Raw genomic sequence first — 48,879 nt, forward strand, 5'->3', positions numbered from 1 at the left:
GATCCAATTGGCGGCACTTACCATATCATTTGCACCAAGAGCGGACAGCATCTGCTGTATGAGGTCATTCGTGGTGACCTGCTGTTCAACCATCGAAAACTGGGCAAGTTGCGCGGCGTATTCGGAGTTATCAATCGGCTCCAGCGGATCCTGATATTCAGCCTGTGCAGTCAACATCTGCAGGAAGACTTCGAAATCAGAACTCAGCACGGCACTGTTTGTGCTGCTGGCTGGTGCGGCAGAAGCCGCAGTCGTTGCTGCGGGGAGAATATCCATGTTTGTCAAAGCCTCATGTCTACCCCGTCCGGCGCAATCGCCAGTTGGGATCTTGGAATTACTGGAATTGTTGGTGCACTCGGCACATCTGGGTCGTCTGATGCACTGTTATGTGCATCGCCCGACTGCTCGAGAGCATCATCAGCCATCTGGTCATTATGCTCAAACGAAAAGGAGATATCTTCGTACCCAAGATCAGAAAAAGACTTGGCCAGTTCACCGATATTCCTGCAACGAATTTTGCACCCGTTTCCGACACTTCCAGCGCAATCGACTCCGATCCGGTAGACCGACTGCGCGCGATGATTGGCGAGCGTCAGGACGAAACCGTAGAGATTTTGAGAACCTGGCTTGAAGACAGCGAAGAGAGAGCATGATGTCGACGAGCAATCTCTTTCAGGATTTCGGAACTCTCAAACCAGCAAACGCAGGCAATAAGTCCATGTCTGCAGAGGAGATCGAAGACCTGAAACTGCATTCATTTGAAAGTGGTTTTCAAGCGGGCTGGGAAGAAGCGCTCAAAGCACAAGCCGAAACATCTTCGCACGTCTCTGAGGGTTTGGCAGCGAGCCTCAAGTCAGCGTCTTTCGAATATCAGGAATTGCGCGACTCGCTGCAAACTGCCGTGCAGGCAATTATGAGCGAAGTTGTTGATACTGTTTTGCCTTTGACAGCACGGGCCAGTTTGGGTGCTCACATATGCGACCAGATCAAGGCCACTACTCAGGATGCATTGGACCGGTCGATTGAAATCGTTGTTTCGTCGGGACGCGAGGCAACGGTGCATGACGTCCTGAATAGCGAGTTGTCAGAGTCCTTCAGGGTTATCGTCGATCCAATGCTGTCTCCTAATCAGGCTTGCCTGCGTCTGGGGTCAAAAGAGATTGACATGGATCTCGATAAGACCGTTGCGGAGATTGCATCCGCCGTTGGCAGCTTTTTCGAAACACAACAAACAGAGGTGAACGATGGCTGACTTGCCCGACACACAAACTTTAGCGTCTGACACGCACAATCCGTTTACTGCCGTCCCCATCGAAATCACGGTGTCGGTTGGGCGGGCGCGACCCTTTGTGCGCGATCTGGTCATGTTGGGATCCAACGCAGTTTTGACCTTGGACAAACGGATTGTTGATCCTGTGGACCTTTTTGTCGGAGACAAACTCATTGCCCGAGGGCCTCTCGAAGAGGCGGAAGACGGCGACGAGGGCCAATTGGTTGTCCGGTTGACGGAGATTATCGATCTGGGTCCGGGTATCTGACGCCGTGCGAGCCAGACTTTGCCTTGTTCTGCTAATGTGGTGCGTGCCCAATGCGGCATTCGCGCAGGACATAGCTATATCTTTTGGTGATGAGGGATCGATAAGCGCGAGAACGCTGCAGTTGATCGCACTTGTTACTGTTCTCAGCCTCGCGCCAGGGCTCGCTATTATGGTGACCTGTTTTCCGTTTCTGGTTACGGTCCTTTCAATTCTGAGGCAGGCGATCGGATTGCAGCAGTCTCCTCCGAACATGTTGATCGTCAGCCTGGCATTGTTTTTAACATATTTCGTCATGGAGCCGGTGTTTACCGAAGCGTGGACCCAAGGTCTGCAACCTCTGACAAATGATGAGATAGATCCCGAAGCGGCGTTCGTGCGCACTTTGGAACCTTTTCGCGCGTTTATGACGGCCCGCTTGGACCCGGTCACGTTTGGCGCGATGGCTGACTTACGACCCGATACTCAAGGTATTGATCTGGACGCAGACGCTCCTCTTTCTGTTCTCATTCCAAGTTTTTTACTGTCCGAGATTTCGCGGGCCTTTCAGATCGGTTTTTTGATCTTTCTACCTTTCTTGATCATTGATCTGGTGGCAGCGGCTGTTTTGATGAGTATGGGGATGATGATGGTTCCACCGGCCATTGTTTCACTCCCGTTCAAGCTGGCATTTTTCGTCGTTGCAGACGGTTGGAGCCTGATTGCTGGAAGCCTTGTCAGAAGTTATTTTTAGCGGGTTGAGTGCCTGAGATAACAGAATCGAGGTCGCCGAGGACTTTGGCGATTAGCTGTTCGTCTGCCACTGGGTTTTTTAGGTTACTTGAGTTTTCGTACGACCCGTTGCCGACGAGAAACGCTGCCCGCGTTTCTGCCAAGGCAGCATTCGTGCAACCGAATAGAAAAACAACGACGTCTAAAATTTGATAGTTCAATCGCATCATGATGAAATCCTAAAACAATGCAGTAAAATGGTAGGCACTTAGCAGGTGTCGCTGCAACAAAATGCTGGAGCGCTGGTAGGCAACAAATTGAAACTGTCTTCTTGCCGTCAGCTACGCAGAACAGCCAACCTTTGCTGGACGAAATGAAACGGGAACCGAGCGTTTCAACAAGCTTGGTTCGGGTCACGGCCAAGCATCGGCTATTCACCGCCTACTGTGATGAGTTTGTCGCGGGTGGAGATCAAAGAAATGGCCAAGACCCTAAGCACTGTGTCTTTGCAATGCGGGTTCGCACAGTTTGGTTTCTACTGTGCGACATTTAATGTGAAATTCGGCGAGTGATTATTATAAAGCGCTGTTATGTTTTCACAAAATGTCTGGATTTAGGTGCAGTTTACTTTGCCGGGCGGTGCAAGTTCTGCCTCCAAGGCCTGACTTTTGACACTTCTGCGGGGCAAGTCAAACTTGCTCTGCAGGCAACCAGAGAAAATTTTCTGGCCAAAGATTTCACTGTAAAGAATTTGGCATCGCTGATGCAGTACTGTAAGGTTTCGGAAGGTTGCTCATACGATTTTATGAAGGAATTACCATAATGAAAGGTCTCAATACAGCGCTGGTCACAGCTGCGGTCGTGATGATCAGTTTCGGTGCCCCGGTGATGTCACAAGACACTTCGACGCCGTCTGTCGAAGAAATGACAGAGAACTTTAAAAAACAGAAAACCCGCGGCTTGGTGATCGCAGCTCCTCAAACGGATGAAACACCCGCCGCTACACCGACCGCGGAAACAGAGAATATCACTACAATCATCCCAAAGGATGAACAGGTGAACATCAACGTGTCCTTTGACTTTGACTCCGCCGCTTTGCGCGAAGATGAAAAGCCAAAGTTGACCATGCTGTGCGATGCTTTGAAAGCTGCTGACGTTCAGAAAATCCGTATATTGGGTCATACTGATGCGTCCGGATCTGCCGAGTACAATGAGCGCCTGTCTAAGCTACGCGCGGAAGAAGTAAAAAGGTTCCTGACCTCTGATTGTGGCTATCCGGCTGATCGGATGGAGGCACTGGGTGTCGGTGAAAGCTCCTTGTTTGACCCGAATGATCCGTTGAGTGACGTCAACCGGCGGGTTGAATTTCAGGCGCTCGGCTAGGGGTTCAAAGGACTCGGCCTTATGAATTCTGCGAACTGGGGCGAGGGCCAAATGTGAGTTCTAAAGACAACCTCGGCATCTTCCAAATCGGGGATGTGCTGAACAACACTTATCGGATCGACAAAGTGCTGGGCGTGGGCGGCACATCCGAGGTGTTTCGCGCCGTAAGCGAGATTTCAGGTCGGATCGTAGCAGTCAAAGCGTTGCGCGCCGAGTTCTCGCGTAACGAAGACTTCCTCAACCTGATGACGCGCGAAGAGGCGATGCGCGAAATCCGTCACGATGCGATTGTGCGTTACTATGACAACCAGCGCACCGACGACGGGCATGTGTATCTGGTGATGGATTACGTTGATGGCCCCGGTCTGGATCGCAAGGTCAAGGATGGGGGCATGTCTGCTGAAGACGTGCTAACCGTTTGTCGCCGGGTTACCGAAGGGTTGGTCGCCGCACACGCGAAAAATATTGTCCATCGTGACCTGTCGCCTGACAACATCATCTTGCGCGACGGCAAGCCTGAAGAGGCGGTCATTATCGACTTCGGGATTGCAAAGGACACCAATCCCGGTGCAGAAACGATTGTAGGAAATGAGTTTGCAGGCAAGTTTGCCTACGCTGCACCTGAACAGCTGCACGGGCAAACCGATGCCCGCGCGGATATCTATGCTTTGGGCGCGCTGTTGTTGGCCACGTTCCGTGGTGTCAAGCCAAATATCGGCAACAATCTGATGGACGTCGTCAACATCAAGGCGAAGCCACTGGACACCCAAGGTGTACCGGATCCGCTCAAGACGCTGATTGATCGTATGACCAGCCCGGATCGGGATCATCGTCTTGCAACAGCTCAAGCTGTTCTTGACCAGCTTGACGCGCTGCAAAATGGATATGCAACGGGAGAGGATTTTGACGACGACGATCGCACAGTAGTGGTGCCTCGTGCGGCAGACGAACCGGCCATGTCAGAAGCGGCGACACTTGTTGAGGCGTCCCCTGTTGTCAGCGAAACCATTGCGCCAGCTGTGTCTCCTAAACCCGAAAAAAAGCGGGGACCACTGGTGCCGATCCTTGCGGTTCTTGCCGTCGGTGCCATCGGTGCAGGTGCATTTCTGTCTGGTGCTCTAGACGCTGTAATGGGACCCCGTTATCCGATCGCGGATCCCTACAGTTTGGAAGTCTCGCGCTCGGAAAACAACAATCCCAAAGCGACTGGGAACATGCCGTCAGAAGCAGCGCGCGATGCGTTGACCGCATTGATCGCCGGACAACAGGGAACCACGGAACTTACCCTTGCAAGTGGTGAAATCCCCGAAACGTGGAGCGCCGATATCCTGCGCCTCATTGACGCTGTGGACCACCTTCCCGAGTTTCGCATACGTGCGGATGCAAACCGCGTTCAGATTACCGGTCTCACGTATGATTCGGCCGAACGACAGGCACTGAGGACGGCTCTGACCCGGAACGAAATGAAGGGTGCATTTGAACTGAGCGCCAGCATTGACCTGGGCCCGCGGATTCTGAGTGCCCAAGCCCTGTTTCCAATTCTCGCCACCTATCAGAACTGTGGTGATCTGAACGTGGTGAGTGCCCCACCAGCAGGGTATCCAAATGGCAGCCAAGTGATGGTGGTCGGGCGCGTGGACAGTCGTAACACCCTCGAGGTGTTGTCAGACAGGTTGGTGCGGGCGATTGGTGATCGCAGCCTGATGCTTGATGTCGAAGTTCTGAACCCGACGCTTTGCCTGATCGACAGCGTACTGCCAAACGTTTCAGGTGGGGGCGTTCGCATCGATTTCAGAGATGGCAGCGACAATACCATCAACAGCACTGGTGACTTCTTTGTGGGGCAAAACCCGGTTATCGAAATCGTCATCCCTTCACAGATGTCAGATGGGTATTTGTTTGTCTCTGCCTTGGACGTTTCAGGAAATGTTTACCATCTCTTGCCCAACCTTTTCGCCGCGGACAACAGCGTCAAAACACTGCGCGCTGGGCGCGAAGGCGAGATCCGCGTGCGGGTGGCGCACAGTGCTGCAGACAGTCAGGATGGCAGCAAACTGGCCTTCGTCGTGGATGATACGTCATTGGGAAAGACCAAGGTTCTTGTAATCCACTCGGGTCAACAAATCTTCGATGGCCTGCGTCCGACAACTGAATCTGCTGGCGGCTACGCCAATGCGTTGGCGCAGAGACTTGGGTCGATCAATTCATTGGACAGCCGCATTTTGACTACTGCTAGAGAGTGAACAACCGCTCCGGCGCGCCGATCTGTGCGGCCATCTCATCCAATGCGGGCCGAGCGCATGGTAGTTGGGCCGCCGATATCCGCAAATCCGGCAGCACATGGATACGTCCCTAGCGCATTCAGGCTGCGCGCGAGGGCATCCGATCGGCAGGTGATCAGCGCAAAACTGCCAAGCGACGCCGAAAATACCGCGCGCAGACGAGCACGTGCGCGCGAGTGGCTCGCATTCAGTAGCGCCACCGGGGTACGTTGGACCCGCAAAGCGGCCTTTCGCCGGGGGGCCAAAATCGCCCTCGACATAGATCGCCACCGACAGGCCCCGCGCGGACGAAAACCGCCGAACCGACTTTGCGATAACAAGCTGTGCAAATTGGTGCAGGGCGCCCGGTAACTCGCACGCGACCCAATCCGCGCCCGCTTGGTTGGTGGTCACCAGCACGGTCCGGCCGGCCCGGATGTAGTCGCGCCAATGGGCCGATCTTGGTCACCTCACCAAGGCTCGCGACATGAATCCAGATGACAGCGTCAGTGTTGGCTTGCGACGCTAGGCCCAATCGCTCTGAAAACCGCTCGGGCACACAGCCCATGCGCCCTTGCTGATTTTCAAATCCACCGGATGAGATAGGCCACGCAAACGTCGCCAGACACCAAACGCGGATCTGCTCGGGCAGGGGGCCCGGTCGGTTTCGGCCCGGTCTGTCAGTTGAGCGCTCTTTCGCGGTTGCATGCCTCGGTATGCCACCCTGGCGCGCAAGACAAAAGCGTGTCCGTGAAGCCTTGTCCCTTACGGCCCGCTCGCATAGTTTCAACATGTTTGAAGAAGGGCTACAGCACTCAGCATGGCAAACTATGAGGACCCACGGTGTGCAGGCTCGTTGATCCGGTGCGATCCTGAGCCTCTGACGCCGGTTGATCCGCGTGTGTCTGATCACTGTGGTTGGCACAGCAAGGCCATAAATGGGCAGCGCAGCGGGGTGCGGGGAGGCGCATTTCGTGTGCCTAGACAGCTGAGAGGTGGTGCTGTGGCCCCATCTGCGCCGCGGGTTGATGCGGCATGTCATCCGCGGCCTGTTTGCCGGGTGGCGGTTTGAGGCGGCGCGTTTGATGCGAGAATTTGAGCTGACATCTTGGATGCGCACGCACGGGCCGCTCGTGGCAAAGGTCGTCGCTGCCCGGACCGTGCCCAAAATGCACCACACCGGTATATGTCATTCAGACCTGAACCGCCGGAGCATCCCGCTGGAAGGCGTTGGCGCAGTATGGCTGAAAGATTTCGACAAGTGCGCCCGCCGGCCGTTGGGCGCCTGGATGCAACGGAACTTGGAACGCCTGCACCGATCGCTTTGCGAAGATGACGGGCAAGGCGCTTTGCACTGGAGCCCGGCAGATCGGACAGCATTTTCTGACGGGTACCAAAAAGGCGCGCGGAAATGAACGCGGCGATGTTCTATGCCCGTGGGTTGGCCCGGCAGCTTGTTCCGTTTCGCCTTGCCAATTGGCAGCGGGTGCGAATTTTGCGACGCGCGGACGTCCACCCGGACTGCGATGAAATTGCGTGGCGTGTCGCTTATTACAACAAACTGACGGACTCGTTTGACGCCAGCGGCGCAACTCGCATCGGGGATGTTTCGCGGGATCGCAGCCGCTATTATCTGGATCTGGAGGAGACTAGCCGCGGCTTTGGCCCGGACAGGCGTCTCAACTATCTGTTCGGCGATATCAGAGAAGTGCCCCAGACCCCGTCCGTGGTCAAATCCCGGCCCATCGGCGCGCAAAACGCCCATTCGGTTCTGCTTAAGCTGGACAAGCTGCGTCATTTTAAATGGTCGGATGATCCGGTTCCATTTCGCGACAAAAAAGCATCGGCAGTTTGGCGCGGCACGCCGCTGAATGCACAGCGCCGGGCGCTAGTCCGCGCCTATTATCACCACCCGGTTTTCGATATTGGACATTCAAGCCAGGAGGTGGATGGGTTGCTGCCCAAAGCGCCGCTGAGCCATGCCGAGCAGATGCTATTCAAGTTCTTTGTCTCGCTCGAAGGTCATGATGTGGCGACCAACCTCAAATGGGGTATGGCGTCGAATATGTTGGTGATGTCCCCGCGCCCACGCTTTGAGACATGGTTCATGGAGGGGCGGCTTGAGCCGGGCAAACACTTTGTGCAACTCTTGGACGATCTTAGCGATCTGGAGGACAAAGTCGCGCATTACAGCGCGCACCCAGATGAGGCCGAAGAAATCATTTCCAATGCGCACAAATGGATCGCGCTTTTCTCGAACCCCGAAAAAGAACGCATTATCGCCGCCAAAGTGCTGGCCAAATATTTTGCGCTGTCCGGCCAGCTTGAGGATCAAATCCAGTAGAGGTTGATTTAAGGCCGGATCAGCTGCTCGGCCCGGGCCTGCAGCATATCGAAGATCGGCACGTATTTGGCCGGGTTGGCCCGCTCGTGCGTTTCGACAAAGATGCAGTCTATGCGATCCAAGACTGGATGGTCGATCAGGCGGGTCAGGATATCCCATTCTGCGCCCTCGGTACCCATCTTGATCACGCGGATATCCCTTTCCAGGGCTTCGATGAAAGCAACGATATCCACAACGTCCACGCGCACCTATTGGCTGGCTTCCTTGGTCGGGATCAGCGAAGACGATTCAGTGTGTGCGCCCGGATCAGCCGCGGACCATTTGTCGGACCGGTAGAGCGTTAGTGCGCCGGCTTCATGTCCGGCCTTCTTGTGGATCAGCTCAACATTATCCAGACCGACCGCCGCCTTTTGCAAGACCGACCAAGCACCGGGATCGGGCTCAAAGCTGATTACATCCGCACCCGTCTCAGCTATACGGCTATCTTGGCCTTTTTCCGCACCAATCACCTGACGCGGGAGGCCGCGCAAACAGCCGTTACCGCTGGTCATGCCCCTTGCGCTGCCAAATCCAAATGCGCTAACCAAGAGCCAGACGATGCTGCTGGCGGATTTTGAAATGGGTGCAGTGAACAAAGGCCAGGCAATGCACGACCTGGCAACGACGCTTTGGCCCTATAACCGCTCGATCACAGGCCCTGGCCTGCGCCAAACCTTGGACATTTTGTCAAAGCGACACGATGGGTTCCGCACGCACCATTTCAAAACCGGAACGCATGTCTTCGATTGGGAAATCCCACGCGAATGGACCATATGGGACGCCTATATCGAACACGAAAGCGGTCAGCGGTTCGCAGAGTTCGCCAAAAACAACCTTTCTGTTTTGGGCTATGCAGCGCCGCTTGATATCGTCTTGGACCACGCGGATCTGGACCCGTATCTCTATACCCAGCCTGACCAACCAGATCGCATTCCATATGTGACCTCATACTACAAGGAACGGTCCGGTTTTTGCATGCGTGAGAACGAGAAAGCCGCACTTCCGACGGGCAAATTCAGGCTCTTCATCGACAGCGAATTTAGCGATGGCGAGGTCGTGATTGGGGAATGCGTCATTCCCGGCGAAAGCGACAGGGAGATTTTGTTCTCGACCTATATTTGCCACCCCTCGATGGCAAATAACGAATTATCGGGCCCGGTCCTGGCAGATCAGATCCTACAAGATCTGGCAGAGCGTAAGGCAAGCACAGGTTTGCGCTACACCTACCGTGTCTTGTTCCTGGTCGAAACAATTGGTAGTATCGCGTACCTGTCGCGCTTTGCCGGTCACCTCAAAGCTCAGGTTGACGCGGGGTTTGTGCTCAGCTGCGTGGGTGACGAACGCGCCTACAGCCATGTCGAATCGCGCTTTGGAACATCACTCGCCGATCGAGCATTGAATGCCGCGTTGAAGGGGCTGCCAAACACTAAAAGATATTCGTTCCTACAGCGCGGGTCGGATGAACGGCAGTTCTGCGCGCCAGGTATCGACTTGCCCGTGTGCGGGTTCTGCAAAAGCAAGTATGGGGAATACCAAGAATACCATACCGATGCCGATGATTTGACGCTTGTAACCCCAAAAGGTCTGTCAGACGCCCATCGCGTGATCAGCGACGTGATAGGCGCGCTTGAGCATGGCCTTTATCCCAAAACAAACGTGCTGTGCGAGCCGCAGATGGGCAAGCGCGGGCTGTACCCGACAATCAGCCAAAAGGGCTCGTATGACGCTGTGCGTCTACGGATGGACACACTGGCATATGCGGACGGTCAAATCGATGTGTTCGACATGTGCGAACGGATTGGCGTGAACCTGGGTACATTGAACGATGAGTTGGAAATTCTTACGGTGAACGGACTTATTTCCACCGAAAATGCGAAACACGAACTGGAGACCGGGAATGTCGGATAGCAGTCAGGACTTTGATCCAATCTGGGAAGAGATTTATGCAGATGGACGGCATCTCAACAAATACCCTTTCAACAACGTGCCGAGCTACTTCTTTCGGTACCGCCCAAGGAACACGACGCCACGTGTGCTTGAGGTGGGGTTCGGCGCTGGCAACAACCTTTGGATGTGCGCGTGCGAAGGGGCGGAGGTCGCAGGCGTTGATGCGGCCCCAAGCGGCGTGAAATTTGCCAATGAGCGCTTTGCCGCTGAAGGCCTGTCCGGCGATCTACGGGTTGGGGATTTTTGCGATCTTCCCTTTGAAGACGAGAGCTTTGATATGGTTATGAACCGTCAAGCTTTGACGCAGGTCTCGCATAGCCGCTCAAAGGTCGCGGTGACGGAAATCCTGCGGTGCCTCAAGCCCGGCGGGACCTTTTGGAGCAATATGTTTTCCGATCGGACTCATTTCAAAGGGCGAAGCCTTGGAGACGGGCTTTGGACCGATATCACAGAGGGCAAACTTCAACAGGTTGGGCAAACGTCGTTTCACTCTGAAGAGGACCTGCGAGCTATGTATTCATACGCTTGGGACATTCTTGAGGTGAACCATGTGACCACCGACGATGTCCAGGCGGACGGACATGTCATTCCCTATTGTGAATGGATGTGCACAGCGCGCAAGAAAGCCTGACCCATGCGGACCGCTCTTGTCATTGGTGCCGGTTTCGAGGGGATGGCCACCGCGTTTTACCTCAGAGACAGCTATGGGCTGGACGTCACACTTGTGGATGCTGCGCCCAAACTGGGCGGGGTCATGCGCGGGTTTGCCAACGCGGGGTTTCACCTCGATGCAGGCTGTCAGGTGTTCGACAATTTCGACCGCCGTGTCAGCCAGGTCATTGACCGGCTGTCCCTTGGGCAATGCGAATTAGACACGATTTCCTATGCCGCGCGGTTTCTAGGCAAGCTGAATTCCGAGGTGTCCGTTCCGGACCTAACAGCGCTGCCAAGCGAAATATTGGCGACAATTCAGGCGGATACGCTGGCGTCAGAGGATGATGGTCTGTCGACGGTACAGCTTAGCGAATATTATCAGGCAAGATGGGGCGCGACCGCTGCAGATTACCTGAACCGCGTGAACCTCAAGGCGCTGGATGAAGACGCGAGCAAGCTGGACCAATCAAACCGCATTTACGCAGGCCTGAGCCGTCTTCGGCTTTTCGAGGACGATCAATATGCGCTCCAGCTGAAATCGAACAGCCCTGCTATTGACGCCAAAGTTGCCGTGCCGCGTCACGGCGCGCATTTCTACAGCGCAGCCCAGGACGACCCGGGACGGCAGCAGAATATTGTGCCGCTACCCCACAGCATGGGCAGTTTTTGCACGTCCGCCGAGCAAGTGTTGCACGAGGCCGGGATCAACCTGCGACTGGGGTTCAAGATCGCTCGGCTGGGCATTGACCCTGACACCGGCGCCGTCGATGCAGAGTTTGCCAATGATGCGGGAACAGACCGAATCATAGTAGACCTTCTGGTTTGGTGCACAAGCTTCGAGCAGCTGTGCAAGACGCTGGATGCGCCGCAGAATACGGCCGCACTTTTGGATCCGATTGGTACAACAATCACCTACTATGTCGCGGCAAATGATCAGTTTTGCGAGCACGGCTACGTGCAAAACTACGACCCGGATATGCGGTTTTTCCGCTGGAGCAACATGGGCAGTTATTCCCGCCAAATCGCAAAAGACGGCACCACGTTCTGCTGTCTTGAAACGCCGTCAAAACATAGCCGCGACGGGAATGACGTACAAGCAGAAGCACAGCGCGATTGGGACGATCTGGTCACATTGGGCCTTGTAGAAGGCACTTTTGTCAAACCACCGCTGCGACGATTTATGCCCAATTGCATCAAAAGACGAAGGCCTGGCTACATGACCGAGGCGCACGCCGCCCAAGACTGGATCGCGCTTCAATTTGGAACATCTTTCCTGTATCAGGATCCTGATTCATTCGGCCGCACGCCGACTGCACGACAGCTCTTTGACCAGATTGATTGCCTACTCACATGACCGAAATAGAACAGAAAATCTCGCAGTTCATGCAAGATACCTTTGGCGTTGCCGTGGTTACCGCCAATACGTCTTTGGTCTCTGAGGGGTATATAGACTCAATGCAAGTTCTTGAGGTGGCGATGTTTTTGGAAACCGAGTTCGGGCTTGCCTTGGACGAGGCGGACCTCATCGTCGAGAATTTCGACACGCTGAGTGCCATGTCTTCTTTGGTATCCGCGCGGGGCTGATGGCCCATGAATCTGGTTTCACGGTCTGATGTTGAACGCGCTCTGGAACGTGCTGGCCTCCAGCAAGGTGACGCGGTCTTGGTTCATTCTAACCTAATGCGTTTTGGGCGTCCCGAAGGCGGGATGAACACCTATCTTGATGCTTTTGATCGTGTACTGGGCCCGCACGGTACCATCGCGGTGCCCACTTTCTCGTTTTCGTTCATCCAAACGGGTTACTACCATTGGCAAGACACCAGCTCGGAAGGCATGGGGGCCTTCGCCGAAACCATTCGGCGAAGGCCGGATGCGATGCGCGCGCGCCATCCGCTACAATCGGTCGCCGTCGTCGGCTCACTGGCCAAAGACGTCGCCGCGATCGAAGCGCCATCGGCCTACAGCCCCGACGGGATTTTCAACGGCCTGTGCGCGCGTGGTTTCAAAATTCTGGTCTTTGGCGCCGAGCCTATTCACATTTCGCATTCCCATCTCAGCGAAGAGCGCGCCGAGGTTCCCTACAGGTTCCATAAGCCCGTCACAGGCACCGCCTGCCTTGGACCAAATGAGGCTGATCACAGCCAGACATGGAGCTTTTTCGCGCGGGACCTCGATCTTGATGTGCGCCCTGAAGGCGAAGACGCCATCGTATTGAGCTTGATCGAATCAGGCGACTGGGTCCGAGACGAGCTAAATGACGTTCCCATCTATGCAGGGGCCGCGTCGACCTTTGTGGACTTGCTGAGTGACAAGCTGGCGGCCGATCCCCTTTGGATGGTGCCAGACCGGAACACTGTCACACAGCAGCTTGAATTGATGGGCAAATCCCTTGGAACATAGTCCCCGGACAAAAGTCACGCAGACCCGCCTTGATCTGGCAATTGCCCGTCACACTGGCGAGGCGGTCGCTTTGGTGGATGGTGATCGGACTCTGTCGTACCACGCACTGGAACAGCATGTCAGATCCACCAAGGCTTGGATCACAACCCTGGTTCGTCCGGACGAATTGATCGGAATCTACATCGACAACTCGCTTGAGGCTGTTGTCGCGATCCTGGCGGCAATGCGCGCGGGAATAGCAGCCGTGCCTATCAACACTAAAAATGACGCGAGCACCGTCGACTTCATTGCGCAAAATGCCGGTGCCGGTGCGATCCTGGCATCGAAAATCGGTCTGCGACGGATTGGCGAGGCGGATCTGGGCGTGGCCGTCCACCTGTTTGAACTTACCCAAACGCCGAGCGAAGAAGAGAGCACAGGTCCGCAGATCGGGGCGGGCCTTCCGGACACCGCGCTTGTGTTTTTCACCTCAGGATCGACTGGCAAACCCAAGGGCGTGTGCGTGTCTCACGACAATCTTGTGCACGGTGCGGACAGCGTCGCCCGATATCTGAACGTGCAGGCTGAGGAACGCATCGCAGCTGTCTTGCCTGTCAGTTTTGATGCCGGGCTTAACTGGGTCTTAACGGGGCTGGCCTGCGGAGCTGAAATCCACCTGCTGAAGTTCATCTTTCCACGGTCCTTAGCCGCAGACTTGGGAAAGCACGAAATCAGGGCGCTATTGGCCGTGCCAAGCGTGTTTCATGCACTCAGCGAGGCGCCGGCGAGCCAAGGCTCCGAGGGGATTCGTATGGCCAGCACCGGCGGTCGCATGGATGCCCCGATCGTCAACGCATTGCGGAGCACTTACCGGGACTTGAAATTCACCGTTATGTACGGACTGACCGAAGCCTTTCGCGCGACTTATCTGCCGGATTACCAATGGACACAGGCCCCGCATTCCATAGGCCATCCCATCCCCCATGCGGAGATTAGCATCATGCGTGACGACGGCACGCAAGCTGACATGGGCGAGACAGGTGAAATCATTCAATCCGGCCCACTGGTCAGCAAAGGCTACATAAATTCACCTCGACAGCAGCGGCTCAGGTTTGGTCCGACGCCTCTATGGTCGACCTGGAAGGAGACACATCCCATCTCCGTCTATTCAGGTGATCAAGGTTTTGTCGGGGACGATGGTTTCATCTACTTTGCGGGGCGCAAAGACCGCCTGATCAAGTCCCGCGGCTTTCGTATTTCGCCCGAAGAGTTGGAAAAGGCCATCGTGTCTCATGCCGGCATTGACCACATCGTTTGCTTTGGCGAAGACGATGTGTCTGTCGGGCAGCGGATTGTCGTAGTTGCTGAAGGACGGGAAAACAAGCACAGCACACTGAACAGCTTGCGCCTTGCACTTCGGGGGCACGTGCCTGATTACATGCTACCGGACGCGCTGCGCTGGCTAGCTACTTTTCCGCTGAGCGCAAATGGCAAGTTCGACGTTAAGCGGATCATTGAAATGACCAAGTCATGAGCGAAACACACCATCCTTCGATCTTCGAGCACTACCTGGACCCTCGGGGCAATGTGGTTATCGGCGGGCGCCCTGCGACGGATTGGCTAGACGGGTCCGGAAGGCCGCATTTTCTGTATTCGAAATCTCGGTTAGCGCAGCGTATCGCAGATCTGCGCGCGGCCTTGCCAAACTCCATGGGTTTGAACTACGCGGTGAAGTCCAACCCGTTCGAGCACATGCTGCAAACCATTGATCCGCTGATTGATGGGTTTGACATCGCCTCTATCGGAGAGTTTCGCCGTCTGTTGGCCGCCGGCTGTGCCCAGCAGAATATCTCTTTTGCAGGTCCCGGCAAATCGCTGGCCGAGGTTTCAGAGGCCGCAGCACAAGACGTCAAGATCATTGTTGAAAGCCCGCATCAGTTGTCGCTGTGCGAACAGGTCGGCAGCCAATTGGGCCGGACTGTGCGGGCTATGGTCCGGATAAACGACCAGAAAGCCAGACCTGGCGGCGGGCTCAGCATGGCGGGCAACAAAACAGTTTTTGGTTGGGATCTGGCTGACTTTCAGGAAAACGGCGTTGCAGCCTTTGCGGCCGCCCCGCATGTGGAATTCGGCGGACTGCACATCTTCTATGGCAGTCAGATCCTCCAGCCTTCCGCGATCGCCGAGAATCTTCGCATTTCGGTTGAAACAATCGAAGCTTTGCACCTGCCAAGCGCGCCGAACGTAATCAACCTTGGCGGTGGGTTGGGTGTGCCCTACGGCCCAAAGGACGTCCCACTGGATCTTCAGGACATCAGTACGGCATGGCATAAAAGCAGCCAAAAGCTTCTGGACAGATTCCCACAGACAAAGCTCTGTGTTGAACTTGGCCGATATATCTCGTCCGAGGCAGGCATATTGATCGTTGAGGTTCTGGACAAAAAGACGATTGGCGGCACCCATTTTCTTGTGTGTTCCGGCGGACTACAGAATTTTGCGGCTGCGACTGGGAATTTTGGGCAAGTGCTGCGGCGAAATCATCCCATTCGAAGCGCGCGTGCCTCGTCCGCACCAGGCACATTCACCGTCACCGGCCCGCTGTGCACGCCTATGGATGTGTTTGCGCGCGATACCGCGCTTCCTGCGCCTCAGATTGGCGATCACATCGTTGTTTTCCAAGCGGGCGCCTATGGCGTGACGGCAAGCCCCACATCCTTCCTAAGTCATCCGCAAGCTGTCGAGAAAATGGTAGACTAAGCCCGATTAACCTGGCTGAAACGTTGTAAGTTCTTCCCCAAAAGCAAGCTTAACAAAAGTATCTGTCAACGCCTGAAAATTCGCCTGCTCGAATTCGGGTGCGTCGCTCTTGAGGTAAAACTCATACACCACCCCTTTGTGCGACCGTGACATGGCTTTGCGCAAAAAGGCTTCGTTTGTGTCCTGCGTGGGTGGATTATCAATAACCGTTTGAAGATCCAGACCCTCGTGAAACTCATGCACGCCGGGACAATCCCGATACCACGCATTGCCAAAGCAGATGCACGGCCGGCGATCGCGCACAGCCTCCCAACCAGCCGTACCCGTGACGACAGCAACGCCCAGGCACTTGTCTTCAAGGATCTCGTTGCTCATTGACGGGTGTAGCACCACAACATTGCGCAGTTGTTTCAGACGCGCGCCAAAGGTGCTTTCGCGGTGGAACGCCCCTTGCTTTGGGTTTTCTTTGACCGCAATTGACACATCAGACGGCAGCGCGGCGCTGAGCATTTCAATAGCCAAGGCCTGATCTCCAAAGATACCGCCCTGCGGCACTGTCGACAGCTCCGGCTGGAAATGAAGCGGGAAATAGACAAACTTTTCCGGCAAATTGGTCGCGTCTCGCTCAAGACCGCGCAGCCAATCCAAAAGCTGTTTGGTCCGATGTCCTGACAGCATTTCCCGGCGTGTCTTCCGGCTTTTGGAAAGACTCCGCCCCAAGCGCATGACTTCGAAAACATTTTTCCCGATCAACTTTGGCTCAAGAATGAACCCCGGATACCTGCGCAGGAGCGCGGCAACTGCTGAGAACACTTCGCGGATTTTCCAATCATCGTTTCTGCGCACCCCGAACATGTAGCTTTGTACGGTGTCCTTCGCCTCGCGGGTCAAAATCTCCCACTCGTTCTCAACCGATGAATTACGATTGAATTCACCATTCAGTTTGCCAAACGCCTCGATGCTCTTGGTCGAAAAAAACCTGTCTTTGAACGGGGAGACCATGAACATGAATGTGTCAATGCCGATGGACTCTGCAACACGGTACAGCAGAAAATCATCACCCGTATGCGGCATGTTGAAGAAAATGACCGTCTTGATCTCTTTCTCCAGCAAAAGCCGTTTGAACTTGCGCGCGGTCAGAAAAAAATGGTCACGGTATTCGTGGAAATACTTCATTTTGTGACCACGAGACCCGTAACCCTTTGCATACCGGTTCATCTGGTACATGTAGGGCGCGAGAAATGACCGCTCAAAGGAAACCGGATCGTCCAAGGTCGGCAGGGAGCCGTCCCCTTCGAAATCCGTCATTTTAGCGAATGGATTTCCACGTGGCACGCCCCGGATCATTGCCGAGTTAATCCCCGCAGAGCGCCGCCCGATCCAAAACACCTCCTGGCCGTGCTCTTGTACGGCAACCTTCAGCATTGGCACAATTTTCGCCTGCCAGTCAGTATAAGTGTAGAGCAAAATCGCCATATCGGTCATCCTTATTAGGCTGTGCGGTCAAAACGTTGCCCAGACCGCTTGGAACGTCCTGTTTGCGGGCGGCAAACAGGGTTGCAGCTTTCATATTCCCCGGTTTCATATTCGACAAGCAAGCCCGGCGCTGGGATCGGAAGGTTAGATCGCTGCGCGGACGCACGTGATCCCGACGGCTGGCATACCAGCCCTAGTTCAGCCGCTTGAACCCGCCATGCCGCACTGGTCCTGCAAGCAGGTTATGGATATCCTCCGTGCCCTTTTCAAAGCCGGCGAGGGTTTCAAAAACAGGATCAAGCGCTTGGAAATAACGATCAAGCACCGCATCGCTATGCGCCAGAGACGCATATAGCGCAGTGGTAGCCAGATATCCTTGCTCCAGCATCCGCTGGATCAGATACGTGCCGTATTCCAGGCCCCTTTCGCTCGCGAAGACAAAGGCCGCGATGGATGGCAGGCCCGATATGCTGATGCCAACCCCGTGCGCCTCTGCCAGCGATGTCCAGCCCGCAATAACCTTTTGCCCGGTCGCTGTAATCTGCTCCCAGGACCGTTCGCGCTCCATAACCTCAAGCGTCTTGAGCGCCGCCGCAGAGCCGATGCGTTCAGTCCAGAAGGTCGAGCTGATAAAGGTGGATTGCGCGGCCTGCATCACCGCCTCCCGGCCCAGCACGGCTGTGACCGCATAGCCGTTGCCCAGCGTCTTGCCGAATGTCGCAAGGTCCGGCTCAACACCGTATTTCAGATGCAGCCCACCAAAGGTCTCGCGAAAGCCCGAGGTACATTCGTCAAAGATTAGAACAATGTCCTTTTGTGTCGCCAGCTCGCGCACTTTGTGCAGGAACCCGTCGGCTGGCTCGACGTTGCGCATCACTTCCATCTTGATCACGCCGATCTCTTGCGTGTCCACAATGCGGGCCAGCGCGTCAAAATCATTATACATGAACGGATGGACGGAGCCCTTCAGATCGCGCGGCACACCGCGCGGCTCAAGCCCTGGCAGAAGGTGGCCATCGAGGTTTTCATTGTCGCCCAAATTGGCTGCTAGGTACCAATCGTGCCAGCCATGATACCCGCACATCGCCACGCCGTCTCGGCCCGATGCCGCGCGACCAATACGGATTGAAATCGCGTTCGCCTCTCCGCCAGAGCGGGCAAAACGCACCATGTCGGACCAGGGGTGCAGGTCCACAAGCCGCTCTGCCAGGTAGACTTCTTCGGGCGCATTCAGCGTTGACAGGTTGCCCTTGGCCACCACATCCGCAACCGCCGCGTCCACTTCCGCGTGGGAATAGCCCAGCGAGTTGGTGCCCACCCCCATGAGCCCCAGATCCAGAAACTTGTTCCCGTCCATGTCCCAGACCGCGCAGCCTTCTGTGCGCGAGAAATAGGCGGGCCATTGGTCGGGCAGGAACATCTCGGCTCGTTTCGACAGCAGCATATTGCCGCCTGGAATTACCTTCTTGGCCCGCTTCCACAGTTTTTGCCCCGTGCCTATTTGCGCGCCCTCATTGCGGGCGATAGTCTGGTTTTTCAGTCCGTTTTTGCCGTCTGTGGTCATGTATCGGGCCACCTCTTTCCAGCTCATGTCAGTGCGCGGCGCAAAATGCGCGAAGATGGTGCGCAATGTGTCCAGGTCCGCTTGTTCATCCAAGGTCAGGCGCAGCCCGGACAGGTCTTCGCTATGGCAGAAACTTGCGCGGGAAAATGCGCCTATTTCGCGCAGATAGACAGTGACGTGTTCGCGCTGCTCCGGCGATTTTGCCTGCTCATCCGCCATCACAAGTGCGGCACGCGAGAATACCTCGACATCGATGCCATCGGGAAAGGTTGGGGGGTCGACGTTGCTGTAGTAGTCAACGCCGGCGCTGCAAAAGCCCCGAATTGCCATGTCGACGACCAAAGGGTCCACCAAAGGGCAATCGCCTGTGATGCGCACGACGGTATCAGCATCATAGGCGGCCGCAGCACCTGCATAACGGCTGAGCGTGTCTTCTTCGGAACCGCGAAACACCGGCTGGCCTGCCGCGTCCAGATGGGCAGCCAGTGCGTCGTCCCGCACCAAATCTGATGTTGCAACAACGATTTCGTCCAGCTCTTGGGACTGCGACAGGCGCGCCAGCAACAGGTCAATCGCCGCGATGCCGTCCACCAGCGGCAGCAGCACCTTGCCCGGCAGCCGGGTTGAGCCCATGCGGGCTTGAACAATCGCAACGGTTCTGCTCATGTGGTCCACCTTGCAGGATTTAGTAGGTCAGGATCAACACAGCGCAGATGTTCAGGCACAGGCTCAGGGTCTGGCACTATATCCAGCGCCTGAGATAGCTCTTGCCGGTTTGTAACCCCAATCACCGCCTTTGCGATGCCCGGCTGCGCCAGAACGTGCCCCAAGCAGGCCTGGGCCGGCGTTTTACCACGCTGCGCACACCAGTCCTGGAACGCACCCAAAAGCGGGGTCCATGCGCGCAAAGCGGGCGGCGGGTTTTGCATCAACAACAGCCCTTGCAGAAAGACCGACCGCGCGTGAACCTCCACACCGGCCTGCGCCAAAGCGGTGAGGGTTCCCTGGGCCTGCCAGCGCGCGTCGATGGGGTTCAGCGGCAGCTGCACCAGATCAAGCGGATAGCGTGCCATCAGGGCATCCACGTCCTGGGGGCTCGACACAGATGCACCGATTCTGCGCGCGTATCCTGCCGCCCGAGCGTCTTCGAGGGCAGCCCACACTGCCGCGCAGTCCGGGCCAAGCAGATCTGCCGGATCATGGACGATATATCCCTCGACTGCTTCCCGGCGCAGGGCTAACAGGCTTTGGCTCAGCGTCTTTGAAACAGCATCCGCGGGCGTGCTCTTGGGCAGTTTGCTGACAACCTGAAACCCTGACGTTCCGGCCGCGCCCAACACCGTCTCTGCCGTGCCATAAGCTGGCGCAGTATCCAGCATTTCGACCCCGCCCGCCGCGGCTTTGGCAAGCAGATCGGCGACCTCCCCAGCCGGGGTCTGGCCCGCAGGGTTGGACACGCCGTAATCAAGACCGAACTGAACCGTGCCAAGCGCGAGCTTAGACATCCGCCACCTGCCGCATACGCATCAGTTCAAACACGCCGTGTGGCGCCCCATCCAACTGGGCGCCTGCCGGACGATACTCCTCAACCACAAAACCGCATTTCTCAAAACTGCGTAGCGAGGCAACGTTTGCCTCATAGCAACCCGCCGTCAGCTTCCGCAGATCAAGGTCTCGGAACGCATAGCCCATCACCCCTTCTATCATCTCTGACCCAAGCCCCAAACTGCGCGCATTGGATGCGCCAATGATCAAACCTAGCTCGGCCGTTCCGATCAACCGATCAATTGGCCCCAGTTTGATGTTGCCGATATGGGCGCCGTCTTCCCCAAGGTAGGCGCCGAAAAGCATGGTATCTGGATCATCCGCGCAACTTGCCACAAACGCCTGCACTGATCTAAGCGTCTGCCGGGGCGCATGCCTGACTTCAAGAAACCGATTGATCTCGGGTTCATTCAACCAAGCGACATAGTCAGGGCCTACATCATTGGGCGCTAGGGGTCTTAGACAAAGCCGCCGAGTGTTGATCATGTCTTTTGACCCTTTGAACAACTCCTGCGGCAAAGGCTAAACCCGCACCGCCTTTGATCGGGCCCGCCTTGCCCCTTCATGGTCCGCCTATTAAGGTGATGACCCCAAGAGCGTGTATCCTCGCTAGTGCGCAAAGCGTCAAGCCAACACTACATGCCCAAGGCCCGTCGGTCCTATACTGCGCAAAGCCAAAGCAATGCAACCGCCTTACTCATCCCAGCCGCAGCGTTCCGCTTGACGCAACGGATGGGAAAGACGATACACACACAGCTTTTTGGAACGAAACAGGCCCGTCAAATATGCTCGAAAATGCATCCATTCTTGTGACGGGCGGGACAGGGTCCTTTGGCAACGCATTTGTCCCTGCGACCCTTGAAAAATACAACCCATCCAAAATCGTGATCCTGTCCCGCGATGAGATGAAGCAATGGGAAATGGCCAAGCTGTACGGCGATGATCCACGTGTTCGGTTCTTCATCGGGGATGTGCGCGACCGCGAGCGGCTTTATCGAGCGTTTGACGGGATCGACTATGTCGTGCACGCCGCTGCGACCAAGATCGTTCCTACGGCCGAGTACAATCCTTTCGAGTGTATCAAGACCAATGTGAACGGCGCGATGAACGTCATTGATGCCGCGATCGACAAGAAGGTGAAGGGCGTCGTGGCCCTTTCGACCGACAAAGCGTCGAGCCCGATCAACCTTTATGGCGCATCAAAACTAGCCTCGGACAAGCTTTTTGTGGCGGGCAATGCATATTCGGGCGAGCATGGCACGCGGCTTTCTGTTGTGCGCTACGGAAATGTCATGGGCTCGCGCGGCTCGGTCATTCCGTTCTTCATGACGCTAAAGGACAAGAAATCCCTGCCCATCACCGACCCGCGCATGACCCGTTTCATGATCTCGCTGGAACAGGGGGTCGAGCTGGTATGGCACGCGTTTAATGACATGGTCGGCGGTGAGATCTACGTCAAAAAGATTCCGTCGATGAAGGTGACAGACATCGCCCAGGTCGTCTCGCCCCGAGCGGAGCATGAGATTGTCGGAATCCGCCCCGGCGAGAAGCTGCATGAGCAGATGATCGGCGAGGAAGACGCAGCCTTCACCTACGAATATCCCGAGCATTTCAAGATTCTGCCGGCGATCAATTCATGGGATCAGTCACCAGAACGCATCCAAGACGGTGAGCGCGTGCCCGAAGGGTTCTCCTATCGCTCGGACACCAATACGGAGTGGATGAGCCACGACGAACTGCAAGGTTGGATCACCGCGAACGCGGGCAAGATCGGCAAGGTCTAGCCCATGATCCCCTATGGCCGTCAGGACATCACCCAAGACGATCTGGACGCCGTGCGCGATGTCCTGACCTCGGATTTCCTGACCCAAGGGCCCCGTGTGCCAGAGTTTGAGGCGACGGTTGCCAAAACTACAGGGGCCGCGCATGCGGTCGCTGCCAACAGCGCGACATCGGCCCTGCACATTGCCTGTATGGCGCTGGGCCTAGGGCCTGACGATTGGCTCTGGACCGTGCCCAACACCTTTGTCGCCTCGGCCAATGTCGGCATCTATTGCGGCGCGCGGGTCGATTTTGTCGATATCGACCCAGACAGCTTCAACATGTGCCCAGATGCGCTGGCCGCCAAGCTGGAGCGGGCCGAGGTTGCAGGCACCCTGCCCAAAGTTCTGATCCCTGTCCATATGACCGGCCAAAGCGCGGATATGGAACGCATCGGCGCGCTGGCCAAACTCTATGGCGTGCGGGTGATCGAGGATGCGAGCCACGCGATTGGGGCCTCTTTCGCCGGCCAGCCTGTGGGCTGCTGCGTCCATAGTGACATCACCGTGTTCAGCTTTCACCCGGTCAAGATTGTCACCACCGCCGAAGGCGGCGTCGCCGTCACGCAAGATGAGGCGCTCGCCGCCCGAATGCGCCGCGCGGCCTCGCATGGCTTGACCCGTGATCCGGCGCTGATGACCCATGACAGCCACGGGCCATGGTACTACCAGCAGATTGAGCTGGGCTATAACTACCGCATGACTGAGATGCAGGCGGCGCTTGGCATCAGTCAGTTGGGACGGCTTGCGGACTATATTGCCCGCCGCACAGTCCATGCCCGCGCCTATGACACGGCTTTGGCCGATTTGCCGCTGGATTTGCCGCGCCAAGACCCACGCTGCGCCTCCGCTTGGCACCTATATGTTGTCCGGCTGCGGCTGGATCAGATCGCGCTGTCTCACCGCGAGGTGTTCGAGGCGCTCCGCGCCGCAGGCCTTGGCGTGAATCTGCATTACATCCCCGTGCACACCCAGCCCTTCTGGCGCGGTTTTGGCTTCAAGGATGGGGATTTTCCGAATGCGGAAAGCTACTATGCCCGCTCGATCTCCATCCCGCTCTTTGCCACGATGACGGATGCACAACGCGAAGAGGTTTGCGCAGTGCTCAAAGCGACGCTTACGTGATACGGCAGCTCGCGGTCCGGGCCGATGGCGATGGCGAGATCGGCCTTGGCCATGTCCTGCGCGCTATGACCGTCGCGGATGAGCTGGCGCGAACAGGTACACAGGTTACGTATATGTGCCACAGTCTGTCACCCTGGGCTGCTACTCAACTCGAGCGGCGCGGCTTTGCGATCCGGATGCTTGACCTGCCCAAAATCGATCAGACCCAAGACGCAATAGCCACCTGCAGTGCCCTTGCAGCATGCGGCGCGGATGCGGTCCTGCTTGACCATTACCGGCTGACCCAAGCTTGGACCCAGCACGTGAAAGCCGAAACGGGCCTCTTCCTTGCGGCCTTTGACGATCTCGCCCAAGACGCCCGCACTGTCGATCTGCTGATCGACACCAGCCCCGGTCGCGATACATCAGAATATACGGGGCTCATCCCCGACGGCGCGCTCTGCCTGGCCGGTCCGCGCTATGCCGCGCTGCGCCCGGAATTTGCGGTTGCACCCGGGCGATCACAGCCAACTGGACCTTTGCGCGTGGCCATCTCCATGGGGGGGAGTGACCCAACAGGGGCAACGCTCGCCTGCCTTGATGCGCTGGATGGGCGATCCGATATCAGTCTAAGCGTGATCCTAAGCAGCGATGCCAAAATGCTGGCGCAAACCAAGGCGCGTGCCGCCCAGATGACCACACCCACGCAGCTGCTGCTAGACCGTACCGATATGGCAGACGTTTTGAGCCTGATCGATCTGGTGCTAGGCGCGGGCGGCACCTCGGCGCTGGAACGCTGCGCGCTTGGGCTGCCGTCGGTGCTTGCCGTGCTCGTGGCTAATCAAACCCAAAATGCACAGCAATTGGTAAAAGCGGGCGCTGCAACGGTGCTGCCTGAGCTGTCCAAAGACGCCATTTTGGCCGTGTTAGAGCCGCTTTTGCACGATCCGGAGCTGCGCGCCAATATGGGTAGACACGCCAAAGCCCTATGCGACGGGCAAGGCGCCGCGCGCGTGGCAAACGCCCTTCTGGCACGCGCCAGCCATGTCTGCCTGCGCGCGGTCCGGCCCAGTGACAAAACCCTGATCCATAGTTGGCAAACAGCCCCGGGTGCGCGGCAGTTTTCACGAAACCCAAAGCCACCAAGCTTTGACGAGCACAGCGCATGGTTTGATGGCCGCATGACCCCAATGGACCAGGAACCGTTCTATATTGTGGATGCCGGGGGCGCCGAAGCAGGCTTTGTCCGTCTTGACGCGGCACAGGGTCAAAGCCACGAAGTGTCCATCCTGATTGCGCCTTCCGCGCAAGGCCGTGGCCTAGCCAAGGCCGCGCTTGGCCTTGTCCGACTGGCCCATCCCATGCGCAACATCAGCGCTGAAGTGCACCCGGACAACATCGCCTCGCAAAAGCTGTTTGAACGGGCGGGTTACAGGCGCATTGACGAGGCCCATTTCGTGTCGCATGGCTGGAAACAGATCGTAGAGGGTCAAAGAGATGAAGATTGACGGACGCATTATCGGCCTGGACCAGCCGCCCTATGTGATCGCTGAGCTGTCGGCGAACCACAATGGCGACATTGAACAGGCATTTGCCATTATGGAGGCCGCCAAGGCCGCTGGCGCCGACGCGATCAAGATCCAGACCTACCGCCCGGACACGATCACAATCGACCATGATGGGCCCGAGTTCACGATCAAGGGCGGGCTCTGGGATGGTCAGCGGCTCTATGACCTCTACGATTGGGCCCATACGCCGTGGGACTGGCACGCGGCGCTGTTTGAGAAGGCACGCGACCTAGATATCACGCTGTTCTCCAGCCCCTTTGATCATACCGCTGTTGACCTGCTGGACAGCCTCGGCGCACCCGCCTACAAAATCGCGTCTTTCGAGCTGGTCGATCTGCCCCTGATCCAGCGTGTTGCGCAGACCGGTAAGCCGATGATCATGTCCACCGGCATGGCCGACGATACCGAAATCGGCGAGGCCCTGGAGGCCGCCCGCAGCGCAGGCGCACAAGACATCGTCCTGCTGCATTGCGTCTCGGGCTATCCGGCCCCGGCCTCCGACTACAACTTGGCCACAATCCCCGACATGGCCGGCCGGTTTGGCGTAATGACCGGGCTGTCCGACCATACGCTCGACAATACCGCCGCCATTGCCTCTGTCGCGCTGGGTGTGGTGGCGATTGAAAAGCACGTCACACTGGACCGGAACGGCGGCGGCCCAGACGACAGTTTCTCGCTCGAGCCGTCAGAACTCGCCCAGCTGGTCACAGGCACCCGCATAGCCTGGGAAGCCGTCGGGCGCGTGGACTACGGCCTGAAGTCGAGCGAGCAGGGCAACGCCCAATTCCGCCGCTCGCTCTATGTGGTTCAGGATATCCCGGCGGGCGGAACCCTGACGTCGGACAATGTGAAATCCATCCGACCAGGCTTTGGCCTCGCACCAAAGCACTATAATAAGGTGCTGGGACGCCAGGCAAAGCAGCCGATCGCCCGAGGGACCGCATTGCGCTTTGACCTGATCGAATAGATCGGCAAAAGCAATGCTTGATATTTCAAGTTCCACCAAAACCGCAAACCTGCCAGCGGCATCCGGTCACCGCAGATAGCGCTTCGTCTCGCGCTAGTCATCAGCCCTTGCAAACTGACTTACAATTGCACCTCCGCAGTTCAACGAATTTGCGATGATTTGAAGTGGGTAAATTTCAATCATCTTAAAGCTTGCGGCTTTTATCTCAGGGACGAGCGTCCGCCAGTGGTCAGCGAACAGCGGGTATAGTCTCTGGGTTGCGTTGGACAACTCAAAAATAGGCTTGCAAAATTCATGGTATTCGATGCACACCGCGTTCGACCTTACGCGGCCCCACGTGAGTGGTCCAAATTGAAAGTTATTGCATGATGACCTGTGCTCCATTGGTACGATGGCCTCTGGCGCAGGTGGGCGGCAACCCAGTGCACTGTGCGGTCTAGTGATCATGTGTTGTGATGTGTCGGCCGGTCAATAGCTACGGCAACGCCTCCAATAGGGGCAGGCCGACAGCTCCGCTGGGTGGCTTTGTTCGCATGATCGACGCAATGGTAGCTGCTACATCGATTGTCTCGACACGCCGATCGACACGGTCAGCGGCAATCCCCCGTCCCGAAAAAATTATTGGAACGTAACTGTCGTAGGTCCAAGGGGAGCCATGCGCCGAGGCAACAGTCAGGCCGTCAAACTCTGCAACAAACCAATGGGGCTCGAACACCACATAGATGTCACCTGAGCGGTCAGGGTGGTAATTTGCCAATACGGCGCGCGCGATCACAGTATCTGGGATGTCGCCGCGCCGCAGGCTTGATCCGGTAATGGCGAACGCGATACCGGGCAGTTGTTGAAGCTCTGCCGCTACGGCCTCTTCGATTTCGGCCACTTCAGCACCGCTCGCTTTGATCGCATCGCGGTCGAGATAGACGTATGGATTTGTAAAGCTTTCAATCAGTTCCTGCCCAAGCCCGAAGCGTTCTCGCAACCGTGCGAACCCCGGAGTGGTGTCGACATCGTCGAAATTGAAAGCCTGCGCTTCAATCCCAAGCGTTGCGAGATAGCCCGCCGCTTCTGGCGCGCCGTGATCGGACGAAAGAACAACCAAAGTCTCGTCAAGCCCAACGGTGTCGTCGACGAAATCCAGCAAGTCGGCGATGGTTTGGTCGAGCCGTTTGAAGTTGTCTTCTGCCTCAAGGCTGGAGGGGCCAAAGATATGGCCCACATAGTCGGTTGATGAAAGGCTGACGCTCATGAAATCGGGAACGTCGTCTTGCCCGACTTCTTCGGCAGTCATCAGAGCCTTGGCAAAATCAAAAGCGATCTCATCTCCAGCCGGGCTGAGCGTTAGCAGCGTCGTGTAGTATTTGCTGTCCGCTGCCCCATAGGGGTGCGGGAAGGTGCGCCCAAAGCCCGGAAAATCAGTTTCCCATGGTTGGTCATCTTTTTCCCAGAAAACATAGTTATCGGCCGGAAGCATTGGCCTCCAGTCCCCCCGGCATATGAGTTGACCATGTTTTTGGCCTCCCAGTCGGAGACCCATGCCGGGTAGTCGTCACGGTAAAATGTGGAGGTGACAAAGCGCCCCTCCGCCTTGGAGAACCAATAGGCTTGCCCTGCATGTCCGGCGAATGAGATTGCGCCCCGATCCTTTACGGACACCCCAAAGACCTTTGCTTCTGGCCCGTAGTGCAAACGAATTTCATCGCCAATGGTCGAGGTCAGGATGTTACGAGGCGAGCGGCCGTCAGTGGTCGCAGCGCGCTGGGTCGGGTCAATCTCGGTATCTGCATCAACACCAGAGGCCCCCACGAGCGGGTAGTCCGGATCCTGCACATTGTAAAAGGTGGTCCCGGTGTCGCGGTCGAACCAGAGGTTGGCCACCATACCATGAATGCCCGGATCAGTGCCCGTGGACAGAGTCGTATGCCCAACGATAGTTTCTGTGTTGGCGTGGCGATGATGGGCGTTGGCGAAATGGACTCCGCTGTTCAAAAGTCGGTTGAAACCGCCGTCTCCCAATCCAGCGCCGTACCGATCAATCAGATCTCCGCGCAACTGGTCTACAGTGATTTGCAGCACAAGTTTGGGCACTGTGTCGGAGTGGGCAACCGATGCAATCCCAAAGGTCAAGGCTACGATGCAGCTGGCTCTTTTGAGCATGAATGGTCCCTTTCCGGTCCTAGACATAAGTTGGCTATTTTGTACCAAGAGGCGGCCAAAAATTGGAGATGGGCTTACTCTGGCCAGACCTGTGTCCAGTCATTGGCCATATCTACAATGACCCAACCGCGATCAGGTCCTTCATCCAAACCTCGGTTCAACACACCGATGTGTCCCTCGCGATCATAGGCAAATTCGCGCTCTGCGTCCGTGTGATGCACCAACAAACCAAATCGAGGGCCATCGCCTGCCGTGGTGTATTCCAGCATAGCAAAATCACCGTCGGAATTGCCACCGGCAAAGATCGGACGCTTGCCAATGCGACTGTCGATACCGACTGGTTTACCTTCTTTGTCGTCGACGAAATCAATACCCGGCAATTTCATTACGACACCATCCGCGTATTCTGTTGGCCCGGATGATCCAATGACCTGTTCAGGCGGGATGTTGTACGCGGCTTCGGCAAAGGCGCGGATAAAATGCACGCCGCCGCCCGAAGTGATCCATGTCTGAAACTGCTGATCTCGCAAATAAGAAAGCAATTCGAGCATGGGCTGATACACCATCTCGTCATAACGCACGCCGGTTTTCGGGTGGCGCGCTGTCTCAAGCCATGCCCGAACGTCGTCCTGAAATGCCTCAACCGACATGCCCGAATGGCTGACTGCCAGAACCTCAAGCAAAGCTTCGGTGCCGCCGGCAGCAACCGTTTCAAGGTCACCTTCGGCAGCTGCTTTCAGAGTATCGCTGGTCAGGACCGACGGGTCCGCCTCGGCCTTTTCCTTCAGGCGATCCAGCGCATAAATCAGTTGAAAATAGACGGGCTGTTCCGCCCAAAGAGTGCCATCGTTGTCAAAGGTGGCAATGCGATCCGCCGGGGTCACATAGTCCGGCGATGCCGGATCGGTCACTCGTTCTACAAAAGAGATAATGGCTGTTTTGGTCTCTGTATCCGCCCAAGACGGCAATGGATCAGCCCAAGAGGCACAAGACATCAACGATAAAGCGGCAGCGGTAATTAGAGTGCGCATTGAAAACCCTCTTTTGGTGACAAAAAAAGGGGCCGAACCAGACATGGCACGGCCCCTTGTGTATCGCTATGAACGCTTACTTGGAACCAGTTGCTTCCAGGATTTTTGCCGAAGCATCACCAATGGTGAAACTGCCCGGCTTTTGACGTGGCGGGAAATCTTCGAACGTCGCCAGGAATTTGCCGACATAATCCGCCGCAGGCAGCAGCAGATAGACTCGGTCAAGATACCAGTCCCAATAGGTGTTGGACGTGATATTGGCTCGCTCGTAAGGGTCGCGACGCAGGTTGAACAGCAACGGAATGCGCAGTTCGGTCCAAGGCTCAGCCCAGGCACGCAACGTCTGCGGATAGCGGTGCTCAAGGAAGATCGCTTTCCAGTCGTCATAGCGCAGCGCGGTCAGATCCCCGTCATCCGAGAAATAGAGAATCTCGTGACGTGGGCCTTCTTCAGCTTCACCCGTCAGGTAGGGCAGGAAGTTGTAGCCATCGAGGTGCACCTTGTAGTCACGACCGCCACCAACTTCGGCAACGGATACACCTTCAAGCAATTGCTCTTTGATGTCTGGGTTTCCAGCAACCGCAACATAGGTTGGCAACCAGTCCATGTGGTGCATGATTTCGTTGCTGACAGCACCGGCTTCGATCTGGCCAGGCCAACGAATCATCGACGGCACACGCCAGCCACCTTCCCAGTTGGTGTTCTTTTCACCCCGGAATGGTGTCATCGCAGCATCCGGCCAGCTGTTCATATGCGGGCCATTGTCTGTCGAATAATGCACGATGGTATTGTCGGCGATTCCCAGTTCGTCCAGCAGGTCCAGGAACTGTCCGATATGCAAATCATGTTCGACCATGCCAGCCTGGTATTCGTCCAGGTGCTTGCCAGCGATTTCGTCTGCCCTGACGCGCATCTCGTCTTTGACATGGGTGCGGAAGTGCATTCGTGTGCCGGACCACCAGACAAACCAAGGCACGTCAGCTGCTTCTTGGCGTTTGATGAAATCGATCGCTGCTGCGACTGTTTCGTCGTCCACAGTTTCCATCCGCTTTTTGGTCAGCGGGCCGGTGTCTTCAATAGTGCCATCTGCAGAGGATTTGATCACGCCGCGCGGGCCAAAACGTTCGCGGAACTCTGGGTTCTGCGGATAGTCTTCGTTTTCGGGCTCTTCTTCGGCGTTCAGATGGTACAGGTTACCAAAGAATTCGTCGAAACCGTGATTGGTTGGCAGCATGTCGTCGCGGTCGCCAAGGTGGTTCTTGCCGAACTGACCAGTCGCATAGCCATGTGGTTTCAGAAGGCCAGCGATTGTCGGGTCTTCTATTTGCATGCCTTCGGGTGCGCCAGGCATACCAACTTTGGATAGACCCGTCCGGAATACAGATTGGCCCATAATATAGGAGGACCGGCCAGCCGTACATGACTGCTCACCATAGTAATCGGTGAAGATCATGCCTTCGTTAGCAATTCGGTCGATGTTTGGCGTGCGATAGCCCATCAGACCCATGGTATAGGCGCTGATGTTGGATTGGCCGACATCGTCACCCCATATCACCAGAATATTAGGCTTTTCTGCGTCCTGAGCCACTGCCGCGCCCGACAACGCAACAAGCGTCGTGATCGCCACAGCTTTCAGCCGCAGTATGTTTTTGAATGACAAGATACTGTCTCCTTCTTGGTTTGAACTTTTTTTGTTGGCTATGAATCACGTTAGCGTCACAACTGAGTCCATGCCACAGCTTATTCCCGTTTTTTGACAGATCGTCCGCGGTTTGGGAGGCAGTCGAATTGGGTTTTGCCGGTGCAATCACCCTAGGCTCAAGTCGCACGGCTACCCTTGCATAGCGGCAGGCATTGATGTGACAATAGCAGGCAATTGAGCGGACAAGCTTCGACAAATGAAAGACTGAAATAAGGGAAAAATGATGAAAACCGCCACTTTGACCGGGTGCCTCACGGCAGCAATGATGACAGTCGCGGTTCCTGCAACCGCACAGGATAGCTCGTGGGACACGTCCTTTACCTTTTATTTGTGGGCGGCGGAAACCGATACGTCGATCACAACCCCTGCTGGTGTAATCGAATCCACGCTGCCCTTCAGCGAAGCACTTGAGAACCTCGATTTCGCCTTCATGGGTGCAATTGAGACCCAGAAAGGCCCGTGGAGCTTGATCGGCGACTTCGCGTATACAGATCTTGCTTTTTCTGAGTCCACGCCCGGACCTGCCTCCAGCGGAGTCGAGGCAGATGTTAAACTACAGGTTCTGAACCTCTACGGATTGTACAACGTTCACTCTGCAGATGGTTGGACCATAGACGTCGGCGGCGGAGCGCGCGCGTTTGATGCAGACGCAACGATGACCCTGTTGCCGGGCGCAGCTGCCGGGCGGTCAGCGAGCTTCAACAAGAACTGGGTTGACCCTCTGATTGCAGCGCGTTTTGCCTATGAAATTTCCGATCGTTGGACCGCTGTGGGGCTATTGGATTACGGCGGATTTCGAAGCGACAGCGAGTCCTGGCAGGTACTTATCAGCGCCCGCTATGCCATCAATGACCAGTGGAGTCTCGTTGGCGCCTATCGCTACCTCGACCTCAAGAACGGCTCTTCCGATGACCGGTTTAAGCTTTCTCAGTCAGGTCCGGTTTTTGGCGTACGGTACGACTTCTGAGTTTCTGACAATACTGCAGGCACGTACAAATTGTCTGCAGATCTGAAGGTCGGATCAAAACGCTCCCGCAAAAGCGGGAGCGTTTTGCGTTCAGCCGACTACAATTGAAGTTCAGCCCGAAGCAGGGACAGTTGGATGCTGTCAGGATTGGCCTCGATGGCTCGATTTGCTGCCTCCTGTGCATCGTCGCGGTTACCCAAAGCGTCGTGGATTCGGATTATCATAACCCATCCTTGCTCGAGCTGCGGGTCGAGTGACACAGCCTCTCCAAAGGCACGCAGTGCGGCATCCATACGGCGCGTGGTCAGACCAATACCTGCCATCACAAGTTGCGTTTCTGGGAAATCGGTCTTGGCCAAGAGCGACCCTTGCCAGTCTTGCATCGCCGCACTTAATGCCTGTGAGATGGCTCCGGGCAATTGTATCGCCCGCAGGCCGAGGAATTCACGCGCGGCAGCAATGCGCACAGTTTTTGCCGGATCACCCAACATGGTACTGAGCACGGCCGCCCGCTCTGCTTCCGGTGCACCCCGCTGCAAACCGACGGCGGCGGCGCGCACCATCGGATCAGGGTCCTCCAACATGGGCACCAATCGGGCGGCAAGCGCAGGGGTTGCTGCCCGGCTCAGCATTTCAAGCGCTGTGGCCCGTGCGATCCCCGGCAATGCGGCATACTCGGCAAGCGCGGCAAGTTCATCAGCACTTCCCGTCACGTCCCGTCGACCGGCGGCAAGTGTCTGACCATAATGTGGCCCTCGGTTTGCACTGTCGGGATACCAGCCCGCGACCGCTTTGGCTGCCCATGCGGCTGTCTGATCACTATGGCAATCGGTGCAGGCATTTGGGCTGCGTGTCTCGATGCTAAGATCGGGGCGCGGAATGCGGAATGAGTGGTCACGTCGGCCATCCACCACCATGTAGTCCCGCTCGATCATATGGCAGCTTTTGCACTGCGCATCTTCGCTGCCGGTGGGGTGAAAATGATGCGATGGGTCATCATAGGACTTGAGCGCGAGCGTCGGGAAGTCTGTGTTGCCGGCTTCGGAATGGCATTGCGTGCACAAGCCATTCCCCTCGACGCGCAGTTCGGCAGAGTGTGGTTCGTGGCAATTGCTGCAAGTCACGCCTTTGGCATACATTTTGGACTGTAGAAATGAGCCATAGACATAGACCTCTTCGAGGATCTGCCCGTCCGCGTGGTATGTACCCTCACGCAGGGTGCTAAGTCGGTAGGCATCATGGAACCCCGTACCGGGCAGCGGGTTGCCGTCCGCAAAAGGTTCGCGGCGTGCGTGGCAGCTTGCGCATTGCTGCACCAAGACTTCGCCGCCTTGCGACATGTTGATCGTAAGCCCTGTCTCGGTGAGCCCGGTCCACGGTTCTTGCGTCGTTTCCAGTCCTTCGGCCCATGCGAGATGCGCTTCGCCCGGACCATGGCAGGCCTCACATCCGACGCCAATTTCGGTTTGGGTGCTGGCGTAACTGAGTGTGTCGGGCGAGTAGTTTTTGCTGAAGTCCGTGGCATGGCATTCGGCGCAGCGGCCGTTCCAGTTCTTGTATGGACCTGTCCAGTGCAGGCCGTCGCCCCCATAAAGTTCCTGATCAGGGTAAAGGTGGTACCAGCGCTTTTCCTCAGTGTCCCAGACCACATCAAAGGACTGCAATTTGCCTTCTTCGGTTTCTAGCAGGTATTGTTGGAGCGGTTCCACCCCAACGACACTGTGCACTGGGTAGCGGGTAATACGCCCGTCTGGTCCATCCGTTTCGATCATGTAGGCGTCGCCATCACGGTAAAACCGGGACATGATACCGTTCTGAGTGAAAGTGGTGTCGTTAAAGTCCCCCAGAATGTTTTCGTCAGCGGTCTTCGTCCACGCCTTGGCATGGTGCGAACCTTCCCACGCTTCGGTCGCGTCAAGGTGACAATCGGCACAAGCGGCTGAACCGACATAGCTCGGTGCTGTATTCGTTTGTGCGGTGGCAGGAGTCGACAAGCCGAGCAGTACGATGGCAGCGCGTGCGAGCCTGCGAAATTGTGGAGTCATGGCACAGGGAACCTCAATAGCCACGCGGGGTCGCGTGTAGGTCTCAGCGTAATCACTGCAGCGTCAGGAACAACCGGAAAAACTTGGCGTGTCATCCCGGTGCGTCCGCACCCACGTCAAACGAAAGGGTTGAGCGGCGGTAACTTTGTCGCTGTGCCGGCGTGATGCCTGAAAATGAGCGCCCGACGCTCTTTGCGCAAACTTCTTTGGATGATCTGCCACTGATGCGAGGAGGAGCCGTTCGACCCACTCTCTCGGTACAATGTACGTCCAAGTGCAGTGATGGCCGTTTCGAGATCTTCGCCCGGTGCGACGCCGCGAACCGATCGTTGCTCGAGCGCGAAAAACAACCCGTTGAGGTCCTTCGCCGCAGCTTTCTTTTCTGCCAGACGGTGGGCCGCAATGGGTGACGCGGCGTAGCGTTCCTGCAGACGCTGCAAGCGGGGCCGCGCGATCGGGTAAACGAAGCGGTAAGCGACCCATGCAACTACAACGGCCAAAACGAATACCAAAACCCATTTAATAGCCGCTCGCGGGTCAATGGGTGTTCTTTCCTTCGGAGGTTGCGCGACAGTGACTGTAAGACCGGGAAGGGTTATCTCCTCGATCTCCTCGGACACCAGATTGTACCATTGAAGCGTGATATCTGGGAAAACCGCAGTACCACCGCTTTGCGCAATGTAGCTGACAGTCTCGGTGCGCGCTCCGGACATGACACCGCGCTCCATGATCTCAGTCACAACCGCATCTTCCGGATATGGTGCAAACGTGGCAGCGGATTCTGTCTCTGTCTCTGTCTCTGTCTCTGCGCCCTCGGCCGAAGACGCCGGCGGTTCCTCAGAAGAGGCGCTTTCCAGCAAAGGCGGTATGAAGAGCGCGCTGGTACCCGAAATAGTGATATCCAGACTGCGAACAACTGCGTCTCCGACGGCGAGCTCCTCTTCTCCGCCTTGCCAGGTCTGTTCTATGCTTAAGCCGTTTGCCAGAATTAGGGGATCAAGATCGCTCGCGCCCTCAGGGACGATTGCGGTAATGGTCGTGGCGGGGACAGGGACAGATAGCGGCACGTCCTCATTGGTTTGTGTGTCTTTGTAAACGATGGACAGTTGTTGTTCCGGGATCTCGGTGACGCCCGCTTGCATCGGATAAATCCGATACGTCCGCTGAACTCCCGCCCATGTTTCCCCCTCGATCCGCTCGCTGACAGGGGATGTGGAGCGTTCTGGCAGGCGCACGATCAATCCCGGCACTTCGAATGTAGGGAATACCGGCGGTTTCGGCATAAACGTCGGCACCAGTACTTTGACCCGTAAAATGTAGGGCTGGCCGACTATGACTTCTTCCTGCTCCGCAACGATTTCGATCTGCGGATCCTGCGCGCTGACCATGCCTGCAACGAAGCACATACAGAAACCCAAGATGGCTGATAGCAGGCGCTTCATTCGGACCTCTGTGAGTTTTCGAGCAAAAAGCGGGTGGCGAGGAAATCCCCTACCTGCGTATCGACAGCCCGCATCCAGTCTTCGGTACTCAGACCTTGGGCGGGGGCATCTGTTTCTTCTCGTTCGATCTCGGTCTCTTCGCCCTGACCGGTTTCGTTGTCGAATACGGTGTCATCTGCACCGATACCCGCTTCTTCACCCGTATCTGATGACAGCTGGGCATTTTCAACATATGCGACAATTGCGCGCGCCACTTCCAGATTAGCCGCTGATTTGGTGTCGTTTGGGTCCCGTTCCACAGCTTTTTCGAATGCTCGAATCCCATCGCGGTAATTGCGGTTGCGCAGCAAGGCCACGCCTTCGCCATTTGCTCCGGCGGCTGTTTCGATAAAGCCGAAGGCCTCAGCAGCTTCTTCGTAGCGGCCAGCGCGCAACAGAGCGAAGGCACGCTGCTCGGGATCCTGAAACAGATCGGCGGCGGCGCTGAAATCCTTGTTGTTAAGCTGGATCTGCCCCTGCTGATCTGGTGTCAGGAACCAGTCTCGCCAGCCTTCGGCCTGTGCTGGCGTACCAACATTACCCAGAAGCAACGCAGCCAACGCCCACCGCATCGTCCAACCGCGTCTGAACCAAGGCACGAACAACAAAAGCGCCAGCCAACCAAGTATCCACCCTTTGTCTTCCCAATCCTGACGCGTGTCTTCCAGAAGGGCTTCGCGATAAGCAGAAAACACCTCTCTCTCAACCCGGTTCAGATCCGAGTCATCGGCACTGATGCTCACAACAGAACTGTTTTCGATCTGATCTAGTTGGGGCAGCTTAGTGCCTGGTCCGGCCACAACGAAAAAGATCACAGGTGGCCGGTCTGCAGCCGATGCATTGAATGCCTCCACATTGCCCGGGCTCAGATCGTCCAGAACGAAGAGGATTGCTCCCGGTGTCTCGGATCCCTCCAGTTCTCCCTCTGCCAGTTCCAGTGCCTGATCTGCGCGGTCGCCTTCTTCCGGCATCATGTCTGGGGCGAGACCGGCCAAATACGACTTTAGGATATTGGGATCTTCGGTTAGGGGCGTGACGCGATGGGCAGAACCGGCATATGCGATCAGGGCGGTTTTGGCCCCTGCGCGCCGCTCAATCAGATCCAGAATTTTGAAAGAGGAGCGTTTCAATCGCGTTGGCTGCACGTCGACGTTTTCCATTGACGGCGTGACCTTGAGAACCACAGCCAATGGAGCGGTTTGTGCAAGTAGCGGGTTGGCCACACGGCTCCATGTTGGTCCGGCGGCCGCTACGACCAACAGTCCGAGGGTCAGGGCAACGCCATCGATTGGATAGACCCGACGCCCCTCGTTCAATCCAACGGTCAGTGCACGGGCCAGATGCGGAGCGATCCCTTCGGGCAGCGGGTCATCACGTGTTTTCTGCCATCGTATGGCCCACCAGATCAGAGCCAGTGGCACCAGTGCGAGTAACCACCATGGGCGCAGAAAATGGAATACTCCAATCAGGTCAGCCACGCCGTGCCTCCCTTACTGAAGACAGCATTAGGCCAAACATCATGGCGATGCCCAAAAGCGCTGCGGCAGTAAAGGCAAGGTGGCCGAACTCCTGTCTCGGTTGAAACGTTGTCGTGTCCACCACTCTGGGATTCAGCCGATCAATTTCTGCATAGATATCTGCAAGACCCTGGGCATCATCGGCCACATAAAATGCCCCATCTGCCCGATTGGCAATCGCCTCCAGCGTGTCGAGATCGACGCGGTCGTCGCCACTTCCGTCAGGGTCTCCGACACCGATGGTGAAGATTTTGACCCCCGCATTTGCTGCAATTTCCGTGGCGTTGAGCGGGCTCATCTGGCTATTGGTGTCCGCACCGTCACTCAGCAATACCAGTAGCTTCTGCTCGATTTCAGAGGCCTCAAAGGTGCGCAATGCGAGGCCAATGGCATCTCCCATCGCAGTATGTGGCCCGGCCATGCCCACTTGGGTCTGTTCCATAAGTTCGGCGGCACTCTCCAAATCTTCAGTGAACGGCGTCTGCAGGTATGCGTTTGAACCAAACACTACCAATGCGACCCGATCGCCCTCACGCTCAACGATAAAGGCGTTGATCACCTCCTTGACCGCGGCAAGGCGCTGCTGGGGATTGCCCTCACTGTCAAGCATATCCCGTGCGTCCATAGACCCCGAGATGTCGACTGCGAGAACAAGATCTCGGGCTGCTTTTTCGGTGACAATCGGCTCACCAAGAACTTGTGGGCGAGCAACACCCACTACGGCCAAAACCCAACACAAGACTGCGACAGTCATCTGCGCTCTGCCCCTTTTGCGTACGAGCGACCCTTGCGACGGAGTTTGGCCGGCTGCGGCCGCGATGCTCTGAAAAAAGGGCACCCGCAGTGCTTGTGCGGTTTCGCGGTGCGGGGGGGCGTACCACCACACCAGAAAAGGCAGGGGCATGATCAGAAAAGCAAAGGGCGCAGCGAAAGACAGCATCAGGACGCCCGCTCCGGTCGACGGTGCTTTTTGATCCAGGCTTCGGCCATTGCCGGAAGGTCCTCGTGGGGTGACTGAGGTGAGAAGGGCGCTTTTGCCAGAACACGGCCCGCGTCCGAACGGACGAAGTTTTTTGCATCAGACGTATAATCGAGGAATTCAAGCCATTCGGACCCTTGCAGTCCAGCGACGGAGTCCCGTTCGAAGGCTGCCAACGCCGTGCGCCGTAATATGCTGGAAATCGCAACCGGATCATCACCTGCCATGCGCAATTCAGCCAGAGCCTCTCGGCGATATTGGGTAGCGCGCCGCCATGCCAACAGCTTCCAGAACCCGAGGCCAATCAGAAAGAGGACTGCCAAACCGAGCCAGATCCAACCAGCGGTTTGCGGCCACATCGACACTGGCGCGGGTGCTTCTGGCAGAACGAGCAGGTCGTAAAGCTCAACCAGATTGAGTTTTTTGAGGTCTTCGCTCATTTCTTTGCGCCACCTCCTGCGACTTGTCCGCCAAGTAGTCGCAACAATTGCGGCAGCGTTTCCTGTGCAGTTGTCAACGGCACAACAGGTACGGCGTATTTGGCTGAAAACTGGAGCAATGACGCCAAGCGGCCAGTGCTGAAGTCAGCCAGCTTTCGTCGCACCGTTTCGTCGCCGATGTTGACCTGAGCCTGCAAGGTACCGTCCGACACTACGATATCCAAATCGGGCGGTAACTGTTCTGATGTTGGGTCAAGTACACTGAACAGTATCAATTCATTGTGCTGAGCAATCGTGCGCAGGTTCTTCTCTGTTTCTTCATCCCACCCATCGAAATCGCTAAAGACGATGACCAGTGCGCCAGACTTCACAATGCGCGCCGCTGCGCTGAGCGGCTTGCTGAGAGGAGTCGAGTCAACCAAGGGTGCATTTGCATTCAGACTGCAATTCGCCTCGGCAAGACGGTCGAGGAACCTGTTCAGCGACCGTGCCGAGGATTGTGGTCGCACTTCTTGCCATCCGTGGTCGTCAAATATGATGCCGCCGACCCGGTCGCCCTTGGCGCGTACGCGGAACGCCGCCAGCGCAGCAGCCTCTGCCGCGGTTACTGACTTCATGTTTAGCGCACTGCCAAAGTACATCGACATCCGCTGGTCCACGATCAACATGACCGGGCGGTCGCGCTCTTCTGTATAGACACGCACGTAAGGTGCCCCGGTCCGTGCCGTGACCTTCCAGTCAATAGTGCGCACGTCATCGCCCATAGCGTAATGGCGCAACTCTTCGAAATTCAGACCTCTGCCCTTGATTTTGGAGGCATGCTGGCCGTTGAGAATACTGTGTGAGGGTTGGCGTGGTCGGAATGAAATCGCGCGCGCGCGCCCTTTCAGCCCGCGCAGATGCGCGAGATCGACGTGTATGCGAGGGTCGCGTTTGCCAAGCATGGAAGGTCCTAAGGCAAGGCCACTTTCGACAGGATCGCGTCTGTCACATCATCAGCCGATACACTGTCCCCCTGCGCTTCGTAGGACAGAGTAAGGCGGTGACGCAGAACGTCATGTGCGACTGCCCGCACATCCTGCGGGTCGACATAGTCACGCCCGTCAAGCCATGCGTGCGCCCTGCTGCACTTGTCAAAGGCAAGCGAGGCGCGCGGGCTGGCGCCGATCTCTATCCAACGGGCAAGGTCTTCGGAAAGGGCTGCGGGAGTCCGTGTGCCATAAACAAGATCGGCGATGTATCTCTCCATCGGGTCTGACACATGTATCTTAGAAATCTCTGCACGGGCCTCGAAGACTGCGCTTTGTGGAATTGCGGGAGGCTTTTCTGACTTTTCTTTGGCTTCGCCTGCGTCTTCTTTTTGCTTTGCAGCCTCTTCGCCGCGCACCAGACGGATTACCTCAACTTCATCCTCAACAGGGGGATAGTCGACACGGACATGCATCAGGAACCTGTCCATCTGCGCTTCAGGCAGCGGGTAGGTTCCCTCCTGCTCAATCGGGTTTTGGGTTGCCATCACGATAAACAGGGGCGGCATTATGTGGGTGGTTCCCGCGACAGTGACCTGCCGCTCTTCCATTGCTTCGAGCAAGGCCGCTTGTACCTTTGCAGGCGCGCGGTTGATCTCGTCCGCCAGTACGATATTGGCGAAGATCGGGCCCGGATCAAATTTGAATTCGGCGCCTTCAGGTCCCTGATGGTAGACTTCCGTGCCGGTGACATCTGACGGCAAAAGGTCTGGTGTGAACTGAATACGGCTGAACTCTGCATCCATGTTTTTTGCCATAGCCTTAACAGCCCGGGTCTTCGCCAGACCGGGAAGTCCCTCGATCAGCAGGTTGCCATTGGCCAGAAGACCAATCACCAGCCTCTCGACCACGTCCTTTTGGCCGATGATAGAGCGCCCCATGCGCGTTTTGAGTTCTTCAATCTGTAAGAGAGCAGTCACAGCAACGTCCGTTTGCACTAGGGATACGTTAAGTTATCATTTTGCATCATCGGGCCCCTGCGTCGTTTAGCAAGCCCATTCTGGTATTCGTTTGTTGTTTGTCCGACCTTGTCCCGACGGTCTTTCTCATCTGTCTTGTTGCGACTCCGTTGGTGACCAAAATAGCCGTAACCAACAAAGTTCCCGACTTTGCGCGTCCAAGCTTTGCAGTGTGTTTGCACAAGTGCGGAAAGTCGGAGACGACCAGATAGCCGTTCATCGGCAACGCCCTTAACATCTTCGAAACTTTTGTTCGAAAACAGCAGTCTTTGCAATTTCGTCAAAATCGGCGATGGTTTGCACGGGACAGAAAGAAAACACTTGGGGAACCATGTCTTTGGCACAAATATTCCAGCCTTGTTCAGGCTTGGCATGCCCTTGTCGGGGGTGACGCTTGTGAAGTTTATTGCTCATCTGTTTGCAACGCTCGCCCTTGTCATCTGCGTTCAGTCGATGCCCGTGGCTGCACAAGATGCCGAGCCAACTGTTCCTGCCACCACCGAAAGTCAGGCTGACGAAAATGACGTTTTCGTAGCGCCGGTGGTGATTGAAGGCGAAACTCTGTTTAATGTTCGCGGCAGTTCTGTGTTGCCCGCCGCTGAACGCGCGGCAAAGGTTGAAGAGCGCATTTACGCGGTTACCGAGCTTCCTCAAAACGCGCCCCTGCACTTCGAAGTCCGCCAAAATGAATTTGGCTTGGCGGTTTTTGCCAACAGCAGAATGATTACCGTCGTGACTGAGACAGATGCAGAGTACGAGCAGTTTGAAATCGATACCCTTGCGCAGTTGCAGGCTGAGGCTATTGAAGCCGCAGTTAGAAATTATTGGCTGGGCAGATCGAATGAGGCCCGCGTCGACAGTGCACTTGGCGCGGTCGGGTGGACCGTCGGATTTTTGATTGTAACCCTGCTGTTCTTTAAGCGACGCGACAAACTAAACCGGGCTGTCGCGCGGTTGACAGAAAGGCAGTTTACCCAGGTCGAAGAAGCAACCAAGTCGATTGTACGAGGAGAGGCAGTCGCGCGTCTGGCCAGTTTCGGATCCAACGTCGTTCTTTGGGTCATCTACCTGTTTATTCTCTACTATTATCTGTCTGTCGTACTTTTGTCTTTTGCCGAGACGCGGCCATTTGCTCAGATCCTTCTGGACTACGTGTCCGAACCGCTGGTCGGCATTATTCTGGGCTTTCTGGGATACGTGCCAAGTCTGATTATGCTGGCGATTATCGCCCTGATCACACGGTATGCCATCCGGGGTGTGCGGATCATCCTCGACAATGTCGAAGCCGGTATTTTCGAGTGGAAGAATTTCGAACCGCATTGGGTTAACCCAACTTACAACATCGCGCGGGTTGCCATTATCGCCATCGCAGTTGTCTTTGCTTACCCACATATTCCCGGCTCGGATTCACGGGCATTTCAGGGCCTCACAATCCTCGCTGGTATCGTTGTCTCCCTCGGGTCGAACACGGTTGTCAGCAATATGATGGCCGGGCTGTTTGTCGTATATCGGCGCAGCACAAACATCGGAGACCGCATTAAAGTTGGCAATCAGGTTGGGGATGTTGTCGAGATCAAGCTGATGGAAACCTTAGTGAAATCCATAAAGAACGAGATGATCAGCATTCCAAACGCGCAGCTTCTGAATTCCGAAGTCATTAACTACTCTCGAACCATCGACGGGCGTGGCCTGTTGGTCAACACGACGGTCGGTATCGGCTATGAAGAACCACAGGAAAAAATCGAGGCGATGCTGGTCGAAGCGGCAAACCGCACCACGCATCTCAAACTCTCGCCAAAGCCGTTCGTGCTTATGACAGCACTTGCTGACTATGCGATAAATTACCAGATCAACGCCTTCTCAACGCGGGGTTCAAGCCTTCCTCAAATTTATTCGGATCTGCACCGGAATATCGTGAGTGTGTTCAATGAGAATGGCGTACAGATAATGACTCCATCTTACATTGCGGACCCGGACGAACCCAAAGTGCCCAAGGAAAAGTGGGACGGGGTTCTCGCTTCGACAAACGAGTAATGTTCGTCCCGAATGGCCACCCTACACGATCGCAGGAAAATAGACGGAGACCGATATGACGTTGACCAAACTCACAGTATTCTCAGGAGAAGACGGTCAAGCGGAACTGCGGGAAGATGAAGTACAGTTTCAATCCTCGGACAACGTTCTGGGGTCTGAGAGACTGAAAATGAGCAAGATCGAACCTTGCAAGCGATCTTTCTTTATCCATTTGCCGGCAGGGTTTCACACCGAGTTTCGATTTGCGGATAGAGAACAGACGTTTGTGTGCCTGAGCGGAGAGTACAGGATCTCAACCGACGATGGATCTGTTCATGAAAAAGGCCCGGGTAGCGTGATACATCTCCTGCGTGACGACGTCTCGACCCACACCTTTGATGTGCTAGGTGCCGAGGGCGCCCATTTTCTCGTTGTCCAGGTCGACTAGTTTTACCTGTACGCGATCTGCGGGTTGGCGCACTCACCCTGCTTGTTTGAAGGATAACGGACAGTGTGGCGCATGCCCACGCTGATCTCGCTCTAATGGCCGATCAGGGCTATGATCATCACTCAAGTCTTGGGTCAGGTGCAGTGCCCAGGCCGACACGGGTTCATTAGTTGGCAAAGCCAGAGTATACTTGAAATGCTGATCAAGCCAATGAGGTTGCTATGCGTTGCATCGCCATTCTGACACTTTCCATTATGCCTGTTTCAGCTTTGGCCGCGGACGTTTGGCAGACTGCGGGCGACTGGACCATCCTGATCAACACCGAAGATACGGGTAAATGTTTCGCGTCTCGAGAGTTGGACGACGGCAGCGAAGTCCAGATTGGTGCTGAACCCACGTTGGATGGTGGGTATTTTGCGATCTACAACGAGGCCTGGACCCATGTCGAGGAAGGTCAGGATGGCACGGTAGAGTTTGACTTCGGCAGTGCCCGCTTTGGCGGCGAGGCAATTGGAAAGATTGAGAACGGAAAGCACGGCGGGTACGCCTTTTTCAACAATCCAGCCTTTGTTCAGGAGTTTGCGCGCAGCCAAACTGTCAAAATCATTGGCTCGCAAGGCAATGCATTCGAGCTGGATCTAACCGGGACAAGCAAAGCCATTCGTGGTGTTTTGGCATGTCAGGACGCTCTTCCCGAGCCCGAGCCCGAGCCCGAAACGGCCAGCGAATAGAGGTTTTACTGCAATTGCAGAATGTCAGGTTTGCACGGTTGCCTGTCGGCAGGCATCTGATCGGCGCCATCCGCCCGACGGCTCCGAGAGCCGCCGATATCCAGTTTAAAGCGTGGGTTTGACAGCTTTCCAGTGACTTCGAACGGCCACGCTGAACGAGAGAGCGGGCTATTGACCTTGCGTGGCTCTGCTCGGATCTCAATTGAATCGCCGATCCAGTCAACCGACCCGCGCGCAACAAGCTGAACACTCTCAGTTTCTGCTACAACAGAGTCAAAAGACACCGCACCAGCGGTGATGTTGACCGGGGCATTTACACATACCACATTGGTGTACCCTTGCTGGATCTCCTGCGAAAACAGCCAGGGGAAAATGCCCAACCCGGCAAGTTCGAGCAGGCTAGTTGCTACCTTTCCCCGTGACATCGCAATGGACGCAGAACCCGTCATAGAGTTCACAAATGCATTGACCGAGGTCGGGTTTCCGCCAACATCAAATCGACCGCTCAGCGCGCCGTTTGCGTCAAATTTGATACCGGCCATAGCTAGAATGTCCGCGAGATCCCAACCAGATGTCGCGCCCGCAACCGACACATAGTCGGGAGCATCGACCACATCCATGGCGGCCTCGAAGTTGAAGTATCCACCGCCATAGTTGAACTCCAGCGGACCCAGTTTTGCCTTTCCGCCCTCGGATACAAATTCGCTTGAGACACTTGTTATGCCTTGGATGCCTGAGATCTTCTTGAAATCGATCAGGCCGTAGATATCGGTTTCGCGCAAAAATTCGTTGGCATCCACCAGCTTGTCTTCTTCGCTGCCTTCTATCACGAGTGGCTGCAATTCAACGCCATCGCGAACATCTGGGGCTTTGGTTTCCGAAGGAGTTTCATCGGTTTCAGGCAAAACCAGCGGCTGCAATTCAACATCCGCTGACGGCTCGCCTTCACTTACTGTCTCATTTCCGATTTTGGACAGTTCGACCACCCCGGCCAAAGCATTCTTGAGGTCAGAGATATCCATGAATTCACTAATGATTTCCGTCGTTATTTTGTCCCGTCCGTCTTCTTTTCCTGCTTCGATTGTGCCTGTCAGTTTGGATTGTCCTGCACCAAGCCCCAAAGTCCCGGCCCACCGGCCATCTTTGCCGCGGATCGAGAAGTCGAGCCCCAAGGGACCCGTATCCACCGGTTCGAGTTTCAGCGCAGACAGAAACTCGGCGCCATCTTGCAACTCCAAGGCAACATCCACGACTGACCCGTTCAGTGTCGTTACGTCCCCGACCGCAATTTCAGCTTCAAGGGCCCAAACATCTGTGTTCACGGCCTTTGCGGTCAATTGAGTCAGGCTGAGGACACCCGTTGAGTCATCGACTTGGAATTCGGCTTGGATTCCGCCAAATTTTTCGGCGACGTCATCCCCAAGAGTAGAGAGAACCAAAGTGGCTGGCGCATCAATTTTCCCCCCAAGATCGAGCGCTTTGAGTTGCAAAATATTGTTGATGTTTCCGCTTGCGACAAGGAACGGTTTGTCCAGAGGGCCCGCCTGCAAATTTATGTCCTGAAGCGCCAGCGTACCTTCTTCTGTGCGGCGGATTCGACCAATGGATACGGGACCAACTTCATCCAAACCCTGTTCAAATGCGTTGGTCGCCAGTATCAAATTCTCCAACTCCAGCGCGGCTTTCTCGCTTATGATCTGCGTCGAAATTCTTGTCAGCTTCAAATCCGCAAGGTCGGCAGCATTCGCTGGTGGCTGCCCTTCCGGGTGAAGGCGCGCGTCAAATTGAAGATCAAAGCCGTCAGCCTCAGCAAGGTTTTCGATGTCGCCTGTAAGCGAGATCAATTGCCCTTTCTCCAAATTTACCGTGGCATTGATATCGGACAAGGCACTGATGCCGCCACTCCGATTCAATGAGAACCGAAGTTGGGCGTTGCCATCGATCCCACCTTCCAGTTTCAACACGTCAAACAGGTCTTGCATGCTGCCGACATCAAGAACCAATTCGGCCGTATAACCCCCACCATCTTCGACGGGCGTCGGATCACCATTAAAAGTCAGAGTGGTTGAGCTGAATGTGGCGGCGTTCGTAAATGGTCCTGAATCTGGATATAAGCTGTCTAACTCGAAGGGCTGACCATTCACTTGGCCTCGACCTATGACGCCAAGAGCGGCCTCCAACTGATTGAGTGACAACTCTTCCAACTCGAAATCGTACTCGAAGCCAGAAATGGCATCATCGATAATCAAGCGTACGTTTGTTAATGCGACGGTCCTTGTTCTGAGAAATGACAGCAAACTGGGATTGTCTGAATCTTCAACCTGCTCAGGTTGTTCTTCGGGTTTGGGTGTCTCCACGGAGTCGTCGGATTGCTCTGCTGGCGCGCGTTCTTTGACGGCCTCATAGCTTGTTGTTCCGTCTTCTTGTTTCAACAAATCGACACGCAGGCCATCTATGAACAAATTGTTCAGGTCGATGCGACGGTTGAGCAGTGAGACAAGATTGATGTCAAACTCAAGAGAGTTCAGTGTTGCGAGATCGAGATTGGAAATGTTCGTACTCGGGATTTGGACGCCACTCACATGCACGCGGCTGATGCGTGCCACAGCAACGCGTGCATCGCCATTCACCAAGACAGGCTGGCCAACCTGGTCCGACAGCAATTGCGAAATCAAAGTCGTGCGAAAATGGCTGAAATATGGAATTGCCAGAACAGACCATACGAAGGCGACTGCTACGATCACCAACACAGCCAAACCCAGGGTGAGTCTAATGATCCAGCGCTTCATATTCCGTCTCCTCTGGTCAGCTTAGCAGCAGAAACATGTGCTTGTGTATAGCTTTCCCGAAGCATTGCGACGTTCTCTTGCCCGAACCCGTCCACGCAAGGCCGGTCACTCGAAATCATAGGGCGCGAGGTGCTGCGGGAATTCCTTACTTTCGCATGCGTGTGACCATTGCTAGCATGTTCATATGCGCATCATTTTCGTCTGCCTCGTCCTGATCCTGACTCCCTTTGTGGCCTATGCCGAAAAACGCCTCGCTTTGGTGATCGGCAATGACTCCTATGCCGAGGTCAACAGTCTGCAAAAGGCCCGCGCTGACGCGACAGCCGTAACAGACGCTTTGAGAACTAAGGGCTTTACTGTGACCACTGTTTTGGACGCAGAACGGCGCGAGATGAACAAGAAGATCTCGGAATTCACCGGTCAACTTGAACCGGGTGATACGGCGATGGTGTTTTACGCAGGCCACGGGGTCGAAATCGATGGCGAGAACTATCTTTTGCCAACGGACATCGCAGCGCCTGCAAGCGGTGAAAAAGATTTCATCAAATCTGAATCCATTGCGCTGTCCAGCCTTCTGGACAGAATTCGGGCAACGGGTGCGCGCACTACATTGGCCATAATCGATGCTTGCCGGGATAATCCATTTAAAGGGTCGACAGGGCGTTCAATCGGTGGAACGCGCGGCTTGGGGCGGATCACCGCGCCCGAGGGAACGTTTGTGATATTCTCGGCTGGTGCGGGTCAAACAGCGTTGGATCGCCTGTCAGATGAAGACTCGGCGAAAAATTCGGTTTTTACCCGGATGCTGTTGCCCCGTTTGCAAACACCGGGGATCGAATTGCGCGAAATGATGTCCGGTCTGCGTCGCGACGTGCGCGATCTGGCCCGCACCGTCGGGCACGAGCAATTCCCGGCATATTACGACGAACTGCTGGGCCAGTTCTTCTTTATTCCTGCAGGTGGCGCGGTCATCGCCATAGCGCCCCAACCCACCACAGCTGCGCAACCGGTTGACCCTATCCGAGCAGATTTCGAGTTGGCCCGGTCGATCGACACCCGCGAAGCTTACGACGCTTTCATCGAACGCTATGCCGCGCGTAGCGATGAATTCACGGTGCAGATGGCGGTGCAATTACGTGATGAGCTGGACGATGCGGCGCCGGCCAGTGCCAAGCCGAGTGCGCCTGCGAGCCCAACTCAGAAACCCGCGGGAGAGCTATTGGACAGCCGGGAGGTTCTGCGCCAGACACAGGAGCGTTTGAATGCGCTGGGATGCGATGCGGGCACTGCCGATGGAATCATGGGGTCACGGACGCGCGCAGCGTTCCGCCGCTTTTTGTCTGTCACCGACACTGGTCTGGGTGCTGATGATCTGGGTACGGAACATGGGTTGCAAGCGCTCAAGCAGCATTCGGGTCGGGTCTGCAAGGCTCAACCGGCGCCGACCAAACCGGCTGCGTCGGCCACAGCAACGCCTGATGCATCGTCAAAGCCAGCGCCACAGTATTCGATTTCCGGGTCATGGAGTTGGTCAGCCAGTTGCCCCCTTGGGCTCAAGGCAAGCGGGACGACGCGGTATCGGTCTGGCGGCGGCAATGCGTTCACAGGATCCATAAGTGGTTCTGCCGGCCCTGCCACGGTGCGCGGTGTCCTGAACGGGCGCAGTTACTCTGCAACCGAAGACTATGGTTGGGTCCAGAACACATCCACCGGAACGCTTTCTCAGGACGGTCGTTCTTTGAGTACTCTTGTGTCGAATGGCTGCCGCGTCACTGCGCGCAAGAACTGAGCCTTAAAGTTTGAATATTCTCGTCCAAACCTAGCGAAGCAGGAAAAAATACATGGGCCCCACTTATCTCCACATTTTGATAACAAGTGGCGCGATTGGACTTGGAATATACCTCTACAGTCACCCAATTCTTTTACGGGGGCAGTCAAACCTAGTGCGCGCCGTTGTCATATGGGTTGCATTGGTTCTGATACTTCGAGCACTCGACTACGCATTTCTGAGCTGAATTTCTCAAGCACTGCGTGCGGTCCCGCGCCACGATGTTTGGCTTTTTCAAAACGCTCCGGGCTTCCACGCAAAAGTTTCGCTGTGCGTAGCTAGACGGTCTGTCGGATGCATGGTGCAGGCGATGGTCAACCAGCTGACTCAGCGCATCCTAATTGTCGGCATGGTTTGCGGACGAAGGAGATGCAGGGAGTGAGGCCGTTAACGATGTCAAATGGTTGGCCGGACTGACCACCCCTCACAAGCGACTGCATTCAGCGACCTAAAGGGGTGAATATCAACGGTTGATAACCGCCTAAGTGTCGAATTGTTTTGGAAGGTTAAGAGTTTGTGGTGCCCAGAAGATGCACCAGCACCCCGTCCCAGCCTGTTTGGACTTGTCCTGTCTCGCACCATATCCCCCTAAAAATATGGGCTTGCCTGTCCTGCCCTGTCTTGTTCTGTCCGAGGGCATCCACTACCTTAAGGGGGATATTTAGGTGGATGGGAAATGCAGGCACAAAACAGACTTTCGGCATCATTTGTTA

The 48,879-nt window shown here is 56.0% G+C and carries 45 protein-coding genes (1 of these 45 cut by a window edge); 24 read left to right on the forward strand and 21 right to left on the reverse strand.

From position 1 onward, the window contains the following. On the reverse strand, positions 1–276 hold the 5' portion of the coding sequence (locus tag ABJD00_RS09260; protein ID WP_413834259.1) for a flagellar hook capping FlgD N-terminal domain-containing protein. 384 nt of this gene lie to the left of the window's left edge; the window shows 276 of its 660 coding nt (coding positions 1–276); its start codon is at positions 274–276; its stop codon lies beyond the left edge, outside the window. Positions 277–386: 110 nt separating this feature from the next. Between ABJD00_RS09260 and ABJD00_RS09265 the strand changes: the two genes are divergently transcribed. Genes ABJD00_RS09265 through fliP form a run of 4 tightly spaced genes read left to right on the forward strand, consistent with a single transcriptional unit; the run spans position 387 to position 2,268 of the window. Then, on the forward strand, positions 387–653 hold the full coding sequence (locus ABJD00_RS09265) for a hypothetical protein (RefSeq protein ID WP_413849793.1): 267 nt from the start codon (positions 387–389) through the stop codon (positions 651–653). Beyond that, a complete protein-coding gene (locus ABJD00_RS09270; RefSeq protein ID WP_413849795.1) occupies positions 653–1,252 on the forward strand; it encodes a hypothetical protein in 600 nt (199 codons plus the stop codon). Before ABJD00_RS09265 ends, ABJD00_RS09270 begins: the two co-directional genes overlap by 1 nt. After that, the gene (locus ABJD00_RS09275; RefSeq protein ID WP_413834265.1) at positions 1,245–1,538 is read left to right on the forward strand and encodes a FliM/FliN family flagellar motor switch protein; all 294 of its coding nucleotides are present in this window, start codon (positions 1,245–1,247) and stop codon (positions 1,536–1,538) included. Before ABJD00_RS09270 ends, ABJD00_RS09275 begins: the two co-directional genes overlap by 8 nt. Before the next feature lie 34 nt (positions 1,539–1,572). Further along, complete coding sequence (fliP, locus tag ABJD00_RS09280; protein ID WP_413834268.1) at positions 1,573–2,268, forward strand: flagellar type III secretion system pore protein FliP; 696 nt, start codon at positions 1,573–1,575, stop codon at positions 2,266–2,268. Here the strand turns inward: fliP and ABJD00_RS09285 are convergent. Next, positions 2,252–2,476, reverse strand: a complete 225-nt coding sequence (locus ABJD00_RS09285) for a hypothetical protein (protein WP_413834270.1) — start codon at positions 2,474–2,476, stop codon at positions 2,252–2,254. The genes fliP and ABJD00_RS09285 overlap by 17 nt on opposite strands. 592 nt (positions 2,477–3,068) lie before the next feature. Between ABJD00_RS09285 and ABJD00_RS09290 the strand changes: the two genes are divergently transcribed. Next, positions 3,069–3,629 (forward strand): OmpA family protein, encoded by a 561-nt coding sequence (locus ABJD00_RS09290; protein WP_413834273.1) that lies wholly within the window; start codon positions 3,069–3,071, stop codon positions 3,627–3,629. A gap of 53 nt (positions 3,630–3,682) precedes the next feature. Further along, positions 3,683–5,872, forward strand: a complete 2,190-nt coding sequence (locus ABJD00_RS09295; protein ID WP_413834275.1) for a protein kinase domain-containing protein — start codon at positions 3,683–3,685, stop codon at positions 5,870–5,872. A gap of 226 nt (positions 5,873–6,098) precedes the next feature. Here ABJD00_RS09295 and ABJD00_RS09300 read toward each other — a convergent pair whose 3' ends face one another. Next, a complete protein-coding gene (locus tag ABJD00_RS09300) occupies positions 6,099–6,932 on the reverse strand; it encodes a glycosyltransferase N-terminal domain-containing protein (protein WP_413834278.1) in 834 nt (277 codons plus the stop codon). Here ABJD00_RS09300 and ABJD00_RS09305 point away from each other — a divergent pair. Both ABJD00_RS09305 and ABJD00_RS09310 read left to right on the forward strand, forming a co-directional pair. Beyond that, on the forward strand, positions 6,889–7,305 hold the full coding sequence (locus tag ABJD00_RS09305; protein WP_413854474.1) for a lipopolysaccharide kinase InaA family protein: 417 nt from the start codon (positions 6,889–6,891) through the stop codon (positions 7,303–7,305). The two genes, ABJD00_RS09300 and ABJD00_RS09305, sit on opposite strands and share 44 nt — an antisense overlap. Beyond that, the gene (locus ABJD00_RS09310; protein WP_413834281.1) at positions 7,302–8,234 is read left to right on the forward strand and encodes a glycosyl transferase family 90; all 933 of its coding nucleotides are present in this window, start codon (positions 7,302–7,304) and stop codon (positions 8,232–8,234) included. Before ABJD00_RS09305 ends, ABJD00_RS09310 begins: the two co-directional genes overlap by 4 nt. A gap of 8 nt (positions 8,235–8,242) precedes the next feature. Here ABJD00_RS09310 and ABJD00_RS09315 read toward each other — a convergent pair whose 3' ends face one another. Together ABJD00_RS09315 and ABJD00_RS09320 are read right to left on the reverse strand one after the other, a co-directional pair. Next, on the reverse strand, positions 8,243–8,482 hold the full coding sequence (locus ABJD00_RS09315) for a hypothetical protein (protein WP_413834284.1): 240 nt from the start codon (positions 8,480–8,482) through the stop codon (positions 8,243–8,245). Further along, positions 8,483–8,785 carry a hypothetical protein gene (locus ABJD00_RS09320; RefSeq protein ID WP_413834287.1) on the reverse strand — a complete coding sequence of 101 codons (303 nt, stop codon included), beginning with the start codon at positions 8,783–8,785 and terminating at the stop codon, positions 8,483–8,485. It abuts the gene before it with no gap. Positions 8,786–8,831: 46 nt separating this feature from the next. Here ABJD00_RS09320 and ABJD00_RS09325 point away from each other — a divergent pair, with 46 nt between their 5' ends. Genes ABJD00_RS09325 through ABJD00_RS09355 form a run of 7 tightly spaced genes read left to right on the forward strand, consistent with a single transcriptional unit; the run spans position 8,832 to position 16,010 of the window. Further along, complete coding sequence (locus tag ABJD00_RS09325) at positions 8,832–10,181, forward strand: DUF4910 domain-containing protein (RefSeq protein WP_413834290.1); 1,350 nt, start codon at positions 8,832–8,834, stop codon at positions 10,179–10,181. After that, the gene (locus ABJD00_RS09330) at positions 10,171–10,851 is read left to right on the forward strand and encodes a class I SAM-dependent methyltransferase (RefSeq protein ID WP_413834293.1); all 681 of its coding nucleotides are present in this window, start codon (positions 10,171–10,173) and stop codon (positions 10,849–10,851) included. Before ABJD00_RS09325 ends, ABJD00_RS09330 begins: the two co-directional genes overlap by 11 nt. Before the next feature lie 3 nt (positions 10,852–10,854). Next, positions 10,855–12,228, forward strand: coding sequence for an NAD(P)-binding protein (locus tag ABJD00_RS09335; protein ID WP_413834296.1), 1,374 nt, complete (start codon positions 10,855–10,857; stop codon positions 12,226–12,228). Continuing rightward, on the forward strand, positions 12,225–12,458 hold the full coding sequence (locus ABJD00_RS09340; RefSeq protein WP_413834298.1) for an acyl carrier protein: 234 nt from the start codon (positions 12,225–12,227) through the stop codon (positions 12,456–12,458). Before ABJD00_RS09335 ends, ABJD00_RS09340 begins: the two co-directional genes overlap by 4 nt. Before the next feature lie 6 nt (positions 12,459–12,464). Then, entirely contained in the window at positions 12,465–13,274 is an 810-nt protein-coding gene (locus ABJD00_RS09345; protein ID WP_413834301.1) for an AAC(3) family N-acetyltransferase, read from the forward strand. After that, positions 13,264–14,787 carry an AMP-binding protein gene (locus ABJD00_RS09350; protein ID WP_413834303.1) on the forward strand — a complete coding sequence of 508 codons (1,524 nt, stop codon included), beginning with the start codon at positions 13,264–13,266 and terminating at the stop codon, positions 14,785–14,787. The genes ABJD00_RS09345 and ABJD00_RS09350 overlap by 11 nt, the downstream gene beginning before the upstream one ends. Beyond that, positions 14,784–16,010 (forward strand): alanine racemase, encoded by a 1,227-nt coding sequence (locus tag ABJD00_RS09355; RefSeq protein ID WP_413834306.1) that lies wholly within the window; start codon positions 14,784–14,786, stop codon positions 16,008–16,010. The genes ABJD00_RS09350 and ABJD00_RS09355 overlap by 4 nt, the downstream gene beginning before the upstream one ends. Before the next feature lie 6 nt (positions 16,011–16,016). Here ABJD00_RS09355 and ABJD00_RS09360 read toward each other — a convergent pair whose 3' ends face one another. The 4 genes from ABJD00_RS09360 to ABJD00_RS09375 all read right to left on the reverse strand — a co-directional run bounded on the left by ABJD00_RS09360 (position 16,017) and on the right by ABJD00_RS09375 (position 21,081). After that, positions 16,017–17,486 (reverse strand): hypothetical protein, encoded by a 1,470-nt coding sequence (locus tag ABJD00_RS09360; RefSeq protein WP_413834309.1) that lies wholly within the window; start codon positions 17,484–17,486, stop codon positions 16,017–16,019. A 193-nt stretch (positions 17,487–17,679) separates the two neighbouring features. Then, complete coding sequence (locus ABJD00_RS09365; RefSeq protein ID WP_413834312.1) at positions 17,680–19,716, reverse strand: aminotransferase class III-fold pyridoxal phosphate-dependent enzyme; 2,037 nt, start codon at positions 19,714–19,716, stop codon at positions 17,680–17,682. Then, positions 19,713–20,555 (reverse strand): aldo/keto reductase, encoded by an 843-nt coding sequence (locus tag ABJD00_RS09370; RefSeq protein ID WP_413834315.1) that lies wholly within the window; start codon positions 20,553–20,555, stop codon positions 19,713–19,715. The genes ABJD00_RS09365 and ABJD00_RS09370 overlap by 4 nt, the downstream gene beginning before the upstream one ends. Next, a complete protein-coding gene (locus tag ABJD00_RS09375; protein WP_413834317.1) occupies positions 20,548–21,081 on the reverse strand; it encodes a GNAT family N-acetyltransferase in 534 nt (177 codons plus the stop codon). Before ABJD00_RS09375 ends, ABJD00_RS09370 begins: the two co-directional genes overlap by 8 nt. Before the next feature lie 299 nt (positions 21,082–21,380). Here ABJD00_RS09375 and pseB point away from each other — a divergent pair, with 299 nt between their 5' ends. The 4 genes from pseB to pseI are packed head-to-tail and all read left to right on the forward strand — an operon-like array spanning position 21,381 to position 26,054. After that, complete coding sequence (pseB, locus tag ABJD00_RS09380; RefSeq protein WP_413834320.1) at positions 21,381–22,379, forward strand: UDP-N-acetylglucosamine 4,6-dehydratase (inverting); 999 nt, start codon at positions 21,381–21,383, stop codon at positions 22,377–22,379. A 3-nt stretch (positions 22,380–22,382) separates the two neighbouring features. Next, positions 22,383–23,540, forward strand: a complete 1,158-nt coding sequence (pseC, locus tag ABJD00_RS09385) for a UDP-4-amino-4,6-dideoxy-N-acetyl-beta-L-altrosamine transaminase (protein WP_413834323.1) — start codon at positions 22,383–22,385, stop codon at positions 23,538–23,540. After that, positions 23,537–25,027, forward strand: a complete 1,491-nt coding sequence (gene pseG, locus ABJD00_RS09390) for a UDP-2,4-diacetamido-2,4,6-trideoxy-beta-L-altropyranose hydrolase (RefSeq protein ID WP_413834326.1) — start codon at positions 23,537–23,539, stop codon at positions 25,025–25,027. Before pseC ends, pseG begins: the two co-directional genes overlap by 4 nt. Continuing rightward, positions 25,017–26,054: a pseudaminic acid synthase gene (pseI, locus tag ABJD00_RS09395; RefSeq protein ID WP_413834328.1), complete on the forward strand. Its 1,038-nt coding sequence runs from the start codon at positions 25,017–25,019 to the stop codon at positions 26,052–26,054. Before pseG ends, pseI begins: the two co-directional genes overlap by 11 nt. 475 nt (positions 26,055–26,529) lie before the next feature. Here pseI and ABJD00_RS09400 read toward each other — a convergent pair whose 3' ends face one another. The 4 genes from ABJD00_RS09400 to ABJD00_RS09415 all read right to left on the reverse strand — a co-directional run bounded on the left by ABJD00_RS09400 (position 26,530) and on the right by ABJD00_RS09415 (position 30,899). Continuing rightward, entirely contained in the window at positions 26,530–27,399 is an 870-nt protein-coding gene (locus ABJD00_RS09400; protein WP_413834378.1) for an alkaline phosphatase family protein, read from the reverse strand. Next, on the reverse strand, positions 27,393–28,208 hold the full coding sequence (locus ABJD00_RS09405) for an alkaline phosphatase family protein (RefSeq protein ID WP_413834331.1): 816 nt from the start codon (positions 28,206–28,208) through the stop codon (positions 27,393–27,395). Before ABJD00_RS09405 ends, ABJD00_RS09400 begins: the two co-directional genes overlap by 7 nt. A 74-nt stretch (positions 28,209–28,282) precedes the next feature. Continuing rightward, positions 28,283–29,239 carry an HAD family hydrolase gene (locus tag ABJD00_RS09410; protein WP_413834333.1) on the reverse strand — a complete coding sequence of 319 codons (957 nt, stop codon included), beginning with the start codon at positions 29,237–29,239 and terminating at the stop codon, positions 28,283–28,285. A 76-nt stretch (positions 29,240–29,315) separates the two neighbouring features. Continuing rightward, positions 29,316–30,899 carry an arylsulfatase gene (locus ABJD00_RS09415; RefSeq protein ID WP_413834336.1) on the reverse strand — a complete coding sequence of 528 codons (1,584 nt, stop codon included), beginning with the start codon at positions 30,897–30,899 and terminating at the stop codon, positions 29,316–29,318. A gap of 265 nt (positions 30,900–31,164) precedes the next feature. Between ABJD00_RS09415 and ABJD00_RS09420 the strand changes: the two genes are divergently transcribed. Continuing rightward, complete coding sequence (locus ABJD00_RS09420; RefSeq protein ID WP_413834338.1) at positions 31,165–31,908, forward strand: outer membrane protein; 744 nt, start codon at positions 31,165–31,167, stop codon at positions 31,906–31,908. Positions 31,909–32,006: 98 nt separating this feature from the next. Here ABJD00_RS09420 and ABJD00_RS09425 read toward each other — a convergent pair whose 3' ends face one another. From ABJD00_RS09425 to ABJD00_RS09455, 7 genes are all read right to left on the reverse strand, one after another. Further along, a complete protein-coding gene (locus ABJD00_RS09425) occupies positions 32,007–33,953 on the reverse strand; it encodes a multiheme c-type cytochrome (RefSeq protein WP_413834340.1) in 1,947 nt (648 codons plus the stop codon). 116 nt (positions 33,954–34,069) lie between these two features. Continuing rightward, the gene (locus ABJD00_RS09430; protein ID WP_413834342.1) at positions 34,070–35,395 is read right to left on the reverse strand and encodes a hypothetical protein; all 1,326 of its coding nucleotides are present in this window, start codon (positions 35,393–35,395) and stop codon (positions 34,070–34,072) included. After that, positions 35,392–36,912: a VWA domain-containing protein gene (locus tag ABJD00_RS09435; protein WP_413834344.1), complete on the reverse strand. Its 1,521-nt coding sequence runs from the start codon at positions 36,910–36,912 to the stop codon at positions 35,392–35,394. Before ABJD00_RS09435 ends, ABJD00_RS09430 begins: the two co-directional genes overlap by 4 nt. Then, positions 36,905–37,705 carry a VWA domain-containing protein gene (locus tag ABJD00_RS09440; RefSeq protein WP_413834347.1) on the reverse strand — a complete coding sequence of 267 codons (801 nt, stop codon included), beginning with the start codon at positions 37,703–37,705 and terminating at the stop codon, positions 36,905–36,907. Before ABJD00_RS09440 ends, ABJD00_RS09435 begins: the two co-directional genes overlap by 8 nt. 185 nt (positions 37,706–37,890) lie before the next feature. Next, entirely contained in the window at positions 37,891–38,370 is a 480-nt protein-coding gene (locus ABJD00_RS09445; protein ID WP_413834350.1) for a DUF4381 domain-containing protein, read from the reverse strand. Continuing rightward, positions 38,367–39,314 carry a DUF58 domain-containing protein gene (locus ABJD00_RS09450; RefSeq protein ID WP_413834353.1) on the reverse strand — a complete coding sequence of 316 codons (948 nt, stop codon included), beginning with the start codon at positions 39,312–39,314 and terminating at the stop codon, positions 38,367–38,369. The genes ABJD00_RS09445 and ABJD00_RS09450 overlap by 4 nt, the downstream gene beginning before the upstream one ends. An 8-nt stretch (positions 39,315–39,322) precedes the next feature. After that, a complete protein-coding gene (locus ABJD00_RS09455) occupies positions 39,323–40,318 on the reverse strand; it encodes an AAA family ATPase (protein WP_413834355.1) in 996 nt (331 codons plus the stop codon). A 435-nt stretch (positions 40,319–40,753) separates the two neighbouring features. Here ABJD00_RS09455 and ABJD00_RS09460 point away from each other — a divergent pair, with 435 nt between their 5' ends. The 3 genes from ABJD00_RS09460 (at position 40,754) to ABJD00_RS09470 (ending at position 43,549) form a co-directional block, all read left to right on the forward strand. Further along, positions 40,754–42,391 carry a mechanosensitive ion channel family protein gene (locus tag ABJD00_RS09460; protein ID WP_413834358.1) on the forward strand — a complete coding sequence of 546 codons (1,638 nt, stop codon included), beginning with the start codon at positions 40,754–40,756 and terminating at the stop codon, positions 42,389–42,391. Between the two features lie 55 nt (positions 42,392–42,446). Next, the gene (locus ABJD00_RS09465; protein WP_413834361.1) at positions 42,447–42,818 is read left to right on the forward strand and encodes a hypothetical protein; all 372 of its coding nucleotides are present in this window, start codon (positions 42,447–42,449) and stop codon (positions 42,816–42,818) included. Positions 42,819–43,039: 221 nt separating this feature from the next. Continuing rightward, on the forward strand, positions 43,040–43,549 hold the full coding sequence (locus tag ABJD00_RS09470) for a hypothetical protein (RefSeq protein WP_413834363.1): 510 nt from the start codon (positions 43,040–43,042) through the stop codon (positions 43,547–43,549). A gap of 5 nt (positions 43,550–43,554) precedes the next feature. Here ABJD00_RS09470 and ABJD00_RS09475 read toward each other — a convergent pair whose 3' ends face one another. Then, positions 43,555–46,338, reverse strand: coding sequence for an AsmA family protein (locus ABJD00_RS09475; RefSeq protein WP_413834365.1), 2,784 nt, complete (start codon positions 46,336–46,338; stop codon positions 43,555–43,557). A 184-nt stretch (positions 46,339–46,522) separates the two neighbouring features. Here ABJD00_RS09475 and ABJD00_RS09480 point away from each other — a divergent pair, with 184 nt between their 5' ends. Beyond that, positions 46,523–48,127 (forward strand): caspase family protein, encoded by a 1,605-nt coding sequence (locus ABJD00_RS09480; protein WP_413834368.1) that lies wholly within the window; start codon positions 46,523–46,525, stop codon positions 48,125–48,127. Positions 48,128–48,879: the final 752 nt, after the last annotated feature.

Origin of the sequence: Tateyamaria sp. (assembly GCF_039945315.1) — a bacterium.
Classification (GTDB): domain Bacteria; phylum Pseudomonadota; class Alphaproteobacteria; order Rhodobacterales; family Rhodobacteraceae; genus Tateyamaria.

Bases quoted from the DNA above. Each gene is read 5' to 3' on its own strand.
- ABJD00_RS09265 (WP_413849793.1), top strand. From the start codon at position 387: ATGTGCATCGCCCGACTGCTCGAGAGCATCATCAGCCATCTGGTCATT.
- ABJD00_RS09270 (WP_413849795.1), top strand. From the start codon at position 653: ATGTCGACGAGCAATCTCTTTCAGGATTTCGGAACTCTCAAACCAGCA.
- ABJD00_RS09275 (WP_413834265.1), top strand. From the start codon at position 1,245: ATGGCTGACTTGCCCGACACACAAACTTTAGCGTCTGACACGCACAAT.
- fliP (WP_413834268.1), top strand. From the start codon at position 1,573: ATGTGGTGCGTGCCCAATGCGGCATTCGCGCAGGACATAGCTATATCT.
- ABJD00_RS09285 (WP_413834270.1), bottom strand. From the start codon at position 2,476: ATGATGCGATTGAACTATCAAATTTTAGACGTCGTTGTTTTTCTATTC.
- ABJD00_RS09290 (WP_413834273.1), top strand. From the start codon at position 3,069: ATGAAAGGTCTCAATACAGCGCTGGTCACAGCTGCGGTCGTGATGATC.
- ABJD00_RS09300 (WP_413834278.1), bottom strand. From the start codon at position 6,932: ATGACATGCCGCATCAACCCGCGGCGCAGATGGGGCCACAGCACCACC.
- ABJD00_RS09310 (WP_413834281.1), top strand. From the start codon at position 7,302: ATGAACGCGGCGATGTTCTATGCCCGTGGGTTGGCCCGGCAGCTTGTT.
- ABJD00_RS09320 (WP_413834287.1), bottom strand. From the start codon at position 8,785: ATGACCAGCGGTAACGGCTGTTTGCGCGGCCTCCCGCGTCAGGTGATT.
- ABJD00_RS09325 (WP_413834290.1), top strand. From the start codon at position 8,832: ATGCTGCTGGCGGATTTTGAAATGGGTGCAGTGAACAAAGGCCAGGCA.
- ABJD00_RS09330 (WP_413834293.1), top strand. From the start codon at position 10,171: ATGTCGGATAGCAGTCAGGACTTTGATCCAATCTGGGAAGAGATTTAT.
- ABJD00_RS09335 (WP_413834296.1), top strand. From the start codon at position 10,855: ATGCGGACCGCTCTTGTCATTGGTGCCGGTTTCGAGGGGATGGCCACC.
- ABJD00_RS09340 (WP_413834298.1), top strand. From the start codon at position 12,225: ATGACCGAAATAGAACAGAAAATCTCGCAGTTCATGCAAGATACCTTT.
- ABJD00_RS09345 (WP_413834301.1), top strand. From the start codon at position 12,465: ATGAATCTGGTTTCACGGTCTGATGTTGAACGCGCTCTGGAACGTGCT.
- ABJD00_RS09355 (WP_413834306.1), top strand. From the start codon at position 14,784: ATGAGCGAAACACACCATCCTTCGATCTTCGAGCACTACCTGGACCCT.
- ABJD00_RS09360 (WP_413834309.1), bottom strand. From the start codon at position 17,486: ATGGCGATTTTGCTCTACACTTATACTGACTGGCAGGCGAAAATTGTG.
- ABJD00_RS09365 (WP_413834312.1), bottom strand. From the start codon at position 19,716: ATGAGCAGAACCGTTGCGATTGTTCAAGCCCGCATGGGCTCAACCCGG.
- ABJD00_RS09370 (WP_413834315.1), bottom strand. From the start codon at position 20,555: ATGTCTAAGCTCGCGCTTGGCACGGTTCAGTTCGGTCTTGATTACGGC.
- ABJD00_RS09375 (WP_413834317.1), bottom strand. From the start codon at position 21,081: ATGATCAACACTCGGCGGCTTTGTCTAAGACCCCTAGCGCCCAATGAT.
- pseB (WP_413834320.1), top strand. From the start codon at position 21,381: ATGCTCGAAAATGCATCCATTCTTGTGACGGGCGGGACAGGGTCCTTT.
- pseC (WP_413834323.1), top strand. From the start codon at position 22,383: ATGATCCCCTATGGCCGTCAGGACATCACCCAAGACGATCTGGACGCC.
- pseI (WP_413834328.1), top strand. From the start codon at position 25,017: ATGAAGATTGACGGACGCATTATCGGCCTGGACCAGCCGCCCTATGTG.
- ABJD00_RS09405 (WP_413834331.1), bottom strand. From the start codon at position 28,208: ATGCTCAAAAGAGCCAGCTGCATCGTAGCCTTGACCTTTGGGATTGCA.
- ABJD00_RS09410 (WP_413834333.1), bottom strand. From the start codon at position 29,239: ATGCGCACTCTAATTACCGCTGCCGCTTTATCGTTGATGTCTTGTGCC.
- ABJD00_RS09420 (WP_413834338.1), top strand. From the start codon at position 31,165: ATGAAAACCGCCACTTTGACCGGGTGCCTCACGGCAGCAATGATGACA.
- ABJD00_RS09425 (WP_413834340.1), bottom strand. From the start codon at position 33,953: ATGACTCCACAATTTCGCAGGCTCGCACGCGCTGCCATCGTACTGCTC.
- ABJD00_RS09430 (WP_413834342.1), bottom strand. From the start codon at position 35,395: ATGAAGCGCCTGCTATCAGCCATCTTGGGTTTCTGTATGTGCTTCGTT.
- ABJD00_RS09440 (WP_413834347.1), bottom strand. From the start codon at position 37,705: ATGACTGTCGCAGTCTTGTGTTGGGTTTTGGCCGTAGTGGGTGTTGCT.
- ABJD00_RS09445 (WP_413834350.1), bottom strand. From the start codon at position 38,370: ATGAGCGAAGACCTCAAAAAACTCAATCTGGTTGAGCTTTACGACCTG.
- ABJD00_RS09450 (WP_413834353.1), bottom strand. From the start codon at position 39,314: ATGCTTGGCAAACGCGACCCTCGCATACACGTCGATCTCGCGCATCTG.
- ABJD00_RS09465 (WP_413834361.1), top strand. From the start codon at position 42,447: ATGACGTTGACCAAACTCACAGTATTCTCAGGAGAAGACGGTCAAGCG.
- ABJD00_RS09470 (WP_413834363.1), top strand. From the start codon at position 43,040: ATGCGTTGCATCGCCATTCTGACACTTTCCATTATGCCTGTTTCAGCT.
- ABJD00_RS09475 (WP_413834365.1), bottom strand. From the start codon at position 46,338: ATGAAGCGCTGGATCATTAGACTCACCCTGGGTTTGGCTGTGTTGGTG.
- ABJD00_RS09480 (WP_413834368.1), top strand. From the start codon at position 46,523: ATGCGCATCATTTTCGTCTGCCTCGTCCTGATCCTGACTCCCTTTGTG.